The organism is Streptomyces sp. NBC_01283, assembly GCF_041435335.1.
Taxonomy (GTDB): domain Bacteria; phylum Actinomycetota; class Actinomycetes; order Streptomycetales; family Streptomycetaceae; genus Streptomyces.
This window is the reverse complement of sequence record NZ_CP108430.1, coordinates 3796383-3852272: the sequence shown is the minus strand read 5'-3', so window position 1 is coordinate 3852272 and position 55890 is coordinate 3796383. Positions and strand designations below refer to the sequence as shown.

Below are 55890 nucleotides of genomic sequence, written 5' to 3'. Positions count from 1 at the left end.
CAGGCGGCGGTTGCCGTGCCCGAAATTCAGCGCCGAGTACCCGGCCAGCATGTCGAGGTAGCGGCGCCCCTCGACGTCCGTCATCCAGGCACCCTCCGCCGACGCGACCACGATGGGCAGCGGGTGGTAGTTGTGCGCACTGTGCGCTTCGGCCGAGGTGATGAACTCTTCGGTAGTCGACACGGGGTCTCCGTTCGTCCTGCGGCATGGGGCGGGTGTGGCGCCCAAGTTCTATCGTCGCTCGGATCGTGGACGAAGAAACCTGCCGACCCGGCGTGCCCGATAGGCTGGTCTCTACAGCACGGCGACTGGCGCACGGGGAACGGACCCCGAGGAAGCCGTGCGAGGCAGAACCTTCGAGGTGCCGCCCGCCTGGGCACCCCGGGACCACGACCGGACACACACCGCTCGCCCCGGAGGACGCCATGACTCACTCCCCTTCGTCTTCGCCGAATTCCCCGGACTCCTCGAATTCCCCGGACTCCCCGGACTCCGCGGGTCCCCAGGGCCGTCCGAACGCCCTCAGTCACCCCTCGCTCGCCGCGCAGGACCCCGAGCTGGCCGCGCTCGTCGGCGCCGAGGAGCAGCTCCAGGCCGACACCCTGCGCCTGATCCCCAGCGAGAACTACGTCTCCACCGCCGTCCTCGAGGCCTCCGGCACGGTCCTGCAGAACAAGTACAGCGAGGGCTACCCGGGCCGCCGCTACTACGAGGGCCAGCAGAACATCGACCCCGTCGAGCGCCTCGCCGTCGCCCGCGCCAAGTCCGTCTTCGGCGTCGAGCACGCCAACGTCCAGCCCTACTCCGGCTCCCCGGCCAACCTCGCCGTCTACCTCGCCTTCGCCGAGCCCGGTGACACCGTGATGGGCATGGCCCTCCCCATGGGCGGCCACCTCACCCACGGCTGGGGCGTCTCCGCCACGGGCAAGTGGTTCCGCGGCGTCCAGTACGGCGTCCGCCACGACACGGGCCGCATCGACTTCGACGAGGTGCGCGACCTCGCCCTCAAGGAACGCCCGAAGCTGATCTTCTGCGGTGGTACCGCTCTCCCTCGCACCATCGACTTCGCCGCCTTCGCCGAGATCGCCCACGAGACGGGAGCCGTCCTCGTCGCCGACATCGCGCACATCGCCGGCCTGATCGCGGGCGGCGCCCACCCCTCACCGGTGCCGCACGCCGACGTGATCTCCACGACCACCCACAAGACCCTGCGCGGCCCGCGCGGCGCGATGCTGATGTCCCGCGAGGAGCACGCCAAGGCCATCGACAAGGCGGTCTTCCCCGGTCTGCAGGGCGGCCCGCACAACCAGACCACCGCTGCCATCGCCGTCGCCCTGCACGAGGCGTCGCAGCCCTCCTTCCGCGACTACGCCCACGCGGTCGTCGCCAACGCCCGGGCCCTCGCCGAAGCGCTGCTCGCCCGCGGCTTCGACCTGGTCTCCGGCGGCACCGACAACCACCTGATCCTGATGGACCTCACCCCCAAGGACGTCCCGGGCAAGGTCGCCGCCAAGGCCCTCGACCGGGCCGGGATCGTCGTCAACTACAACACCGTGCCGTACGACCCGAGGAAGCCGTTCGACCCCTCCGGCGTCCGCATCGGAACCCCCTCGCTCACCTCCCGCGGTCTCGGCACGCAGCACATGCCGACCGTCGCCGAATGGATCGACCGGGGCGTCGCCGCGGCCCGTGCCGGTGACGAGGACGCCCTGACGAAGATCCGGTCCGAGGTCGCCGACCTGATGGCCGCCCACCCGGCCCCGGGCCTGCCGGCCCACTGACCCGCCGGGCCGCACAGCCGCCCCCGGCCGACCGCCTCACAGGCCGGGGGCGCCGCAGCCCTCACAGGTCCCTCAACTCCTGCCGCGGGCCGTCCTCATGAAGCCGCCGCCCACGCAGCGAGGCAAGGAGGGGACGGCGCTCGGCGAGCGGCCCCCGCAGCAGCAGAGCTCCCGCCGCCCCCGCGGCGACGCCCGGTATCACCCACCACCAGTCCGTGCCGCCGTCACCCGGTATGCCATTGGCCCGCCCACTCGCGGCCTGCCCGTCCCCGGCCTGCGAGGCGGGCGTCGGTGACGGAACCAGGTCCGCCCTCGGTGGTATCGCCTGATTGCCCTTGTCCGACGGCGCCCCCATCACCCCGAGCCTCTTGAACAGTGCCGTCAGACGAGCCGGGTCCTTTGCCTTGTGCCAGGAGCCGGTCATGGACTCGACGTCCGTCGTCGTGTGGATCCACACAGCCTTGGTTTCCTTGCCGTCCTTGGCGCCGGACGCCACCGGATAGGCCCGGTCCACCCGCCACGGCCGCACATCGTGGAGCATCCACGTCACATTGATCTGACGGCTCTCGTCGCTCATGGTGAGCCCCGGTGGCTGCTCACGCCGCCCCTCAGCCATGTCGCCGGTGCGGCCCAGACCGCGCTCCAGCTCGCCGTACTCCTTGTCGTTCACATAGAGCGCCGTGCTCTGCCCGCTCTCGGGGGAGACCACGAGGACGCTCGTCGGCCCGTCCGCCACCGCCTGCGGTGCTCCCATCACCACCAGTGCCAGCGCTGCCGCGACCCCCGCCACCGACCCGCACATTCCCCGCGCCGTCCGCATCCGCATGTCCGATCCCCCAGCCGCTCTCCGGCACGATCCGTCCGCACCGTCCGCACCGCGTCACTTCTGGTACACCGCCCGAGCCGTTCAGGTTCCCGATTCGCCCGGAGCGGCCGAAACCGAATTCCCGATCTTCAGCGCCCGCTCCTTCGACGCGCCTCGTCCATCTCCAGGAGATAGCGGTACGTGACGACCAGGCGGTGTTCCTCGCTCAGCCGGTCGAGCGCGGCGAGCAGGGCCGTCCGGTGCTCGTCCCGCAGCGCCGCCACCGCCGGGTCCGCCGATGCCGGTATCAGCGGCTCCGCCTCCGCGAGCGCCGCCTTGCGTCCGACGAGCGACCGCTGCCGGACCGCCGAACGCACTGTGTTCCTCGTCTCATTGGCGACGATCGGCAACAGCCACGGCTTGAACGCCGAGCCGTCCCTGAACCGCCCCAAGGAGCAGTACGCCTTGGAAAAGGCCTGCTGCACCACGTCTTCGAGCGATCACCGCACCCTCGTCGACGACGCGGCCCCCTTCCAGGACCTCCCCCTGTGCCCTCACACTCTTGATACACCGGCCGGACGAGATCGGTTCCGCATTCGCGACGACCGGATCGAGGCGACGCAGGACAAGATCGCGGCACACCCGTCACACATCTGTTTCCGAGCAATGAGAGACACCTGAGAGAATGAGCCTCATGGCCATTGATCGTCCTCGCGTGCTCTCCGGAATCCAGCCCACCGCAGGCTCGTTCCACCTCGGCAACTACCTTGGCGCGGTCCGCCAGTGGGTGGCGCTGCAGGAGTCCCACGACGCGTTCTACATGGTCGTGGACCTGCACGCGATCACGGTCCCGCAGGACCCGGCCGAACTCCGTGCCAACACCCGGCTCGCCGCCGCGCAGCTCCTCGCCGCCGGACTCGACCCGGAGCGCTGCACGCTCTTCGTCCAGAGCCACGTCCCCGAGCACGCCCAGCTCGGCTGGATCATGAACTGCCTCACGGGCTTCGGCGAGGCGTCGCGCATGACGCAGTTCAAGGACAAGGCGGCCAGGCAGGGCGCCGACCGTGCCTCCGTGGGCCTCTTCACGTACCCGGTCCTGCAGGTCGCGGACATCCTGCTCTACCAGGCCCAGCAGGTCCCGGTCGGCGAGGACCAGCGCCAGCACATCGAGCTGACCCGCGACCTCGCGGAGCGTTTCAACGGCCGCTTCGGCGAGACGTTCACCGTCCCGGCGGCGTACATCCTCAAGGAGACGGCGAAGATCTTCGACCTTCAGGACCCGTCGATCAAGATGAGCAAGTCGGCGTCCACCCCGAAGGGCCTGATCAACCTCCTGGACGAGCCCAAGGCCACCGCCAAGAAGGTCAAGAGCGCGGTCACCGACACCGACACGGTCGTGCGCTACGACACCGTGGAGAAGCCGGGCGTCAGCAACCTCCTCAGCATCTACTCCACGCTCACCGGCACCGGTATCCCGGAACTGGAGCAGAAGTACGCCGGCAAGGGCTACGGTGCGCTGAAGACCGACCTCGCCGAGGTCATGGTCGACTTCGTGACTCCCTTCCGGGACCGCACCCAGGCCTACCTGGACGACCCGGAGACGCTCGACTCGATCCTGGCCAAGGGTGCGGAGAAGGCGCGCGCCGTCGCCGCGGAGACCCTCGCCCAGGCGTACGACAAGGTGGGCCTCCTGCCCGCCAAGCACTGAGCCACACAGCCCCCTGCACCACGCCAGGTACAACAGCGCCCTCTGCCCGCCATCCGACCGACAGGAGTACGACGTGGGGACCGTAACGATCGGTGTGTCGATCGCGGTCCCGGAGCCTCACGGCAGCCTGCTCCAGGAGCGGCGCGCGGGCTTCGGGGACCCCGCGGCACACGGCATCCCCACCCACGTCACGCTGCTGCCGCCGACCGAGGTGGACGCCACGGCGCTGCCCGCCGTCGAGGCGCACCTGGGGGCCGTGGCGGCCGCCGGGCGCCCCTTCCCGATGCGGCTCTTCGGGACGGGCACGTTCCGTCCGCTCTCGCCCGTCGTCTTCGTGCAGGTGGTGGCGGGCGGCGCGGCCTGTGGCTGGCTGCAGGAGCGGGTGCGGGACGCGTCCGGGCCCATGGCGCGCGAGCTGCAGTTCCCGTACCACCCGCACGTCACGGTGGCGCACAGCATCTCCGAGGAAGCCATGGACCGGGCGTACGCGGAGCTTTCCGAGTACGAGGCCGAGTGGCCCTGCACCGGCTTCGCGCTCTACGAGCAGGGCGCCGACGGGGTGTGGCGCAAGCTGCGCGAGTTCGTCTTCGGAGGCGGCGGTCCTGTGGTGCCGCCGCAGGCCGCGGCCCCGGTGACGCACGGAACGCTGCCCGCACGCTGATCCCGGCAGGGAGCCGCCCGTCGAGCGGCGGCGCCCGCCGGTCGCCTCACACCGGGAGCCGCCGGAACACCGTGCGCGGCACGTGACGCAGCGCCGACATGACCACCCGTAGCGCGCCGGGCACCCACACCGTCTCCGAGCGCCGCCGCAGGCCCGTCTCGATGGCCGTCGCGACCGCCTCCGGAGTGGTCGCCATCGGGGCCTCCTCCAGGCCCTCCGTCATCTTGGAGCGCACGAAGCCGGGGCGGACGACCATCACGTGCACCCCCGTGCCGTGCAGCGCGTCGCCCAGGCCCTGGGCGAAGGCGTCGAGGCCCGCCTTGCTGGACCCGTAGATGAAGTTCGAGCGGCGGGCACGCTCGCCCGCGACCGAGGAGAGCACGACCAGGGAGCCGTGCCCCTGGGCCTGCAGCGACCGCGCGCACACCAGGCCGGCCGAGACCGCGCCGGTGTAGTTCGTCTGCGCGACACGCACCGCCGACAGCGGCTCGTCCTCGTCGCGTGCCTGGTCGCCGAGGATGCCGAAGGCCAGCAGGACCATGTCGATGTCGCCCTCGGCGAAGATCTTGCCGAGCGTGGCCTCGTGGGACTCGGAGTCGAGGGCGTCGAAGGCGACGGTGCGGACGTCCGCACCCATGTCGCGCAGGCCCGCGGCGGCCTTCTCCAGGCCCGGGGACGGCCGCCCGGCCAGCCACACGGTGCGGGTGCGCCGCGCGACCAGACGGCGGGCCGTGGCGAGGCCGATCTCGGAGGTGCCGCCGAGTACGAGCAGGGACTGGGGGGTGCCGAAGGCGTCCTTCATGGGACCAACTCCTGGAGGTGCTAGAGGGCGAGGCGGCGCGAGAGGTCCGAGCGGAACACGCCGCGCGGGTCGAGGTCGGCCCGCAGCGCGCGGAAGTCGTCGAGGCGCGGGTACATCGCGGCGAGCATCTCGGGCCGCAGGCGGGAGTCCTTGGCCAGGTAGACGCGGCCGTCGGCGGAGGCGACCTCCTCGTCGAGCTCGTCGAGGAAGGCGCCGAGGCCGGGCAGATTGGCGGGGATGTCCAGGGCGAGGGTCCAGCCGGCCATCGGGAAGGAGAGCCAGCCCGGATCGCCCGCTCCGAAGCGCTTCAGTACGGCGAGGAAGGACGGGCAGCCGCGCTCCGAGATGCGTCGCACGATGCGCCGCAGGGCCTCTTCCTTGTCGTACCCGACGACGAATTGGTACTGCACGAAACCGCCGCGGCCGTACACGCGGTTCCAGTGCGGGACGCCGTCCAGGGGGTGGAAGAACGTCGACATCTTCTGGAGCTCGCCCACCCGGGCGCGGGGCGCCTTGCGGTACCAGAGCTCATTGAAGAGGCCCACCGACTTGCGGCCGAGCAGCCCCTCGGGCAGGAAGCGCGGGGCCGGGGGCAGTTGGCCCGGGCGGAACGTCAACGGGGCTCTACGCGCGCGTGCCGGGAGGGCGTCCAGGGGGGCGTGGTCGCCGCGCGTGAGCACCGAGCGCCCCATCGACGCCCCGCGTGCGAGGAGGTCGATCCAGGCCACCGAGTAGCGGTAGCGGTGGTCGGTGGCGGTGAGGCGGGCCATCAGGTCGTCCAGGTCGGTGGCGCGCTCCGTGTCCACCGTCATCAACGAGGTCTCCACCGGCTGCAGTTGCAGCGTCGCGGCGAGGATCATGCCGGTCAGGCCCATGCCGCCGGCCGTCGCGTCGAACAAGGGGGTGCCGCGTTCGACCGCCTGTACCGCGCCGTCCGCGGTGAGCAGTTCGACGGCCATCACATGGCGCGAGAACGACCCTGATCCGTGGTGGTTCTTGCCGTGGATGTCCGCGCCGATCGCGCCGCCCACGGTCACATAGCGGGTCCCCGGCGTGACCGGCACGAACCAGCCGAGCGGCAGCAGGACCTCCATCAGGTGGTGCAGGGAGACCCCGGCGTCGCACAGGACGGTGCCCGCGTCGGCGTCGATGGCGTGCACGCGGTTCATGCCGGTCATGTCGAAGACGGCGCCGCCCGCGTTCTGTGCGGCGTCCCCGTAGGCCCGTCCAAGGCCTCTCGCGATGCCGCCACGCTCCCCGCAGGCGTGGAGTGCCGCCACGGCCTCCTCGGGCGAACGGGGGCGGATCAGACGGGCGGTGGACGGGGAGGTGCGCCCCCAGCCGGACACGGACACGGCCTCGGACGTCGCCATGGACGCGGCCTCGGACGTCATCGCGGTCGCGGAGTCGGCGGGCGGAGCGGAGTCGGCAGGCATAGGCGTGACCGTATCGTCCGAGCAAGGGTAGTTTGCCCATATTCATCCAAGCTCTCACCGAAATGGGTGATTGATGGAGTGTCGTCGTATATTGCCGTAAATATTGAGAGGTTGCCTAGAAGAGTCGGGAGGTCAGGTCCTTGAAGTCCCCGGAGAAGTCCCCGGAGAAGGAGGCCACATGCACGACATGGACCACCGGCTGCTGTCGGCCCTGCGCGACTGCGGCTCCGACGCGCGCGTGGCCGCCGCCGCACGGGCCCTGTCCTGGACCGGCGAGCACGGCGCCCTCTGGATCGTCGCGGGGCTCGCCGGCGCCGCGGTCGACCGCGAACGGCGCGGTGCGTGGCTGCGCGGCACGGCGCTGACCGCCGCGGCGCACCTGGCCAGCATGGGCGTCAAACGGGTCGTACGGCGCCCGCGGCCCGGCGGCGACACGGGTGTGGAGCCCCTCGTCAGGACCGCGGGGCGGCACTCCTTCCCCAGTTCGCACGCCACTTCGGCCGCCGCGGCCACCGTCGCGTACGGCGCGCTGAGCCCCCTGGGGGCCCGCGTCGTGCCGCCGCTCGCCGCCGCGATGTGTGTCTCGCGGATGGTCGTCGGCGTCCACTACCCGAGTGACGTGGCGGCCGGAGCGGCCCTCGGCGCCCTCACCGCGCGCGTGGGCTCCGCCTGGATGAACGGGGGCCGCGCCCATGGCTGACCGCACCGCGCTGCTCGAACGCCCCCAGCCGCCCCGGCCGCCCGGCACGGGTTCCCTGGCCCTGCCGCTCGGCCTCCTGAAGACCGCGCGCCCCCGCCAGTGGGTGAAGAACGTCCTGGTCGTCGCGGCCCCCGCAGCCGCGGGAGAGCTCTTCTCGCGCCACTCGCTGCTCCAACTCGCGCTGGTGTTCGCCCTGTTCACGGCAGCCGCGTCCGCCGTCTACCTCATCAACGACGCGCGTGACGCCGAGGCCGACCGCGCCCACCCCACCAAGTGCCGCAGACCGGTCGCCGCGCGTCAGGTGCCGGTAACGGTCGCGTACGCGGTGGGCGGGCTGCTCGCGGTGTTGGCACCGGTGGCTGCCGCCGTGCTCTGCACACCCCTGACCGCGGGTCTGCTCGGCGCCTACGTAGTGATGCAACTGGCCTACTGCGTCAGCCTCAAGCACGTCCTCGTCGTCGACCTCGCCGTCGTCACCACGGGCTTCCTGATGCGGGCGATGATCGGGGGAGTGGCCCTCGGCATCCCGCTCTCGCGCTGGTTCCTCATCACCACCGGCTTCGGGGCGCTCTTCATGGTCGCCGCCAAGCGGTACTCCGAAGCCGTGCAGATGTCCGGGAGCGCCGAGAAACTGGGCGCCACGCGCGCGTTGCTCACCGAATACACCACCGGCTACCTCCGCTTCGTCTGGCAGCTTGCCGCCGGGGTCGCCGTCCTCGCGTACTGCCTGTGGGCCATGGAGAGCGGCGGCACCGCCAACGGCCTGCTGCCCTGGCGGCAGCTGTCGATGGCCGCCTTCGTCCTCGCCGTCCTGCGGTACGCCGTCTTCGCCGACCGCGGCACGGCGGGCGAGCCCGAGGACGTCGTCCTGCGCGACCGGGCGCTGGCCGTCATCGGCCTCGTGTGGATCGCGATGTACGCCCTCGCGGTCGCCGACTGGTGAGCGCCCTCAGGGAGCGGCTACGGGCCATGGGTCCCGAACTGCTCGGCTTCGCCGCCGCCGGGATCTGCGCATACGCCGTCGACCTCGGCCTCTTCATCTGGCTGCGCGGGCCCGCCGGTCTGGACCCGCTGACCGCCAAGGCGCTGTCCTTCGTCGCCGGATGCACGGTCGCGTACGCGGGCAACGCGCTCGGCACCTACCGGCGGCGCGAGGGGCCCGGAGTGTCGGGAGCGTCGCGGCTCCGCCAGTACGGGATCTTCTTCGCCGTCAACATCGCGGGCGCCCTGGTGCAGTTGCTCTGCATCGCGGTGTCCCACTACGGCCTCGGCCTCACCTCGCAGCGCGCGGACACCGTCTCCGGGGCAGGAGTCGGTATGGCACTCGCCACTGTTCTGCGTTTCTGGGGTACTCGGACCTTGGTCTTCCGCACAACGGGCAGGGAGGCATCATGGACTGGCTGAAAAAGCTCCCCGGCATCGGACCCCTGGTGGAGCGTCTGATGCGCACGCACGCGTGGAGCGCGTACGAGCGGCTCGACAGTGTGCACTGGGCCCGCCTCGCGGCAGCGATGACGTTCATCAGCTTCCTGGCGCTCTTCCCGCTGATCACCGTCGCCGCCGCGGTCGCCGCCGCGACCCTCTCCAAGAGCCAGCAGGACAAGCTCGAGGACACCATCTCCAAGCAGGTCCCCGGCATCTCCGACCAGCTGAACCTGGACGCCCTCGTCGACAACGCGGGCACCGTCGGGCTCATCGCGGGCGCCCTGCTGCTCTTCACCGGCATCGGCTGGGTCGGCTCGATAAGGGAGTGCCTGCGGGTCGTCTGGGAGCTGGAGGACGAGGAGGAGAACCCCCTCCTGCGCAAGGTCAAGGATGCCGGGGTGCTCATCGGGCTCGGCGGCGCGGGCCTCGCGTCCGTCGTCGCCTCGACCCTCGCGTCGACCGCCGTCGGCTGGAGCGCCGACCTCATCGGGATCTCCAAGGACGGCTGGGGCGGGGTGCTGCTGCAGGCGATCGCGTTCGCCATCGCCGTCCTCGCGGACTTCCTGCTGCTGCTCTACGTCCTGACGCTGCTGCCGGGCGTCCAGCCCCCGCGCCGTCACCTGATCACCGCGGGGCTGATCGGCGCGGCCGGATTCGAGCTGCTCAAGCTGCTGCTCGGCGGCTACATGAAGGGCGTCGCCGCCAAGAGCATGTACGGCGCCTTCGGAGTACCCGTCGCGCTGCTCCTGTGGATCAACTTCACCGCGAAGCTCCTGCTGTTCTGCGCCGCCTGGACGGCGACGCGGAAGCAGGGACGTACAGCGGCGGAACAAGAAGAGCCACAGAAACAGACCCAGTCACAGGCACAGCCGCAAGGAGCGCCCGGTGACGTCAGCGGCGGCTCTTCGGCAGCGGCATCCGGCGGTTGATCACGAACCATCCGGCGGCGATGAGCGCGAGGACGCCGGCCCCGACCCCAAGCGCGATGCCGACCCCGCTGCCCGACTCCTTGTCGGAGGCGTGCGCCACGTTCTTGGACGAGTCCGACCCGCCCTTGCCGGCGCCGGGCGCGCCCTTGCCGCTGCCCGTACCGGCACCCTTCGGAGCGACCAGTTCGCCCACCGGCTCGACCTTGCCGGAGGCCTTGAAGCCCCAGTCGAGGAGCCGCTCGGTCTCTTTGTAGACCGCGTGCTGCTCACCGGAGTCGGGGTTCATGACGGTCACGAGCAGCACCTTGCCGTCGCGCTCGGCGACACCGGTGAAGGTGTTGCCCGCGTTCGTGGTGCTGCCGTTCTTGACGCCCGCGATGCCCTTGTAGGCGTCCAGACCGACGTCCCCCGTAAGGAGGCGGTTGGTGTTCTGGATCGCGAAGGACTCGCGCTTCGTCTTGCCCTTGTCCTTGCCCTTCTTGATCTTCTTGGTCTCGCCGGGGAACTGGGCGGTGGCCGTCGAGCAGTACTCCCGGAAGTCCTTCTTCTGCAGCCCGGAGCGGGCGAACAGCGTCAGGTCGTACGCGGAGGAGACCTGCCCCTTCTCGTCGTAGCCGTCCGGACTGACCACATGGGTGTCGAGGGCCTGGAGCTCCTCGGCGTGCGCCTGCATGTCCTTGACGGTCGCCGGGACGCCGTCGTTCATCGCCGACAGGACGTGCACCGCGTCGTTGCCCGACCGCAGGAAGACACCGAGCCACAGGTCGTGGACCGTGTACGTCTCGTTCTCCTTGACGCCGACCATGCTGCTGCCCGCGCCGATGCCAGCCAGGTCGGAGAGCTCGACCTTGTGCTTCTGCGTCTTGGGGAACTTCGGCAGGACCGTGTCCGCGAAGAGCATCTTCAGGGTGCTCGCCGGGGGCAGCCGCCAGTGCGAGTTGTGCGAGGCGAGGATCTCGCCCGTTTCGGCGTCCGACACCATCCAGGAGCGCGCCGAGAGCTCCTTGGGGAGGACGGGAGCGCCCGCCTTCAGGCTCACCTGGGTGCCCGGCTTGCCGAGCTTGGCGCCGCCGACGGTCGACATCGACGCGGGGGGCTTGGGCTTGTTCTCGCCTCCCGGCTTGCCGTCCGCCCAGGCGGGAGCTGTGGTCGACATGGTGAGCAATGCGGCGGATGTGACCAACAAGGCGGTCTTTTTTACGGCAGGCACGGACGAGAACGTACAGGGCGTCGCTGAGGAAGTCGCCGCCGAGGTGGACCGTGTCAGTGGCGGCCCGGACTCCCCACCCCGGCGGCGCTGCGGAAGGGAGGCTCGCGATACTGAACGTATGAAGCTCAGCCGCCCGGTCTCCTGGTTCCTGCTCGCCTTCGGTGTGTGGAGCTGGTTCATCTGGATCACTTTCGTCAAGAACCTGTGGAAGGACGGCAGTGGGCTCGCCTTCGATGACGCAGGCGACCCGACCGCGTACTTCTGGGTCCACCTGACGCTCGCCGTCGCCTCCTTTGTCTTGGGGACGGTGGTAGGGACCATCGGGTTGCGCGGAGTGCGTGCTCTGCGCCGTACGTCATAGCTGATCGGTCACTTCGGGCACTGCTGAGGGGCGCACCACCGTGGTCATCCTGTTCGTGCTGGCCGGTCTCGCCGCGCTCGCGGCCCTCGCCGGGATGCAGTGGTACGCGTGGCGGCGCCTCGTGCGGGACACCACGGCCCGCCCCGGATTCGTCCGGCGTGCGGGAGCCGTCGTCTTCGTGGCGGGGCCGCTGCTGATGTTCGCGGCGGTCGCCAGTGAGCGGGCCGGGGCGCCGTTCTGGCTGCAGAAGGTGCTGGCCTGGCCCGGCTTCATGTGGATGGCGCTGTCGATCTATCTGGTGCTCGCGCTTCTTGCCGGTGAGCTCGTACGGCCCTTCTTCTTGCGGCGTCGTACGAAACCCGCCGCTACGGAGGAGGCCGATTCCGCACCGGCCCTCTCTCCGGCCCTGTCCCCGGGCCTCTCCGTGGACAACGGCACTCCTACGGAGACCCCCGCCCGGTCGGAGACCCCTGCTCCCGAGGGCGCGCGGAAAACACCGGTCGCCCCCTCGCGCCGTCTCTTCGTCTCGCGCATCGTCGGCGGGACCGCCGCGGCCGTCGCCGTCGGAACCGTCGGCTACGGAACGTACGGCGTCCTGCGCGGTCCCCGCGTGAAGCGCGTCACCGTGCCGCTGGCCAAGCTGCCGCGCGGGGCGCACGGCTTCCGGATCGCCGTGGTCAGCGACGTCCACCTGGGGCCGATTCTCGGACGCGGCTTCACCCAGCGTGTGGTCGACACGATCAACGGCACCCAGCCCGACCTCATCGCGGTCGTCGGCGACCTGGTCGACGGCAGCGTCGAGGACCTCGGGCCCGCCGCCGCGCCGCTCGCGCAGCTTCGGGCGCGGCACGGGACGTACTTCGTGACCGGCAACCACGAGTACTTCTCGGGAGCCGAGCAGTGGGTCGATCACGTACGCGAACTCGGCCTGCGTCCCCTGGAGAACGCCCGCACCGAACTGCCCGGCTTCGACCTCGCGGGCGTGGACGACGTGGCCGGTGAGAGCGAGGGGCACGGGCCCGACTTCGCCAAGGCGCTTGGCGACCGGGACCGCTCGCGGGCCTCCGTGCTCCTGGCCCACCAGCCGGTGGTCATCCACGACGCCGTCAAGCACGGCGTCGACCTCCAGCTCTCCGGGCACACCCACGGCGGACAGCTCTGGCCAGGCAATTTCATCGCCGACCTGGCGAATCCGACGCTCGCCGGGCTGGAGCGGTACGGCGACACGCAGCTGTACGTGACGCGGGGCGCGGGTGCCTGGGGGCCGCCCGTGCGGGTCGGGGCGCCGTCCGACGTCACGGTCGTCGAACTGGCCTCCCGCCAGGCGTAATCGCATGTTGGTTCGATGTGGTACGAATCTGGCCGGATACTGCCGGGCCGCAAGGTGACGGAGTGACACCAGCCGCTACCTCTGTGCAGCATTAAGTGTTGGAATTGTGCGCGGTTCTTGGTGCTTTGGTGTGCCATAGGGGGAACGTTGTTGCGCCGTCAGGCTTTCCGGCTGCCACCGCATCCGGCATCCGTCTCGCTCGCCCGGCTCCGTGTGCATGATCATCTCGCCGCGTGGGGGCACAAGGAGGAGAGCGCCGCGCTGCATGACGCCGTGCTCCTCGTGTCGGAGCTCGTGACGAACGCGGTCTGCCACGGCCTCGTCCAGGACCGGGAGTTCGAGGTCGCGGTCACGGTGCTCGCCGACGGCGACTGCTTCATAGAGGTGTCCGACGAAAGCCCGTCCAGTCCGGAGCTACGGGATATGGGCCCCATGGAGGAGGGCGGCCGAGGCCTGCGGCTGCTGGACGGACTGGCGGAGGCGTGGGGCGTCTGGCAGCGGGGGCGGCACGGGAAGACGGTGTGGGCGCTGGTGCGGGCCTGAGGGGGCCCTGGAGCCGCGCGCAGGAGGCAAGGAGCCTCATCCGCCCGTTCGCGCAGGCAACGTGACCGTCACCGTGAGTCCCGACCCCGGTGCCGTCTCCACCTCCACCTCTCCGCCGTGTGCCGCCACCACCCCCTGCACGATCGCCATCCCGAGGCCGCTGCCCGCGCCGCCGCCCGCGCGGAAGAACCGGTCGAACACGCGCGCGGTGTCCGCCTCCGTGAGGCCGGGGCCACGGTCGGCCACGCGCAGCCGCACCACCCCGTCCTGCCGCTCCACGCCCAGCGTGACCGACGCGTCGACGGGTGTGTGGACGCGCACGTTGGCCAGGAGATTGCCGAGCACCTGGCGCATTCCCGACTCGTCCGCGTGGATAAGCACCGCCCCGTCGGCGCGGACCGTGAGCGGCCGCTCCGGTTCCTGTACCCGCAGATCGTCGGCGGCGTCCCGTACGAGGCGGCTCAGGTCGACGTTCCTGAAGCGCAGTTCCGGCTGCTGGTCCAGGCGGGCCAGGGTGAGCAGCTCGTCGACGAGGTGACCCATCCGGTCGGTCTCGTCGAGGACGCGGCTCCACGCGCGCGTGCGTTCCGCTGGATCGCGCAGCATCCCCTTGTCGTACAGCTGGAGGTAGCCGCGGATCGCCGACAAGGGCGTACGCAGCTCGTGCGAGGCATCGGCGACGAAGCGGCGCAGCTGTGCCGAACTGCGTTCGCGGGTCTCGAAGGCCGATTCGACCTGGTGGAGCATGGAGTTGAGGGCGAGGCGCAGCTGTTCGGTCTCCGTGGCAGGGGCGCGGCTCGACGGCACGCGCCGGGTGAGGTCGCCCTCGGCGATGGCCGACGCGGTCTCGACCATGTCCTCCAGGGGCCGGAGCCGGTGGTGCGCGGCGATCATCGTCAGGACGGCGAGCAGCCCCAACAGGACCACTCCGAAGGCGGCGTCGAGCCTGAGCGCCTTCTTGATGCCCGATTCCACGTCCTCCGTGTCCGCGGCCATCAGGACCGTCGTGCCGTCGGCGAGCTCCGCGCCCACCAGGCGGTGGGCGTCACCGTCCAGGGTGACGTCCTGCGGCTCGGTGCTCTCGGCGACCGCCCAGGGGTCGTCGACAGCGGCGGCCAGGGCGCGCTGGCGCGTGGTCGGGACGAGGGAGCCGATGGCGACGGGCTTGCCGCCCTTGTCCACGGCAACGAACACCGTGTCCCCGCGCGGCAGCGCACTCGCGTGCTCCTTGCCGCCGGGCGAGAGCTTGTCGAGGGCGATGCCCAGCTCACTGAGCCGCTCGATGTCCTTCATGGTGAGGCCGGTGCCCAGCAGCGAGCTGCGCGACTGCGTCAGCTCGGAGTCCACGTTGTCCAGCAGGTAGTGGCGCATGCCCATGACGCTCACGCCGGTCGCCACGATCACGCCGAGGGCCAGCAGGGCCACGTTGACCCAGGTGAGCTTGGCGCGCAGCGAGCTCATGCCGCGGTGCGGGCGCGCACGCCTCATGCGAGGCCGTATCCGACACCCCGCCGGGTCGTGATCACCGGCGGGCCGAGCACGGCCAGCTTGCGCCGCAGATAGCTGATGTAGGTCTCCACGACGGTCGACTCGGCGGGGTGCTCGTACTGCCAGACGTGGCGCAGGAGCTGCTCCTTGGGCACCACACGGCCGCCGTTGCGGACCAGGAAGCGCAGCAGGGCGTACTCGGTGGGTGTGAGCTGCGCCGTGCGGCCCGCGCGGCGCACCATGTACGTCGTCTCGTCCAGCTCCAGGTCGCCGTAGCGCAGCGGCGGGCGCTGGGGGAGCACGTCGCCCGCCCTGGTGCGGCGCAGGACCGCGCCGATGCGGGCGATGACCTCGTCGATGTTGAACGGCTTGGTGATGTAGTCGTCGCCGAAGCCGAGCGCGCCCACGACCTCCGCGGGCGCGTCCCGCGCGGTCAGGAAGAGCAGGGCCGCCTCGGGGCAGCGGGCGCGCAGTTCCCTGGCCAGGGCGCGGCCGTCACCGTCCGGCAGCATCACGTCGAGGAGCGCCACGTCGGGCCGGGTGCGCCCGGCGAGCGCGAGGGCCTCGCGCACGGTGCCGGCCACCATCACGTCGAAGCGGTGGTAGCGCAGTGCGATGGCGAGCACGTCGGCGATGCTCGGCTCGTCCTCGACGACGAGCACGGTGGCCCCGGCGCCCGCCCCGGCGGGACCGTCCTGCCCGCCCGGACCGGTTTGCTCTCCGACATCTGTTCCCTGCTGGCCTTCGGCGTGGCTCATGTCCCCAGTATCGGCACGGGCGTTGTACGAAGACCCGGTCCGTGCCTTGGAGTTACTTGAGAATCATGGCCGTGCCACGCCGCCGAGGCGTGGTGCCGCCGATGCTGAGGCTCCTGAAAGCACGGGCCCGGGGGAACCGACGACGCGGAGGAGGAGTGGATCGTGGCGGCATTGGCGCGATGGTGCTATCGGCACCGTCTGGTGGTCCTTGTGCTGTGGGTGGGAGCCCTGTTCGGACTGGGGGCCGCCGGGACCTCGGCGGGAACCGACTATTCGAATGTGTTCTCCCTGCCGGACACGGATTCCAAGCGCGCGTACGACCTGATGACGAAGGCCTTCCCGGAGAGCTCCGGCGACACCGACACGGTCATCTGGCGCGTCGACGAAGGCGCTTCGGCCCGTGACGCGGACGTACGTTCCCGTATCGAGCCCGCGCTCAAGGAGATCGCCGGCATGAAGGGCGTCGGCGAGGTCGCGAGCCCGTACGCGTCCAAGGCGGCGGGCGCCGCGCAGATCAGCGAGGACGGGCGCATCGCCTACGCCCAGGTGAGCTTCGCCGAGGAGGCGAACTCGGTCCCCAAGGACGTCGTCCAGGACGTCGTGGACACGGCTCGGCACGCCGAACGCTCCGGCCTCCAGGTCGAGCTGGGCGGCCAGGCGATCACCCGCATCCAGGAGCCGCCCACCGGCATCGCCGAGATGGTCGGCATCGCGGCAGCGGCCGTCGTGCTCTTCCTGGCCTTCGGCTCGCTCTTCGCGATGGTGCTCCCGATCGTCATCGCCGTCTTCGGAGTGGGCCTCGGCATGCTCTCGACGATGCTGATCAGCCATGTCACGGACATCCCCGAAGTGGCGCCGCTGCTCGGCTCGCTGATCGGCCTGGGCGTCGGCATCGACTACGCGCTCTTCATCGTCACCCGGCACCGGCGCGGCATCCTGCGCGGCATGAAGTCCGAGGAGTCCGCGGTGCAGGCCCTGAACACCTCGGGCCGCGCGGTGCTCTTCGCGGGCGGCACGGTGTGCATCGCGCTCGCCGGGATGCTGGTGATGAACATGCGCTTCCTGGACGGCGTGGTCATCGCGGCCTCCCTGACGGTGATTTTGAGTGTCCTGGCGGCCATCACGCTGCTGCCCTCGCTGCTCGGACTGCTCGGCCCCCGGGTGCTCAGCCGCAGGCAGCGGCGCCGCCTCGCCGCGACGGGACCGGAGCCCGCCGAGGCGAGCGGACTCGCGGCGCGCTGGTCCTCGTACGTCCAGAAGCGTCCGCGCTCGATCGCGGCGCTCGCCTTCGTGGTGATGGCTTTCCTGGCGCTGCCGCTGCTCTCCTTGCGGCTCGGCGCGACCGACCAGGGCAACCACCAGGAGTCGACGACGACCCGGCAGGCGTACGACATGCTGGCCGATGGATTCGGTCCCGGATTCAACGGGCCACTCCAAGTAGTGGCCGAAGAGACCGACACCGGGGCCCTGGTGTCGGCCATCCGCGAGACGGAGGGCGTCGCGAGGGTGGCGGCGGCCCCGCCCGCGGAGGGCATCTCGGTCATCAACGTGGTCCCGACCACATCCCCCCAGTCCGAGGAGACGGACCAGCTCATCGACCGTCTACGGGGGGACGTGATTCCGGAAGCCGGGGTCGAGGCCCACGTGGGCGGCGTGACCGCCGTCTTCAAGGACTTCGCCGCGGTGACCGGCGATCGACTGCCCTACTTCGTAGGAGCCATCATCGCGCTCGGGTTCCTCTTGCTCCTGATCGCGTTCCGCTCCCTCGTGGTGCCGCTGACGGCGGCCCTGATGAACCTGATCGCGGCGGCCGCGTCCTTCGGCGTACTGGTGGCGGTCTTCCAGTGGGGCTGGGGCACGGAGCTCCTCGGCATCGGCAAGGAGGGCCCGATCACCGCCTTCCTGCCCGTCATCATGCTGTCGCTGCTCTTCGGGCTCTCGATGGACTACCAGGTGTTCCTGGTGAGCCGCATGCACGAGGAATGGGTGCACACGAAGGACAACGCGCGGGCGGTTCGTGTGGGCCTCGCCGAGACGAGCAGGGTCATCAACTGCGCGGCCCTGATCATGATCTGCGTCTTCTCCGCGTTCGTCCTGAGCGGCGACATGGAGGGCGCGATGGCGGGCATCGGCCTGGCCGCGGCGGTAGCCCTGGACGCGTTCATCCTGCGCACGGCCCTCGTCCCGGCCGCCATGCATTTGCTCGGCCGCTCCAACTGGTGGCTCCCCGCGGGCCTGGAGAAGCGCCTCCCGCACCTGGCGGTGGAGCCGCGGGAAGCGCCGGACGAGCCGGCACCCGTGCCCCACGCGCGCGTGGAGGAGGCCGACGGCGAAGGCGTCGCCTCCGTAGTGCACGGTTTCATCCGCACGGCGGAGGGCGAACCGGTGGAGGGCGCGACCCTGACGCTCCTCTCCAAGGGCGGCCGTCAACTGGACCGCGTGGTGTCGCTGGCCGACGGCTCGTACATCGTCGCGGCCCCGTCGGCGGGCGCGTACCTGCTGGCGGCCACGGCCCCCGGCCACACGTCCCGCGCCCGGCACATCATGGTCGCGGACGAACCGCTGGTGTACGACGTGGAGCTGGCGCGGGGAGAGGCGGACGCGGAGGCGGTGAACGTCGACAGGGGCTGAGGGCCGACAGGGGCTGAGGGTGGTCTAGGCGGCCTTGACCCGAGGCAGCCCGGTCACCGACATCACCAGGGAGTACAGCGAGGTCGTCGCCGCGATGAAGAGGCGGTTGTTCTTCGGGCCGCCGAAGGCGATGTTGGCGACGGCCTCGGGGACCGTGATCCGCCCGATGAGGGTGCCGTCGGGGTCGTAGCAGTGCACCCCGTCGTTGAAGGCGGCGGCCCACAGCCGCCCTTCGTCGTCGAAGCGGATGTTGTCGAAGCCGGAGTCCTTCGACTCGGCGAAGACGACGCCGTCCGAGAGGGCCGTCCCGTCGTCACGCACGTCAAAGGCGCGGATCTGGGCAGCACGCGAGTCCGACACGTACAACTGCCGTTCGTCGGGCGAGAAGACGAGTCCGTTCGGCCCCTCGAACCCGTCGGCGACGATCCGTACGGCTCCCGTGACCGGGTCGATCCGGTAGACGTTGCAGGCACGGATCTCGGCGGGCGCGCGGAAACCCTCGTAGTCGCTCGTGATCCCGAAGTCGGGGTCGGAGAACCAGATCGACCCGTCGGAGCGGACCACGGCGTCGTTCGGGCTGTTGAACCGCTTGCCCTCGAAGCGGTCGGCGAGGACGGTGACGCGGCCGTCGTGCTCGGTGCGGGTCACGCGCCGGTTGCCCTGCTCGCAGCAGATCAACCGCCCCTCGCGGTCCAGGGTGTTGCCGTTCACGTATCCGGCAGGCGTACGGAAGACGCCGACGGTGCCGGTCGCCTCGTCCCAGCGCAGCAGCCGGTCGTTGGGTATGTCGCTCCAGATGAGCTGCCGCCAGGCGGGAAGGTAGAGCGGCCCTTCGGCCCACCGGCAGTCGTCGTACAGCACTTCCAGCTTGGCGTCGCCGTTGGCGCATCGCCCCGTGCGGAAGCGGTCGTCCAGAATCTCGTACGACGTCGGGACTTTCTGGGAGGACATGACGACCCCTGTCTCATGTGATGAATGAATGACATTCGGTAGTGCGACGATATTGCAGTACGAGATATGGTGCGCGTCAAGAGTTCCAGAAGTTTGCAAGGGCTGACGACGGATGGCGGGACCACGGCTGATGGACGACACCGACCGAGAACTGCTCGCACTGCTGCAACAGGACGCCGCCCAGCCCTACGCGACCCTGGGCAAGGCGGTGGGGCTCTCGGCGGGCGCGACCCATGAGCGCGTACGCAAACTGCGCGAGCGCGGGGTGATCCGCCGCACGACGGTCGACGTGGACCCGGCGGCCGTGGGGCAGGGCGTGCTGGCCTTCGTCATGGTCGACTCGACGGCATGGATGGGGGACCGGGCCGAGGACTTCGCGGCGATCCCCGAGATCCAGGAGGCGCACGTCATCGCGGGCGCGGCGAGCGTCCTGGTAAAGGTCCGCACGGGGACGACGGAGCAACTCCAGGACGTGCTGCGGCGGCTGTACGCGATCGACGGGGTGAGCGGGACTCAGGCGACGGTGTCGCTGGAGACGTTCTTCGAGAGGCCGGTGTCGCCGGGGGTGGTCTGAGGCTCGGGGTCGGCCGGAGCGGACTGGCGGCTGCCGTCGTTCGCCCCGAACCGCCGCACGCCCGGCACCGCCGCCGTCCCCGCGCAGGCGATTCCCACCAAGGCCGCCGCGATCCACAGCGGGGTCGCCGTGCCCCACGCATCCGCCGCGAGCGGCCCGAGAATGTACGCGAGGGGCATCGCGGCCAGCGAAAGGAGCCAGTCGTACGAGGTGACGCGGGCCAGTACGCCGGACGGTATCGCCGCTTGCACCGAGGTCTCCCAGATGGGGCTGAGGAAGCCGAGCCCCGCCTGTGCGAGGCCGTACGCCGCGATCACGGCCGGCGTAGGGGCCTCGGCCGCGAGCAGGGCGAGCGGCAGAGCGTACGTCGCGAGACCGAGGTTGGCCGCCAGGACCGGCCGCTTCGGGCGGGCACGCCCGGCGAGCAGGGAGCCGGCGAGCAGGCCGACGGCGCCCGTCTGGAGGATCGCGATCCAGGTGCCTTCGCCGCCCAACTCCTCGACGGCGATGACGGGTCCGAGCGTCATGAGGACGGCGGCGGCGCCGTTCCACGCGGAGTGCGCGACGAGGCTGGTCCAGTACCAGTCCCGGCTCCGCACCTCGTGCCAGCCCTCGACGAGGTCCTTGCGCAGGGAGCGGCGTGCGGAGGGTTCCTCGGCGGCCGTGCGGTGGATGCGGACGGCCGTGAGGAGGCATGCGCTGACGGCGAAGGAAGCGCCGTCGAGGACGAACGCCCAGCCGGGTCCCGCGGTCAGGATCAGCAGCCCGGCGAGCGCGGGGCCGACGAGGGGGGCGCTGCTGCGGACCACGCCCAGGACGGCGTTGGCCGCGTGTCGGTCCTTCGCTGCGACGATCCCCGCGATGAGCGGCGACATGGTCGGCATGGCGAAGGCGGACGCGGCGCCGCCGACTGCTTCGGCGAGAGCGATGTGCCACAACTGGGGATCACCGCCGAGCAGTTGTAGCCCGACGAACAGCTGGGTCACGCAGCGCACCAGGTCAGCGGTGAGGGCCACGGTGCGAGCGTTGAAGCGGTCGCCCACGACACCGCCGAGCGGCAGCAACAGCAGCCTCGTCCCCATCGCGCAGCCCAGTACGAGCGCCAGCGCGGAGGCGGATCCCGTCGCCCGGACGACGGCGAGAGCGAGGGCCGCGGGGATGACGGCATCGCCGATGAGGGACAGGGAGCGGCCGACGAAGAACAGCCGGAAGGAGCGGTTGCGCAGCAGGGGGTGCGACAGCATGGAGCGGACTGTATTTCGGTACCGAACTATTCGTCAACGAAATATAAGGGACCGAAGCACGCGGAAGTAGGCTGCGTGCATGGCGAAGAGGCGCGAGAAGGAGAACACGGGCGCGGGAGACGGGGAGGGGAGGGAGAGCAGAGTGTCGCGCGACTGGACGGACGGCCACGTGGAGCGCTGGCTACCGGTGCTCCCCGGCCTCGATCCCGACATCGAGGGCGCGGTCACGCGCATGAAGAAGCTGACGGTCCATCTGCGCCGGGTCCGCGAACAGTCCCTGGTCGACTTCGCCCTGGAACGCCACGAGTTCGACACCCTCCACAAACTGGCAGGACGCGGCGGCCGTGCGACCCCCTCCGAGCTGGCCGCCGACCTGGACCTGGCCCCCGCCTCCGTGACGGGCCGCCTGGACGGGCTGGAGAAGCGCGACCTGATCCGCCGTACCCCGTCGAAGACGGACCGCCGCCGGGTGGACGTGGAGCTGACCGCGTCCGGCAGGTCGATCTGGCTGGGCGCGATGGACGTCCTGGGCCACGAGGAGTACCGCCTCCTCGGGGTGCTCTCAGGCGAGGAGCGCGCTCAGTTCTCGGACATGCTGCGGCGGATCATGGTGGTGGCGGAGGAGGGCGGCGGGGCGCATTGGCAGTGACGCGCGCCCCACTGATCAACTCCGCGCCAGCTCCGGCCGCTTGCGGTAGTCGGTGAACCCCACGACGTTCCCCCACGGGTCGGCGAACTCCACGGTGTACCCGGTGGCGACGGAGAAGGGCGGGGCCAGGAGCTCGACTCCGGCGGCCTCCAGCGCCTGCCCGGCGGCCCGCGCGTCGGGAACCTCGACCCACACCCGGGGCGTGGCCCACCCCGAGGGCCGATGCTCGACCCCTTCCTCCACCCGCAACAAAATCCCGGGCGTCTCCTTGCCCACCTTCAGAATCGCGAGCCCGATCTCGTCGATCCGATGCGCGATGGGGAACCCGGCGCGCTCGTAGAAATCGACGGCCTCGCCGAGCTCGCCGACGGGGAAGAGGACGTTGTCGAAGCCGAGCAGGTCGAAAGGCCGCTCATGCGATTGGTGCGACATATCTGACATATCGCCAGAATAGGATCACCGTTGATGACATGAACGACGCCGCGCCGACCCACCGCAGCGGCCGCTGGCATCAGCTGGTTGTCTTCATTCTTGAGGGTCCAGGCGGGGGAGTCCTTGGGCGGCGGACGGATCCCGAAGGCGGAGAGGTCGACGTCCTGTCGCGCAGGACCTTCGAGACATCGTCGGCGAAATCGTGCAGATTCTTGGCGAGGTTTCGAACCCGGTCCGGATCGCCGGGAGTCGGGTCCTTGTCCAGGTCCAGGACATGCCAATCCGCCGGACGATTCCCCGCCATACCGCAACCCCCGCCGGTTCGTGCCTTCGTCTATCGGTTGATGGACTGGATCTCTTGGACGATGACGTCCTGCGTCCCGTCGAAGGTGCCGTTAGGTAGGTCGCCGCCCGTGTTGCCGGAGCCCTCCCAGGTGATCTCCCAGGTGATGGATGCCTTCATCTGGAACGGCTTGCCGCCGGTGGAGCGGTGGTAGGCGATGCCGCACGGCGGGTCCTGCTTGGAGGAACCCTTCGTGTACGGGGTGCCGATGCCGCCGTCGTCGTTGATCTTGCAGTCGCCGGATGCGGGAAAGGTCTGCGCGTCCTTCGTGCCGGGGTCCAGGTGGAGGGCGACCGGCTTGGCGGTGGTCTCCGCCCACAGGTTGGTGCCGGGCAGTTCGGCGCGGACCTTGACCGGCTCGAACTTGCCCTTGTCCAGCCATACCCAAGTGGGCATGTTCACCGTCGACCTGGCCTCGGGCTTCAGCTCGACCTTGGTGTCGGGGACCTTGACCTTGTCGTACGCGTACGAGGCGAGGACCTCGGGCGTCGGGGCGTTGTCGATCTTCGGGAGGGTGCCGGCATCCTGCCAGAAGAGGATCTCTTCGCAGTCGTACCCCCCCGGATCGTCCTTCATGGCCGGGTTGACGACACCGCGCCAGAACTTGCCGTCCTTGCCGAGGTTGAAGTTCTTGTAGCTCTTGATGCCGTCGCTCGGCGACTTGTCCTTCTCGAAGGTGTTCACCATCAACTCCTGGCCCCAGCTGAGCGTGGGTGTCACCTTGACCAGGTTTTCGTTGGGCGCCTTCTTGAGCCGGTCCGTCGCGGCCTTCACCTCTTCGGAGGTCGCCACGGGCTCGTACCAGCAGGCAGGGGGCTTCCAGTTCGGGTCCACCGGGGCGAGTCCCTTGGCGGAGGAACCGCCCTTGCCGCCGCTGACCTGGTTGACCTTGATGTTCGTGGTGCCGACCCCGGCGTTCAGCGTGTTGCCGTTCGCGCCGCCCGAAGGACCCGGCGGACTCTGGTTGTTCTTGTCCCCGATGGCGTACGCCGCCGTGGACGAGAAGCCGAGAGTGAGGGCTGTGGCGAGCAGAAAGACGCCCGCCTTGGAGGTGGTCCGCACTACTTGCACCCGCCCGGGACGGTCTCGAGCGAGGCCGTCTGCCACACACCCTGCTTGGACTTGGTGAGCCTGGCCCGGTACTGCAGCACGGAGTCAGGAGTGTCGGGGGTGGCGGTGACCTTCTTGGTCTTGCGGTTCTTCGTGGACGACTCGCGCTCGTCGACGCAGTAGAAGAACACGGCTGCGCCCTTGCCGCTGACGTTGACCTTGGGGTTGTAGGCCTTGATCTCGCCGATCAGGCTGTCGTCGGTGTCGGCGAAGCTCTTGATCCACTTGCGGGCCGTGGTGAGGGAGGAGCCCGAGTCGTAGAACGCCACCGCCTCCGACTCCGGGTTCGACTCGATGATCGCCGCGTACTTCGCCCGCAGCTCCTCCTTGCCGTCGTCCAGGATCTCCTGGACCTTCGGGTCGCTGTTCGTCCAGTTCGCGAAGTTCGCCTGGAACTCGCCCGGGAGCTCGATCTCCGGGCGCTTCACCCCGTCCGGCTTCGCGGAAGCGCTCGCCGAAGCCTTGTCGCCCCCGCCGCCCGCCCCCTCGATCTTGTCCGAGGAGCCGCCGTCGTCGCCTCCCGAGCCGCACGCGGTCAACAGCAGGGCCGCGGACGCGGTGAGCGCGGCGGTCAGGAGCCGGATGGGGCGGCGGTTCACTCTGGACTCTCCCGTGGGGTGGTGAGGGCGTAACACAAGCGAACACACGCTATCTGTGGGGGTCCTGGGGACGCACATGGGCCCCGCTCCTCGAAGGAGCGGGGCCCATGTCAGCGTACGGACGAGGAAGAAATCAGAAGCGGCGCGTGATCAGTGCCCGCTTCACTTCCTGGATCGCCTTTGTGACCTCGATGCCGCGCGGGCACGCGTCCGTGCAGTTGAACGTCGTGCGGCAGCGCCACACGCCGTCCTTGTCGTTCAGGATCTCCAGGCGCTGCTCGCCCGCCTCGTCACGCGAGTCGAAGATGAAGCGGTGCGCGTTGACGATCGCCGCCGGGCCGAAGTACTGGCCGTCGTTCCAGAACACCGGGCACGACGACGTGCACGCCGCGCACAGGATGCACTTCGTCGTGTCGTCGAACCGCTCGCGGTCCTCCGGCGACTGCAGGCGCTCGCGCGTCGGCTCGTTGCCGGTCGTGACCAGGAACGGCATGACGTCGCGGTACGCCTGGAAGAACGGGTCCATGTCGACGACCAGGTCCTTCAGGACCGTCAGACCCTTGATCGCCTCGACCGTGATCGGCTTGGACGGGTTGATGTCCTTGATCAGGGTCTTGCAGGCCAGGCGGTTGCGGCCGTTGATGCGCATGGCATCCGAGCCGCAGATGCCGTGGGCGCAGGAGCGACGGAAGGTCAGCGACCCGTCCATGTCCCACTTGATCTTGTGAAGGGCGTCGAGGACACGCTCCTTCGGGTCGATCTCGATCTCGAAGTCTTCCCACGTCGCGTCCGCCGAGACCTCGGGGTTGAAGCGGCGGATGCGGAAGGTGACCGTGATGTACGGGGAGTCGGCGAAGCCGGCCTCGGGCTTGGCGTCTTCCTTGTCGAGGGTCGGGGTTGCCATCAGTACTTACGCTCCATCGGCTGGTAGCGGGTCTGCACGACCGGCTTGTAGTCGAGTCGGATCGACTCGGTGCCGTCGTCGCCTACCTCGCGGTACGCCATGGTGTGGCGCATGAAGTTGACGTCGTCGCGGTTCGGGAAGTCCTCACGGTAGTGACCGCCGCGCGACTCCTTGCGGGCCAGGGCCGACTGCGCCATGACCTCGGCCAGGTCGAGCAGGTTGCCCAGCTCGATGGCCTCCAGGAGGTCGGTGTTGAAGCGCCGGCCCTTGTCCTGGATCGAGACGTTGAGGTAGCGCTCGCGGAGCTCCGCGATCTTCTCCACCGCCGTCTTGATCGTCTGCTCCGTGCGGAACACCATGACGTTGGCGTCCATGGTCTCCTGCAGCTCCTTGCGGAGCTCGGCGACCCGCTCGTTGCCCGTGGCGTCGCGCAGCCGCTCGACCTGGGAGACGACCAGCTCCTCGGCGTTCTCCGGGAGCTCGACGAAGTCGTTCTTCGCCGCGTACTCGGCGGCGGCGATGCCCGCGCGCTTGCCGAAGACGTTGATGTCCAGGAGCGAGTTGGTGCCCAGACGGTTGGCGCCGTGGACCGAGACGCAGGCCACCTCGCCCGCCGCGTACAGGCCCGGAACGACCGTGGTGTTGTCCGCGAGGACCTCACCCTCGACATTCGTCGGGATGCCGCCCATGGCGTAGTGCGCGGTCGGCTGGATCGGGATCGGGTCCGTGTAGGGCTCGATTCCGAGGTACGTGCGCGCGAACTCCGTGATGTCCGGGAGCTTGGCGTCGAGCTGCTCCGGCGGGAGGTGCGTGAGGTCGAGGTAGACGTGGTCGCCCTCGGGACCGCAGCCGCGGCCCTCACGGATCTCCGTGTAGATGGAGCGCGAGACGACGTCACGCGACGCGAGGTCCTTCATGACCGGCGCGTACTTCTCCATGAAGCGCTCGCCGTCCTTGTTACGGAGGATGCCGCCCTCACCACGGGCGCCTTCCGTAAGAAGGATGCCCATGCGCCAGATGCCGGTCGGGTGGAACTGGAAGAACTCCATGTCCTCCAGCGGCAGACCGCGCCGGTAGCAGGCCGCCTGGCCGTCGCCCGTCAGCGTGTGCGCGTTCGACGTCACCTTGAAGAACTTGCCGGTGCCGCCCGACGCGTACACCACGGACTTCGCCTGGAAGAGGTGGATCTCGCCGGTCGCGAGCTCGTAGGCGACCACGCCCGCGCTCTTCTTGACGCCGTCGACCTCTACGAGGAGCTGGTCCAGGACGTAGAACTCGTTGAAGAACTCCACGCCCTCCTTGATGCAGTTCTGGTAGAGCGTCTGGAGGATCATGTGGCCGGTGCGGTCGCCCGAGTAGCAGGCGCGGCGGACAGGAGCCTCGCCGTGGTTGCGGGAGTGACCGCCGAAACGGCGCTGGTCGATCTCACCCTTGGGCGTACGGCCGAAGGGCAGACCCATCTTCTCCAGGTCGAGGACCGCGTCGATGGCTTCCTTCGCGAGGATCTCGGCGGCGTCCTGGTCGACCAGGTAGTCGCCGCCCTTGATCGTGTCGAAGGTGTGCCACTCCCAGTTGTCCTCTTCCACGTTGGCGAGCGCGGCGGCCATGCCGCCCTGCGCCGCACCGGTGTGGGAGCGGGTCGGGTAGAGCTTCGTCAGGACCGCGGTGCGGCTGCGCTTCGTCGACTCGATGGCCGCGCGCATGCCCGCGCCACCGGCGCCGACGATGACAGTGTCGTACTTGTGAATCTTCACTGGGTTCGCCTCGGCTTTAGCGGATGTTCGGGTCGAAGGTGAAGATCACCAGCGTGCCCAGAAGGATGGTGAACACCGTGGCGGTGTACAGCAGGCCCTTGAGCCACAGGCGCGTGTTGGCGCGCTCCGCGTAGTCGTTGATGACCGTGCGCAGGCCGTTGGCCCCGTGCAGCATCGCGAGCCACAGCATCAGCAGATCCCAGACCTGCCAGAACGGCGAGGCCCAGCGGCCCGCGACGAACGCGAAGCCGATCTTGCTCACGCCGCCGTCGAGCACCAGCTGGATCAGCAGGTGGCCGAGGACCAGGACGACCAGGACGACGCCGGACAGGCGCATGAAGAGCCATGCGGCCATCTCGAAGTTGCCGCGGGTCGAGCGCGGGGTCTTGGAGGTGCGCTTGCGCGGCGCCTCGATGAGGGGAGCCGGGTTGTCGACGTCGTAGAGCGAGGCGCCTTCGACGGGACCCACTCCGGACACTCCGGACTTGTCGAGCGTGGTGTCGGACATCAGGCGTCAGCTCCCGAAGACTTCGCGGACGGCGTGGCCGAGGACCGGGTAGAGCGCCCCCACCATCAGGACGACCCAGATGCCGACGACGGTCCAGAGCATCTGCTTCTGGAAGCGCGGGCCCTTCGACCAGAAGTCGACGGCGATGACACGCAGGCCGTTCAGCGCGTGGAAGAGGATGGCGGCGACCAGGCCGTACTCAAGGAGTGCGACGAGGGGCGTCTTGTAGGTGCTGACGACATCGTCGTACGCCTCCGGGGAGACGCGGACGAGAGCGGTGTCCAGCACATGCACGAACAGGAAGAAGAAGATGAGGACGCCGGTGACTCGGTGAGCCACCCAGGACCACATTCCTTCCCGGCCGCGGTACAGCGTTCCAGCCGGCACGGCAGAACCCTCCGGGAGCGGGGATTGGGGCCAGCCGGCTTGGGTGGTCGGACGGGCCCGGCCGGGTACGGTCCACCGGCCGCTCGTCATCGTATCGACGAGTTGTCGGTTCGCTCGCGCGGGGTAGCCAGGTGTGATCAAACAGGCAATCAAACAGGCACGTACGGGCTATTCAGGTCGTGCACGAGCCGGGTGAGTCGCCCGCGGGCCAGCTTCCGCATTTCCTCGGCCGCGATGACCCGCTCCTCCTCCTGGTCGTTGCCGAGGCGCGCCCGGATTCCGGCGAGCAGATGATCGAGCGCCTGGGTCGGCGGAACGTCGTCAAGGCAGATCACGAAGACGTGACCGAACCGGCTCTCGTACGCGGCGTGCGCGGCCTGCAGGGCCGTGTGCGCGGCGGTGTAGGTGCCCTGCCGGGGGAGCACCGGACGTAGAGGTTCGCAGGCCAGGGCCTCGGCGAGGTCCGCGGGCGGCAGGTCGTACGCCGCTTCGTCGGACGCGGCGAGCAGGGCGTCCAGATCGGGATACGGCCGGTGGGCGACGAGCCGGCGGGCCCAGAGATGGCTGCCGCAGCAGGCGAGCAGCGCGGCTTCGGCGGCGCCGGGCTCTGCGCTGTTCAGTTGCTCCGGGGCGCGGCTCGGCTGCGCCGGAGGGCTCGGTGAACGGTGCGGGGGCAGCGGGGACTCCTGGGCAGGGGGCATCGAAAGGGGAGGCGTGGGGGGATTTGTCGTAACGCTAGCGAGGCTTGGTGGGGACTGTCTGACGGATGCGTGAATTTCACCCGGATGGGAGAGTTTCGCTTCGCGTGGTGGACGGTACCGCTGTGAGGCACGTTTTACCCTCGCGGCATGACTGCTGCCTGCGCCGCTCGTCTCGTCCCCGCTGCCCGGTGGGGGGATTCCTGCGCCGCCGCCCCGCGGCGGACGTCTCCCACCGGCCCCACCGGCCCGTCCGGCCGCCCGGCGGGCTTCCCGAGTCCGGGCGGCAACCGATGATCCAGCGGCGTTTCGCCATCGCCTCCGCGGCCCTCGTCGCCGGTGCCGTCGCCCTCGCCGTGGCCGTCTGGCCCGGCGGCGGGAATGACGGCGGGCCCGCGCAACCCCCCTCCGACAACAAGTCCGCGGTCTCCCCGGCCCCCTCGCCCACGAAGTCGTACCCCCTCTCCAAGGCCCCGGCCACCATCCCCGCGGTCCGCGAGCACAGCGCGGCGCGCGGACCCGGATGGAAGCCGGCGGACGGCGGGCGTGTCGTCACCGGTGACGACGACCTCGCGGACGAGGGCAAGCTGCTCGCCGGCGAACTGAAGCTCTCGTACGCCGGTGACGCCGACCCCCGCAAGGGCGACGTGGAGCTCGCGCTCGACCCGGAGGGCGCCGACGCCTCCGGCGGCAGGGACGAGTCGTACACCCTCTCCGTGAAGGGGCAGCGGGTGAAGATCACCGCTCCCGAGGAAGCGGGTGTCTTCTACGGGACCCGCACCCTGAAGCAGGAGGTGCGCGGCGACCGGACCGCGCCCGAAGGCGTCGTACGGGACGAGCCCGCCAAGCCGCGGCGCGGGTTCATGCTCGACATCGCGCGCAAGCACTTCGACGCGAAGTGGATCGAGGACCGCGTACGCGAGCTCGGCGACCTCAAGTACAACGAGCTCGGCCTGCACTTCTCCGACGACCAGGCCTTCCGCATCGAGTCGGACTCGCACCCCGAGATCGTCTCGCGCGACCACCTCACCAAGGCCCAGGTCCGCCGCATCCTGAAGCTCGCGGCAAGCCGCCACATCACGGTCGTGCCCGAGATCGACTCGCCGGGCCACCTCGGCACGGTCATCGCCGCGCACCCCTCCCTCCAGCTCCGCGACACCCGCGGCGTCGCGGCGCGCGGCGCGGTCGACATCTCCAAGCCGCAGGCCGCGGAGATCGTCGACGACCTCCTGGAGGAGTACGCGGACCTCTTCCCCGGGCGCTACTGGCATCTCGGCGCCGACGAGTACCGTGCCCTCACGGTCGCCGACCCGGAGGCCAGCTATCCGCAACTGGCGTCGGCGGCCCGCGAGAAGTACGGGTCCGGCGCCCGCGTCCAGGACCTCGCGACCGGCTGGCTGAATGACCGGGCCGAGACCATGCGCCCCTTCGAGCGCGGGCTCAGGGCCTGGAACGACGGGTTCTTCCGCGGCGGCGTGGAGAAGGCCGACGAGGATCTCGACGTCGCGTACTGGACGGGCAAGGAGATCGGGGCGAGGGAGCCCGCCGAGTACCTGAAGGCGGGCCGCAAGGTCATCAACTACAACGACGAGTACCTCTACTACGTGCTCGGCCAGCCCAACACCTTCCGCTATCCGACCGGGCAGCGGATCTACGAGCAGTGGACCCCGCTGGTGATCCGCGGGACGAAGCCCGTGGACGCGAAGTACGACGACCAGATCCTCGGCGGTTCCTTCGCGGTCTGGTGCGACCTGGCGAACTCACAGACGCAGGAACAGGTGGCGCGGGGCATCCGGATGCCGCTGCGGGCGACGGTCCAGAAGCTGTGGGACGCACGCGAACCGGGCCTGTCCTGGGGAGAATTCGTGAAGCTGGCCGACCGGACAGGGTAGGTTCCGGAGGCCGCCGACGCCCTGGGGAGGGACGTGGGCGGCCTCTGTCGTCCTGTCCCGGACGCTCCTGGACGTCCTTGACACTCCTGGATGCTCCTGGACGAACCCGTGGGGGGTTGCTCGGTCATGCTGTGCACGGAATGTCGGTCCCATACGGCGACGACGTCGGAAGGCCTCTGTGACATGTGCGTCACGGTGGCCGCCCAGGCGAGCCGGCCCGGCGGACGCCCCGCCCACCTCCGCTCGCCGGCGGGACTCGGCCGGGCCGTCGTCGCTCTGCTGGACGTCGTCATCGCCGCCGACCTGTACTCGCTGTGGGCGGGCACGGTCATCCAGGGCGCGATGGAGGATCTGCGCATCTCGCGCGACACAGCGGGGTGGTACGGCTCGGATCTCGTGCGCGAGGCCGAGCGGGCGGACACGCTGTACGGCGTCTCCGGCTGGCTGCAGACGGCCGCCCTGGTGGCGACGTGCGTCGTCTTTCTCTGCTGGTTCCACCGGGTCCGCGTCAACGCCGAGGTGTTCGAGCCATATCTCCACACCAAGACGCGCGGCTGGACCGTGGGCAGTTGGTTCGTGCCGGTCGTGAACCTGTGGTTCCCGCGGCGGATCGCGATCGACATCTGGGACGCGAGCGGCCCCCGGTCGGTGGCCCTCGACCGGACGATGCCCCTGTCCGGCCCGGCCGGCCGTCCGTCGCGCCCGCTGATCAACGCCTGGTGGACGCTGTGGCTCGCGACCCTCTTCGTCGGCCGCTGGGCGACCACCGCGTACTGGGACGCCGAGGAGATCGACGAGGTCGACGCGGCCGTCTCCAAGCTGATGTTCTCCGACGCGCTCGACATCGCGGCCGCCGTCCTCGCGATCCTCCTCGTACGCCGTCTCACGCGGATGCAGGACGCGAAGGCCAGGGCGGGTGCGCCGATGCCCGGCCTCGACGGAGAAAGCGCTTGAGATCCGTTTTCGGCTTTTTGGTGGCGAACTTGCTTACGTCTGTGGTGTATTCGCCCAAAGCCGATCGAAGCCGTCGAGCGCAGTTGAGCAGAGTCGAACACACGGGGGGACGCGAGCATGGGCTACTGGGGTTACTACGTCGTGGGCAGGAGTGAGCGGCCACTCGTGGAGCTCGCGGCGGTGGCAGGGGTGCGGGACGAGCTCAGCCTCCTCGTCCAGCGGGACGACGGCTGGCAGGTGTGGGAGGTGCCGGGCGGTGACGGCGCGCGTGACGTCGGCAACATGAACACCCTGGCCCTGGAGACGGGTTCGCCCGCGCTCTTCGGCTACGTCATGGACAGCGACTGCGTGGTCGTCGAGGCGGCGGCGCCGGAGAGCGGCGTATGGACGACGTGCCTGGCCCGCGAGGCGATGGCCGGGTATCTGGGCGACGACGGCCTCAGCCTGGAGGACTACTTCCTCGAACCGCGCGACGCGGCGGACCGGGCGGTGACATGGGCGGCGGAGTCGGGCAGGACGGTGGCGCCCGCGCCGCTGCTCGACGTGCTGAACGCCGCCGCCGAACCGTCGGCGGAGGAACTCTTCTTCCGCTTCCTGGACCGGCTCGGCGTGGTGCCGCAGTGAGGTGTCGCGGCGAGGTGTCGCGACGAGGCGCGGCGGCGAGCGGGAGGGCCGTCGGGCCTGCGACGGCCACGCCTTTCGATGGCTTGATGTGATGCCGGGCGTGGCTTGATGTGACGTTCCTGCGGGTCCGGGCGCAGTAGAGGTCATGCAGAGTCCGCAACGGGAGGCGTACATCATGAGCGGCCCGAGTCTGGTCGAGTTGATCGCTGAGGCAGACGAGAGGGGTCTGGCGGCGAGTGGACTCGCCTGCCTGGACCGGTGCGTGCCGCTCCTGGGCGGCGGCGACGAGGTACTGCGGCCGCTCTGGCGGAGTCTCGCGGAGGACGGGGCCTGGGACACGGCCCTCGCCGAGGCGCGGGTGGAGCTGGGCGGCTCGGACGTCCTGGAGGAGTCCTCCGGGACGTTCACCGGGAAGTCCCCCGGGAGGTCGCCCGCGAACGAGGCCGTCGTCCTCGTGTACCGCATGCTCGGCGCCGCGCCCTCCGCGCGTTCCACCGCCGAACTGCGGGAGTGGGCCGACGCCTGCTCGGTCGCCGCACTGCAGATCCACCGGCTGCTGGACACCGCGCCGGACGGCGGCCCCCGTTCGGCGTCCCTGCGGGCACGGCGCGCGGGACGCACGGAGGACATCTCACCGCTGGTCGCGGCCGAACTGCGGCGGCAGATACGGATCCTGGAGCTCCTCGCGGACCGGAGCACGGGCGCGGGCGGGCTGCGACAGGCACTGGATGTGTCCACCGAGGGACGCCGGGTGCTGCGGGCGGTCGTTTCGCGGCGGGAGCGGGGGCGGGTGTAGGAGGGGCGGCGCATCGTCTCTGGGGTCTGGCTGTTGCGAGAATTTCCCGCTGGCCTCCGCGCCGAACTGGGCGGATCGCGCGCGGGGCCGGGACTTTCCTGCAGCTCCCAGCTCCCAGCTCCTGCCCGTGGAGGCAGAGGGGCTGATGTGGCAGAGGGAAGGGCGGGACGGCCGTGGCCGTCCCGCCCTTCCCTCTGCCTAGCGCCTGGTGCCGAGTGTTACGGCGTCAGCGTCTCGCCCAAGTGCGCCGCCGCCGGAGTGCCCAACTGCGTACGGCCGTAGTACACGCCGCTCGTCGTCGAGACGCCCGACGCGCCGCTGTCCAGCTGCAGGATCGTGCCGTTGCCCTCGTCCTCGCCGTCCACGCCGATGGCGAGGTCCGCGCGGCCGTAGCCCGAACTGTCCGCCAGGAGCACCGACGAACCCAGGCGGTCCGCGGACTCCGTGGAGCCCGTGATGCCTTCCGTGTCCTGGGAGAAGGCCTGCGCGCCCGTGCCGGTCGGGCCCGACGACGTGCCCTTCAGGAGGAGCGACGTGCCCGCGTCCTTCTTGGCCGCGCCGGAGCGCGTGATGTCCTCGTTCGGGGCGCCCGCCAGGACGTCCGCGTAACCGTCCTGGTTGAAGTCGCCCGCCGAGACCGACCAGCCCATCGCGTCGCCCGATTCGGCGGCGCCCGGGACCCCGGACGTGTCCTGGTGGACCGTCTTGAGGCCCGTGGTCGTGAAGCCGGTCGACGTACCGGGCACGACCGTCACCTGGCCGCCCGCGAAGGCGCCCGACTCCGCTGTGTACGGCTGGCCGATGACCAGGTCGTCGTAGCCGTTGCCGTTCACGTCGCCGACGGCCACCGAGCGGCCGCCCTTGACCGAGAGGGAACCCACCCGGCTCAGGCCCGACTTGGTGCCCTTGAACCACTGGACCTTGCCGATTCCGGCCTGGTCGCGGTAGTTCAGGGCCACGTCCGCGTAGCCGTCACGGTTGAAGTCGCCGGACGCGGCGTCGGCGTACGCGATGGCCGTGTCGCCCGACGTCAGGGTGCCGCCCACCTCGGTGCCCGCCTTGAAGCGTGCCGCCCACGTGCCGCCGGTGCCGGTGGACGCCGAGAAGACGTCCGCCTTGCCGTCGGCGTTGAAGTCGCCGACCGCCACCGCGGAGCCGAACTTGGCGCCCGGGTAGTGGAAGTCGTCCGCCAGCTGCATGTCCGTGCCGGAGTCGAAGGCGGGCCCGTAGAGGATCGTGACCGCGCCGCGGTCCTTGTTCGTGGCGTCGTCCTCGCCGGGGGCGCCGATCGCCAGGTCCGCGTATCCGTCGCCGTTGATGTCGCCCCACGCCGTGGCCGCGGCCCAGTTGTCGCCCGCTTCGGAGGCGCCGGGGACGCCGGGGCTCGACTGGGTGAGCGTCTTCTTGGAACCGGCCACCGGGCCGTCGAGGCCGCCGGGGACGATCGTCAGGCTGCCCACGCCGCCCGAGGCCTTGGGTGTGCCCGCCACCAGGTCCGTGATGCCGTCGCGGTTGAAGTCCGCGGTCGGGATGGCCGAGTTGCGGCCGGCGCTGGTCGCGTAGCGGCGGATCTCGCCGAGCTTGGCGTACAGGTTCTTGCCGGGGCAGGCGGTCGCGAAGCCGTCGCGGTGGCCCGAGATCGTGTTGAGCGAGGGTGTGTCGCCCTTCTTCCACACGCCGGTGTCGTCGGCGGCGGTCAGCGTGACCTTGCCGGCCGGGTCACCCTCGTACTGGCCGAGCTTCCAGGCCGCGACGCGGGAGACCGACTCCAGCGCGGCGCGGGTCGGCTTGCGCGCGGGCTTGTCCGTGGCGGGGTCGCCCTCGAAGTCACCGAGGACCGCGATGCCCGCGGACTCGCCGTTGAAGCCGTACGTGTGCGCGCCGCGCACCGGCAGATCGGTGCCGCCGCCGCGGCCCTCGAAGACCTGGCCGCACTTGTCCACGAGGAAGTTGTAGCCGAGGTCGTTCCAGCCCTCGGTCTCCACGTGGTACGTCATGATGCCGCGGACCAGAGAGGCCGACTGGGCGCAGCTGTAGTCGTTCGTGCCGACCGTGTGGTGGACGAAGACCGCCTTGACCTTCTCTATGTACTCCGGCGGATCCTTGACGAGGGACTCGTCGGCGCCCCAGGCGGCCCTGCTGATCACGGGCGGCTTGGTGACGGTCGACGGCGGAGCCGTCGGGACCGAGGGCTCGGGGTCGGGGGACGGCGAGCCCGTGGGGTCGGGGGACGCGGGCGGCTCGGTGCCGGGGTCCGAGGTGGTGGGGTCGGGTGCGGGGTCCGATGCGGTGGGCTCGGGCGACGTCGGCTCCGGAGAGGCGGGGGCCTCCGACGGAGTGGGCGTCTCGGGTGTCTCGGTCGCATCAGCCGCATCAGCCGCATCGGCCGCGAATGCCGCCGGGGCCATCGCCGAGCCGTCGAGCGCCGGGTTGTTCGCCTCCTTGGACGTCACACCCGGGTCCACGAGGTTGACCTCGAGGCCCTTCGGCAGGGCGGCGCTCGTGCTGCCGTCCGCCGCGAGCACGCGGACCTCCACGCCGTCCGAGGGGCCGACCCACAGCGGCTCGGAAGCGGCCCGCATGCCCGCCTCGGCCTTCTCGGGCAGATGCAGCTCCAGGTCCAGGTTCTGCCAGCCGGTCCACTTGTCGCTCTCGATGGAGCGGGTGCGGACCTGGGCCGTGCCTTCCAGCTCCTTCGTCACGCCGGTCCACGACACACCGAGCAGCGAGAACTGCTCGGTCGACGTGCGCGGCAGCTCCCTCTCCTTGGCACCGTCGGCCTTGAGCGCGATGTCGTGCACGCTCACCGGGCGCTTGTCGCGCGAGACGTCGCCGGGCTGATTCCCGTCCGAGGAATCGGCCATCGCGTACGTGACGGCCCCCGCGCCCCCCAGTACGACGGCCCCGATCGTCAGCCACGCCCTGCGCTTGAGACTCAGTGGTCTGTACGCGTGCGTGCTTGGCGCTGCTTCGCGCGGTTTGCGCGGGCTCAAATGCCCCACCCCTTAGCGAGATCGACGGTTGTACCGGTTGACCAAAGCGAGTGCTTACGACTGTCCGACGACTCAAACGGTTGTAAGGGGGTGGGTGAAATGTGACGTGACGTATGCCGCACTCGCGGGGTGTGACGCATGGACAGAAGATTGCGCTGGGTCAACTGACAGCTGTGAACGAAGAGCGTGGGTGGGGACTGTGGGGGCGATGGGTCCAGTGGTGGGGGAGAGACGCCGGTGGGTGCGGGGAGTCGCCTGCTGTCTCGTGCTGGGGGCGCTCGTGTCCTGCGGCGCGGAGGGCAAGGGGAAGGTGTTCGAGGGGCTGGTCGAGCGGACGCCGACGGAAGCGCCGGCCCCGGCCGACGAGGTACGCGGCGAGCGGCTCGGGCGGGAGGCCATAGAACTGCTCAAGAACGCCGAATCCGTGCGCATCGGGGTCGAGATGAACTCGCCCAAGGGGCACCAGGAGGTCTCGGTGCACATGGACCGGAGCAGCAACTGCACGGGCACCTTCGACTCGGGGCCCATGCAGCAGGGCGAGTTGGTCATGGTCGGCGGCGGCTCGGTCTACGTCCGCTTCTCGGACGCGTCGCTCGACGCGATCCGCGATGCAGCCGTGGCGCGGGGCCCGCAGATCGCGGCCAGGGCGAGGGAGCGGACGGCGCTCGCGCGCGGCAAGTACATGAAGATGCCGAAGGGCAGCGGGAGTTCGGATGCCGCGTCCCCGATGAAGATGTGTGATCTCGACAAGGTGTTCGGTCAGCTGGGCAACGGCTCCGACACCGACATGGAAGGCGCCCGCGCCCTGCCGGAGAGGCGGTGGCACGGGGAGCGGGTCACCCCGCTCACCGCGACGGACGACGGGCACGACATGACGGCCTATGTGGCGACGGGCGACAAGCCGTACATGGTCGGCATGGCGCAGACGCGGGGCGACGAGCAGATGGAGATGCGGATGTCCGACTACGACAAGCCGGTCACCGTGCAGGCTCCTGACCCGTCCCTGGTCCTCGACCTGGAAGCGCTCGGCATGGACGTCGGCGGGGGCTCGCTGTTCGAGGTCTGACTCCCGTCCGTTACCTCTGATCCGTACCTCTGATCCGTACCTCTGATCCGTACCTGTGATCCGCGCCTGCGATCCGTGCCTGTGACATTTCCGCGGGCCCTGGCGCAGCTCAGCGTGGGGGCACGGACACGGTGAGCTGTGTCGCGTCGGTACGGATGGGAAAGCGTGGGTCGAGGAGGGGAACCCCGTCGCGCACGGGCGCGGGACGAGGAGCTCGGCGTTGCGGTCGCGCGGGCGCAGGAGGGTGACGAGACGGCCTTCGCGGTCGCGTACCGCCTGGTGCAGCCGGGGCTCGTCGGCTATCTGCGGGGTCTGGTCGGCCACGACGGCGAGGTCGCGGAGGACATCGCGGCCGAGGCCTGGCTGGAGATAGCCCGCGATCTGGGGCGGTTCCGCGGCGACGGCGCGGGATTTCGCGGCTGGACGGCGACCATCGCGCGCCACCGGGCCCTCGACCATCTGCGGCGCCAGAAGGTCAGGCCTCGCCCGTCCGCCCTCGAACAGGACATGCTCGATCTGCCCGGGCCGCACAGCACGTCGGAGCAGGCGCTGGAGTCGATCTCCACGGAGGAGGCCCTCGCGCTGATCGCCGGGCTGCCGCGGGATCAGGCGGAGGCGGTGCTGCTGCGGGTCGTCGTCGGCCTGGACGCGTCGACGGCGGCGCGGGTGCTGGGGAAGCGGCCCGGGGCGGTGCGGACCGCCGCGTACCGGGGACTTCGGCGACTGGCCCAGCAGTTGGGGGGCTTGCGGTGAGGGGGTGGCGGCCGGGGCCGGCCGCGAAGCCCCTCGCCACGATCCTCGCGGAGGCGATCCGTGCCGAGCGGGTCGACGCGGAGGCGCAGCGCCATGCGGTCGCGGCGTTCCGCCTCGCCCGCACCAGGGTTGACCCTTCCCCGCCTACTCGCCCACACGACGATTGGCGCGTCTGAGGGAGGCGGGGGGAGGGGCTTGCGTCGTCTTCCCGCTGCACGTGCGTCGTGTGGCTGGTCGCGCAGTTCCCCGCGCCTCTGACAGGGCGCCTGTCCGTCTTGTCTCGTCCGCGCGTGCGTTGTGGCCGAGCGCGCAGTTCCCCGCGCCCCTGACGGGGACTCATGCGTCGTGCTTTGTCCGCACGCGCGTCGTGGCTGGTCGCGCAGTTCCCCGCGCCCCTGACGGGGCGATTCGGAGCCGCAGGGTGGAGATGTGCAGGCCCCGCCAAGGTGAGCGGCCGGGGTCGCCACCCCCCACAGGAGAGACCCCGGCCGTCACGCGGACGGACCGCACGCGGCCCGTACTCCCTTCAGCGCCGTGGGTGCGTTTTCTGTCACACCGCGTTCTGTCACGCGCTAGTTGCACGTTGTACCAAACATGGACGCGGGCCCACTTCAGCCCGTAGCGTGCTGCTTCGCGCCAGGCTGCGGGGTCAGGACCGCAACCGGTGTAGGCGCATAGGGAGAAGTTGTGCTGGGGGACGACGCGGAACTGACCGCCGCGGTGCTTGCGGCGCAGGACGGGGACGAGACCGCGTTCCGGACTGTGTACCGCGCCGTGCACCCGCGGCTGCTGGGCTACGTGCGCACACTGGTCGGAGACCCGGACGCGGAGGACGTCGCGTCCGAGGCCTGGCTGCAGATAGCCCGTGACCTGGACCGGTTCAGCGGCGACGCCGACCGGTTCCGCGGCTGGGCCGCGCGCATAGCGCGCAACCGCGCCCTGGACCACATACGTATGCGAGGCCGCCGCCCCGCGATAGGCGGCGACGAGACCGAGCTCACCGGAAAACCCGGCGACGCGGACACCGCCGACGAGGCGATGGAGTCCCTCGCCACCGGCGACGCCCTCGCCCTGATAGCCCAGCTCCCGCAGGACCAGGCGGAAGCGGTCGTGCTCCGGGTCGTCGTCGGCCTCGACGCCAAGAGCGCGGCCCAGACCCTCGGCAAGCGCCCCGGCGCGGTCCGCACCGCCGCGCACCGCGGCCTGAAACGGCTCGCGGAACTGCTCGGCGCGGACGGCCCGCTGAACGAAAGCGCACTGGACGCCGTACCGCCCCAGAGGGAGCGGCGCGGGCGCGCGGTGACATCCGCCGGTGTGACGCATTCGCGTTCGCGGGCGCAGAAGGACATGTGATGGCCGACGAGGACTACAGGTGGCTGGACCGCGAAGCGGCGGAGCGTTTGCTGAGCGGTGAGCCCGTCGACGGCACCGACGATCACGCACGGGAACGGGCCGCACAGCTGGCCAAGGCCCTGGCCTCGCTGGCTGCGGACGACCGCGCCGGCTCTGTCGTACCCGCCGACATTTCTTCCGAACTCCCTGGTGAGGCAGCCGCGCTCGCGGCGTTCCGGGAGGCCCGCGGCCCCAAGGCCCGAGCGGCTTCTACGCGCGTGGGAGCGGGCGTAACCGTACGTATCGGGCGCTCGGCCGAGTCTCCGCGCCCCGCGCGCTGGGCCCGCCCCCTGCGCTACGGACTCGCCGCCGTGCTCGCCGGCTGCATGATCGGCGGGGTCGCCGTCGCGGCCGGTACGGGCGTGCTGCCCTCGCCGTTCGGCGACCGGGAACAGCCGGGCCCCGCGGCCTCCGCGTCGTCCGTCGCGTCGCCCGAGCCGCTCGTGTCCCCGTCGGACGGCGCGAGCAACACCCCGGACGTCGAGCCCGACGATGTGACCACCACCCCGGAGGACCCCGCGCACGAGCCCGGCACCAGCGCGCCGCCGCCGCGCCGGACCGGGGACTCCGACGGCGCGTCCAAGGGCACCGCGGGCACCACCCAGCCCGGCTCCGGCGATCCGCAGCGCGAGGACGAGGCGAAGGACTGGTACCGCAAGGTGGTCTCCGCCTGCCGCGACTACCGCAGCGGAGAACTCCAGGGCGAGAAGAGGCGCCGCCTGGAGGAGGCCGCCAAGGGACCCAGGCGGGTGACCGAGTTCTGCGGTCGCGTCCTGGACGGATCGGGCAGCGACCGTGAGCACAACGGCGGTGGCGGCAACGGCGGAGGTGACGACGGCGGCGACAAGGGCGGCGACGGCGACAACGGCGACGGCGACGGATCATCCGGCGGCAACGACCACTGGGGCCACGGCGGCAGCAGCCCCGTCCCGCCGATCGTGGCGCCCTCGACCCCGCAGAACCCGCACCCGGCGCCCACGCCCACCGTCTCCGCCTCGTACAGCGCCCAGCCCGTGCTGCCCGGCTCCTGACCTGCTGAAAAGCCCCGCTCGCTGCGGGTGTGACGTTTTTTGAAGCAGTGACGCAGTAAGAAGTGAGCCGACTGGTCATCGGCCCGCGCACGAGCCAGGGGTTCCCCCCGTACCTTTGGCTCAGTGCCACCAGCGTGGGCGGGATACGTTCCCCCGATCCCGCCCACGCTGATTAATCTCCCGCGGATCGATCTCCCGCGTCACTTGTAGACGACGACCTTGTCGCCGTTCTTGACCTGCGCGAACAGGCTCGCGATCTTCTTCTTGTCCCGCACGTTCACACACCCGTGCGACGCGCCGTTGTAACCGGTCGCCGCGAAGTCCGACGAGTAGTGCACGGCCTGGCCGCCGCTGAAGAACATCGCGTACGGCATGGCGGTGTCGAAGAGCGTCGAGACGTGGTGCCGGGACTTCCAGTAGACGGTGAACGTGCCGTCGCGGGTCGGCGTGTACTGCGAGCCGAAGCGCACGTCCATCGTCGAGACGGTCCTGCCGTCGATCATCCAGGTCAGCGTCCGGCTCTCCTTGCTGATGCACATGACCCGGCCGGTCAGGCAGCGCTTGTCGGGCTTCGACGCCGGAATGCCGCCCCCGGAGTAGAGCTCGTACTTCGTGGGCTTGCGGGTCATGCCGACCAGCTTCTGCCAGGTGACCGTGTCCGTCGTGCCCGTGCGGGGCAGCCCGCGCTTGGCCTGGAATCCCTTGACCGCGGAGGTCGTGGACGAGCCGTACGTGCCCGAGGGGTTCTCGAAGAACCAGGCGATCTGCCGGAGCCGGGCCTGCATCTCACGCACCTGGTCGCCGCGCTGTCCGGGAGCGAGCAGGGTCTTGGGGGCCGGCTTGGGGACCGGCTTCGGGGTCGAGGTCCGCTCCGGCCTCCCGGACGGATCATCCGGGCCGCGCGAATCACCCGAGCCGCCCGAATCCGTCTTCGTCGGGGAGATCCGGACCGGATGCGCCTTCCCGTCCGAGCCATCGGCCTGGGCCTTGCAGCCGCCCACCAGGGCGACCGCGACCACGGCACCCACGGCTATCGCACCTGTGCGCACAATGCCCCCTGTCATCCCTCGACCGCTCGACAGACTCGCCGGGAGTGTTCCCCGCGAGTGACCACCCCTGAACGTTGCCCCATGCTGGAGGAGCACCGCTATACCGGAGAAGTAACGAAGGATCTCTGGCAGGAGGCACAGAGCGATGGCGCGTGAGTCGGAATCCGGACTGCCCTTCGAGCCCGTGTACGGCCCCGAGTCCCTCGACGGCTGGGATCCCGCGACGAAGCTGGGCACTCCCGGCGCGTACCCCTTCACGCGCGGCGTCTACCCGTCGATGTACACCGGCCGCCCCTGGACGATGCGCCAGTACGCGGGCTTCGGTACGGCCGTCGAGTCGAACGCCCGCTACAAGCAGCTGATCGCGAACGGCACGACGGGCCTGTCGGTCGCCTTCGACCTGCCCACCCAGATGGGCCACGACTCCGACGCCCCGATCGCCTCCGGCGAGGTCGGCAAGGTGGGCGTCGCGATCGACTCGATCGACGACATGCGGATCCTGTTCGGCGGCATCCCGCTGGACAAGGTCTCGACGTCGATGACGATCAACGCGCCCGCCGCGCTGCTGCTCCTGATGTACCAACTGGTCGGCGAGGAACAGGGAGTCGACGCGGGACAGCTGACGGGCACGATCCAGAACGACGTACTGAAGGAGTACATCGCGCGCGGCACGTACATCTTCCCGCCCAAGCCGTCGCTGCGGCTGATCGCCGACATCTTCAAGTACTGCCGGGCCGAGATCCCGAGGTGGAACACCATCTCCATCTCCGGCTACCACATGGCCGAGGCGGGTGCGACGCCCGCGCAGGAGATCGCCTTCACGCTGGCCGACGGCATCGAGTACGTCCGTACGGCGGTCGCCGCGGGCATGGACGTGGACGACTTCGCGCCCCGCCTGTCCTTCTTCTTCGTGGCACGCACGACGCTCCTGGAGGAGGTCGCCAAGTTCCGTGCCGCGCGCAGGATCTGGGCCCGCGTGATGCGCGAGGAGTTCGGCGCGAAGAACCCCAAGTCGCTGATGCTGCGTTTCCACACACAGACGGCCGGGGTCCAACTGACCGCCCAGCAGCCCGAGGTGAACCTCGTCCGGGTCGCGGTCCAGGGCCTCGGCGCGGTGCTCGGCGGCACCCAGTCGCTGCACACGAACTCCTTCGACGAGGCGATCGCGCTGCCGACCGACAAGAGCGCGCGCCTGGCGTTGCGCACCCAGCAGGTCCTCGCGTACGAGACGGACGTGACCGCCACGGTCGACCCGTTCGCCGGGTCGTACGTCGTCGAGAAGATGACGGACGACATCGAGGCCGCGATCCTCGGGCTCATGGAGCGCGTCGAGGACATGGGCGGCGCGGTCGCCGCCATCGAGAACGGCTTCCAGAAGGGCGAGATCGAGCGCAGCGCCTACCGCATCGCCCAGGAGACCGACTCCGGCGAACGCGTCGTGGTCGGCGTCAACCGCTACCAGCTGGACGCGGAGGAGCCCTACGAACCCCTCCGCGTCGACCCCGCCATCGAGGCCCAGCAGGCGGCCCGCCTCGCGAAGCTGCGGGCGGAGCGGGACCAAGCGGCGGTGGACGCGGCGCTCGCGGCGCTCCAGGAGGCGGCGAAGGGGGAGGCCAACGTCCTCCACCCGATGAAGGACGCGCTGCGGGCGCGGGCAACGGTGGGCGAGGTGTGCGACGCGCTGCGGGAGGTGTGGGGGGCGTACGAGCCGACGGATGTGTTCTGAGGCGCTCCGACGTTCCCTGACGTGGCCAGGTGTCCGCTGTGCGGACATCTGATCCCACATGCCGTACGCGCGTGCGAGACTCCGCCCATGCTGGGTGTCACCGATCTTCCGACCTATCTCGCGGGCCTCGCCCTGATCATTCTGCTGCCGGGGCCGAACTCGCTGTACGTGCTCTCCGTCGCCGCACGCCGCGGCGTACGCACCGGCTATACCGCCGCCGCGGGCGTCTGGTGCGGTGACGCCGTCCTGATGACGCTGTCGGCGGCCGGTGTGGCCTCCCTGTTGCAGGCCAACGCCCTGCTGTTCGGGATCGTGAAGTACGCCGGTGCCGGGTATCTGACCTGGCTCGCGATCGGGATGCTGCGGGCGGCCCTGGCGCTGTGGCGGGAGCGGCGGCAGCCGGCGGCCGAGGCCGGCACGGAGCCGCAGGATGGTGCCGCGGCGGAGCGGCCGTTCCGCAGGGCTTTGGTGATCAGCCTGCTCAACCCGAAGGCGATCCTCTTCTTCATCGCCTTCTTCGTGCAGTTCGTCGACCCGGGATACGCCTATCCCGCGCTCTCCTTCCTCGTGCTGGGTGTCCTCGCCCAGGTGGCGAGCGTCCTCTACCTCACCGCCCTGATATTCAGCGGCACCAAGCTGTCGGCCGCCTTCCGCCGCCGCAAGCGGCTCTCGGCGGGAGCCACTTCGGCGGCGGGTGTGCTGTTCCTCGGGTTCGCGGCGAAGCTCTCGCTCGCCAGCGGCTGAGTGCGGGTGCCGGACGTAGTACTGCGAAGGCGCCGCAACTGCGTAGGTGCCTCAGTGGTGCCAGGCCGCCCCTCCCGCGTTGTGGATCATGCGCTGGAGCACCTTGAGGGTGCGGATGTACTCCTCCTCCGTGATGCCGTCGTGGATCTCCGCGCGCAGCTTCCGCTGGAGCACGCCGGTCTCGTCCCTGAGCGTGCGGCCCTCGTCGGTGATGCGGAGGCGGCCTTCGGCGTCCTCGGTGAGCAGGCCGCGGTCGCGCAGGGCGCGGATGTCGTGGTGCAGGGGGCCGTCACCCACGTTCAGGTAGCCGCGCAGGGTGCCCACCACGGCCGCCTTCTCGCGGCCGTCCTCGGCGAGGACCTGGTTCAGGATCCACCACTGGGGCTGGGTGAGACCGGCCTGGGCCAGTGTGGTGCGGATGTGGTGGACGACGGCTTCGCCCGCCGCCGATGCCCAGTAGCCGATGGGCTGGGTGGTGAGGTCTTCGTCGCTGTGGCTGTACGTGAAAGTGTCCATGTCCAGAACGTAGAACCTCAAGTTTGATTGAGGTCAACTGTCTTGGGGAGACGGTATTTCAGGGCTTCAGGGCTTCAGCGGCTCAGCGGATCATCCCCAAGTACTCCGTCAGCCCCGTCGCATCCTCCCCCGCCCAGCCGACGTACCCGTCGGGCCGCACCAGGAAGAGCCCCTTGCCGTAGGGCGCGTAGCCGTCGATGCGATGTACGTGCACCAACTCCGCGTCCAGGAGCGGGAGTTCCGCGTCCGTTCCGACGGCGAGGAGTGTCCAGTGCGGGCCCCTGAACGCGTCGAAGAGCCGCCCCGTGCCGCACGGCCCGTCCGGCGCGCGATCGCCCGCCCGCAGTGCCTCCTCCGGGAGGCCGTCCCGGGTCTCCACCGCCAGGGAGCTGTCCCGGTAGCCCAGGCCCAGTTGGCGGGTGGCCGCCCCGCGCCGCTCCTCGCCCCGGTGGATACGGGTGGACAGGCCGAGCATCTGCGCGGCGATGGGCAGGCGCTCCGCCTCGTACGTGTCGAGGAGTTCCGCGGGGGCGCCGCCCCGCAGGACCGCGCCCAGCTTCCAGCCCAGGTTGTAGGCGTCCTGCACGCTCGTGTTCAGGCCCTGCCCGCCCGCCGGTGAGTGCACGTGCGCCGCGTCCCCGGCGAGGAACACGCGGCCCTCGCGGAACCGGTCCGCCATCGCCGCGCGCGGCCGGAAGCCGGAGGCCCAGCGCACCTCGGTCACCTCGTCGGCGGTGAGGTGCGTACGGGCGGCGACGACCTCGCGTACGCCTTCGAGTGAGGTGTCGGGGTCGGTTCCGTCCGTGAACTGGGCCGTGAGCTGGAAGTCCGGCGTGCCCGCCAGCGGGCAGACGGCCAGGAAGCCCGCGCCCTCGGCGGTGGGCGCGAACATGTGCCAGTTGTCGCGGTCCAGGGTGGGGATGCGGACGTCGGCGACCAGGATCGGGTCCGGGTCGACGATCCCCGAGCTCTCGGCTTCGTTCGAGCAGGGGAGGCCCCACCCGCCCGTCATGCCGATGCCGAGCGCGGCCCGCACGGCCGAACGGCCGCCGTCGGCCGCCACGGCGTACGCGGCGCGGACGGTCCGGCCGTCCGAGAGCCGGGCGGTGACGCCTTCGTCGTCCTGCGTGAGGCCGGTCAGCGCGGCGCCGAACTCGATCTCGTCGCCGCCGAGTTCGCGCAGGCGGGCGTAGAGGATCTCCTGTGTGCGCCACTGGGGGAGCATGAGCGGCCGGTCGTACGGGGCGTCCTCCGTCGGCTCCGTCTCGTCGGTCATCCGGTGCTCGCCCTGCCGCTCGCCGTCGCGCCAGATCATGCCGACCGGGTAGGTGCCACCCGCCGCCTCGGCCGCCTCGATGATCCCGAGGTCGTCGAAGACCTCCTGGGTGCGGGGCTGGAGGCCCTTGCCGCGCGAGCCGGGGAAGAGGGCGTCGGCCCGCTCGACGAGCAGGGCGCGCACACCGCGCCGGGCGAGGTCGCAGGCCAGGGTCAGGCCCGTGGGGCCCGCGCCCACGACGAGTACGTCCGTCGTGATGAACCCGGATGAGGCGCTCTCGATGTTGTCCTTAACGCTGTTAAGTTCCATGTCCCAGAGCCTGCGCTTAACAGTGTTAAATTGTCAAGGTGGCTACGACACCCCTGGACCGCACCCGCGTGGCGCGCGCCGCCCTGAAGCTCCTGAACGAGACCGGCCTCGAAGGGCTCTCCCTGCGCGCCATCGCCAAGGAGCTGGACGTCAAGGCGCCCGCTCTGTACTGGCATTTCAAGGACAAGCAGGCGCTGCTCGACGAGATGGCGACGGAGATGCTGCGGCGCATGAACGAGGAGCTCGCGGCGGACGAGCAGCCGGACACCGAGTGGCCGGACGCCCTCTCCGCGGCGCTGCGGGGCCTGCGGCGGCACCTGCTGATGTACCGCGACGGCGCGAAGGTCTACAGCGGTACGCGCTTCACGGACATGTCGTACGCCGCCCCCATGGAGGCCCACCTGCGCATGCTCACCGGCGGCGGCTTCACGCCGGGTGCGGCGGCCCGCGCCTGGCTCACGGGGTACAGCTACACGATCGGCTACGTGATCGAGGAGCAGTCCATGGGCCCCGACCCCGTGAAGGAGGAGGGCGGCTACGACCTGGCGGCGCGGGCCGAGCGCCTCGCCGCGTACCCGCTCGCGGCGGCCGCGGGCGACGAGATGTTCCGTGACTACGACGCGGGGTTCGAGAAGGGGCTTGCCGCGGTGGTCGCCGGGATCGGGGCGACGATGCGGGACGCGCCGGGAGCCTAGTCTTGCCCCATGAACGAAGGCGAGACGTTGGAGCGGCTGGTCCAGGAGCTGGTGGACGCGATGGGGGAGGCCGAGGTCGCCATGGGCGAGGCGATGGACATAGCGCGCGCGGTGTCGGCCGACGACTCCACCGACACCGCCGAGACCACCACCGAAGCCGGCGGAGTCACTTCCGAGCGGTCATGAGCCCGTTGCGGATCAGCGGGGTGAGCCGCTCCTCGACGAAACGGTTCAGCAGCCATGCGAGCAGCAGCATCGCCGCGATCGTGAGACCGAAGGTCGCGTACGACGGGAGCCCGAGCTTCCGGTGCAGTACGCCCACCGTCACCCAGCCCAGGTGCTCGTGCACCAGGTAGAACGGGTACGTCAGGGCGCCCGCCACCGTCAGCCACTTCCAGTCGGCCCGGTGCAGCGCGCCGAGCCCGATCAGGAGCACCGCCGCGAAGCCCGCCGTCACGACCGCGATGATGCCGAAGGACGTGCGGTAGGAGAAGAAGTCGGGGTTCGGCGCGTGCCACAGGCGGGAGACCGCGTAGTGCTGGCCGATCAGCCAGCTCACCCCCACGATGCCCCAGGCCGTGAGGTCCTTGCGGTCGCGGTGCAGGAGGTAGATGCCGATGCCGCCGACGAAGAAGGGCGCGTACTCGGGCATCAGGACGAGGTCGAGCAGCGGCTCGTTCGCGCCCTCCGCGACGACCGCGGCCAGCGTCCACACCGCGCAGAACAGGATCACGCGGGCCCGGTTGGCGCCCGGCATGACCACGAAGAGCGCGAACAGGGCGTAGAAGCGAAGCTCCGCCCAGAGCGTCCAGCAGACGCCGAGGACGCGGTCCACGCCCAGCGGCTGCTGGAGCATGGTCAGGTTCACCAGGGCGTCGCTGGGCGAGACCGCCTCGTATGCGACGACGGGCAGCGCGAAGACCGCCGTGACCAGGATGATCGCGGCCCAGTACGAGGGCAGCAGCCGCGAGGCGCGTGACGCGAAGAACGCGCGCAGCGGACGGCCCCAGCCGCTCATGCAGATCACGAAGCCGCTGATCACGAAGAAGATCTGTACGCCGAGGCAGCCGTAGGCGAACCAGTTGTGCGCCGTGGGGAACTGGACCTGCGGCGAGCTGCCCCAGGCCTCGCTGATCTCGCCGTCCCGGCCGCCGTAGTGGTAGGCCGCCACCATCAGGGCCGCGATGAGCCGCAGCCCGTCGAGCGCCCTGAGGCGGGGCCGCGCACGCTTGGCGGCCGGGGCCGGTATCGAGCGCGTGAGGGCCTGAGCCCCCGAGTGCTGGGGGAGCGTGGTTCCGGGAGAGGTCATCCGAGTGCGGTCCGCTTGATGGAGCGCTGGACCGAACGGGCGCGGCGCGCGACCCGGCGTACGGCCGCGTTGCGCGGGATGAACGAGAGCTGCGAGGGCAGCGCTCCGGGCAGGGCGAGGGCCGTGAGGCGGCGCCGCTTGAAGTAGCGCCAGGTGTGCGGGGTGAGGTGCGTCGAGAGGTACCGTTCGGCGGCCGTGCGCCGGCGCGGGTAGATCTGCGGCTGCATGGCGAAGCCGACGGCGACGAGCAGCTCGCCCAGGTCGGCGACCGGCATGCCCGGCTGCCGTCCGGTGACCGCCCCCTTGTCGGCGAGGTCGGGGATCAGCGCGTCCACGATGGTGACCGGGACGCGGTTGCTGTTCTGGTAGGGCGCGAGCCGCTCCAGGAGGGTCTCCGTGCCGGTGCGGGCGACGGGCAGGCCGTACAGCGCGGACGCGGTGAGCAGCGCCGTCGAGAAGCAGCCGACGACGAGCGCGGGACGCATCCGCTGGTACAGGACCTCGGCGAGGACCGGCGAGTCCAGGACGGTCAGCTCCACGCCGATCGCCTCCGCCTCCTTCTCCAGGAGGCGCGACCAGCGGGCCGGGGCCGTCGGATGCGGCTTGAACACCACGCGTGTATGGCCGAGTTCGGCGGCGCCGCGCACCATGCGCACATGGAGCTCCTCCTCTTCCTCGGCGGTCAGGATGCCGAGGGCGGAGAGGTACTGGCCCAGGAGCAGGGCGGGCTCGGCGATGTCGGGGAGGTCGGGGACGTCCGCGTCGGAGTCGGCGAGGCGGTCGAGGACCTTCACGAACGCCTCGGTCGGCACGATCTCCGGCTCGACGCCGAACTCGGTCAGGAGCAGCGGGGTCAGGCCGGGCACCAGGTCCAGGTGCAGCAGGCGGCGCACCCGCGTGCCGACCAGCGGGTCGATCTTGTTGCGGGTCGGGCCGTAGCTCATCAGGCCGTCCGCGTAGACGTCCACGGGCGCGCCCGTGAAGATCTGTGTGAGGGCCAGGGCCGGGTTGACCTGGATCGACTCGACGGCCAGCTCGATGTCGTCGTCACCGAGGTCCCACAGGAGCCGGATGTACCGCTCCCACATAGGGATGTCGTCCGCCCGGGGGGCCCAACCGCCCGGATGGAAAGGGGAGATGGCCTCGTTCCACGACCGTACGTCGTCGAAGCGGTCCCGCAGGCGTGCGAAACCCGGCATCTCGTCCACGGAGGGGGTCGTCTCCGGCGTCGCCGCGTTGTTGCTGACGAGCAGCAGCCGCCGGTCGGCGGGGCCGAAGCGGTCGGCGTCGATCGCCGCGGCCAGCGTCGCGGTGCCGTACAGCGTGGACGCGAGGAAGATCTGCGTCGTCGCCATTACGCGGCCACCTCCGCCGACACCGGTCGCCGGCGAAGACGGCGCAGGCGCGTCGCCCGCTGTATGTCCATGGAGTCGAGGGCGTCGTCGAGAACACCCTGCGGCATCCGCTTCAGGGCGGCCGCGCTCAGTGACTTCAATTTCCGCGCCACTTGTGGCTCGAACCTTTCGATGGATCCCAGATGGTGGGAAATGATCGCGCAATAGGTGCGGACTGCCTTCGGCAGGAGTTTGTCCGCGTCCCGGTCCTCGGCAGTTTCGCGGACCACCTGGTCGAATGCCCGGATGAAATCGAGCTGTCGTACGTCGCCGATCTGTGTCAGTGACGAGGCGACCCCGCGCCGGTAGAAAACGCCGAGCAGACCCACCGCGGCGAAGGACTCCGCCTCACGGTGCAGCCGCCAGATCCACGGCCGGTCCTCCGCGGTGCGCAGGCCGTCCGTGAAGTGCAGCAGGCCCTGGTCGGCGAGGCGCCGGTGGTAGATGCCCGCCCACGCGTAGGCGTAGTCGACGGACGTCGACCGGTCGGCGGGCAGGATGACGTCCCGCGGCGGCATGACGACACCGCGCCTGCCGTGCGGGACACGGTGGATGCTGCGGGCCCGAGCGGTGCACTGCACATGGTCGGTGCGCACGAAGTCGCAGCCCAACTGCTCTATGGCGGACACGAGTTGTGCGTAATAGCCGGGCGCGAGCCAGTCGTCACCGTCCAGGAAGGTGAGGTACTCGCCGCGCGCCGCGTCAAGGCCTGTGTTGCGGGCGGTCGCCAGACCGCCGTTCGTCTCATGTCTGAGATGGACGGCGCCGGGCAGCTCGCGCGCGGCACGCTCCAGGATCTCTGGAGTCTCGTCCTTCGAACAGTCGTCGACGAGAATGAATTCGAAGTCGTCGCGTGCGTTCGCTCGCAGACTCTTCAAGGTGTCGGGCGCGTATTGCTGCACGTTGTAGAACGGCACGATGACGGAGAGCTTAACCACGTGGGTGACGTTAGGTGTCGGCCCGGCATTCGTCTTGGCCGAAGGTGAGATGCCAGGTGAACGAAGCGTGGCGGAATGGTTAACCCGCCTGCCCACCGGCGGATTCCCGGGCTGATTCGCCATTCGTCGGCATGCTGTTAACCGTTTGTTGCACCTGAGTTGGGCCGCCAATCGGAATGCCTTCCTAGCGTCTTGGCTGTGCCAGTAAGCAACAGCGGGACGACACGGATCACCGTGCTCGCCGACTCCGACACCCGGTGGAAATGGGGTGCGCTCACCGCGAGCCGCCTCGCCGGTGAGGGAGCGGATTCGGGTGAGGGAGCGGACACGCACCTCGACGGACGCCTCCTCCGGGGCCGGGCCACGCCCACCGTCCGTCAGCTCGAAGAGGTCGGAGTGCGCGCGGACTCGCTCCGCGAGGTCACCGCCGTCGAATTCCTGCGCGAGGTGGAGCGCGATGCGCCCGACGTGATCGTGCTCGCCCTCGTGGGCGGCGCGGTCCAGGCGGTGCTGCACGGACTCGCCCGCATAGCGGAGGGCGCCGCGGGCACGAAGCGGCCCGTCGTCGTCACCGGCTATGTCGGCGTCGTCTACGAGAAGCTCGCCGACGGCCTGCTGCTGAGGCACGGCGCGGACGTCGTCCTCGCCAACTCCCGGCAGGACGCGGAACGCTTCCGCGCCGTGTACGAGGGGGTCGGCGCCGACGCGTCGGGCGTCGTGGAGAGCGCGCTGCCGTTCCTCGGCGGCGCCGCCTACCTCGGAAAGGACCAGAAGCACGACCCGTACACGGTCGTCTTCGCCGCGCAGCCCTCCGTGCCGGACAGCCGCGCACACCGGACGTACCTGCTGCGCCGCATGGTCCAGCACGCCCGGATGCACCCGGACCGCGAGGTCCTGCTCAAGCTGCGCAGCAAGCCCGGCGAACACACCACGCACATCGAGGAACTGCCCTACCAGAAGCTCGCCAAGGGCGAGGACCTGCCGCCCAACTGCCGCCTCGTGTACGGGAACATGGGCGAGGTCCTGGACCGCACCGACCTGCTCGTCACGATCAGCTCCACCGCCGCGCTCGAATCCCTGCACCGCCGCATCCCCACCGTGGTCCTCACCGACCTCGGAGTGCGCGAGGCGCTCGGCAACCACCACTTCATCGGCTCCGGATGCCTGGCGTCCTGGGACGAGATCGACGCCGGGCACAGCCCCGAGGCCGCTCCGGAGTGGGTCGCACGGCAGGGCGTGGCACCCGACGGGACGTACGCCAAGGCGTTCGACGCGGCACGACAGCGCGTCGCGGACCTGCTCGCACAGCCCCAACTGCCGCCCATCGCCCCGTACTACAGCCTCACCACGGCCCCCGGATACCTCCCCGGCATCCTGGCCCGCCACCACCTCGGCCCGGACGGAGCCCCGCTCCCCGGCGCCCCCGCGGCGGACCGCGAGCCGGGCCCCGTGCGCCAGGCCGTCCGCAGCGCGGCCCGCGGCGCCTACCGGCACGGGGTGCAGCGCGTGGCCCCCGTCATCCGGCGGATGGGCGAGCTGTGATCCCCCCGCAAGGGCCCTCGCAAGGCCCCCGACCTGCTCAAGGCCCTCTTCCTGGCCCTCAAGGAGCCCCCATGTCCCACCCCCAGCCAGCGGGTACCCCGGTACAGCCGGTGCGCCGCGTCCTGGCCGTCATCCCGGCCCGCGGCGGCTCCAAGGGCGTGCCCGCCAAGAACCTGGCCCCGGTCGGCGGTGTGCCCCTGGTGGCGCGCGCCATCCGCGAGTGCCTGGCGTCGCGGCTCGTCACGGACGTCGTCGTCTCCACGGACGACCACGTGATCGCCGAGGCCGCCCGCTCGGCCGGCGCCGAGGTGGTCCTGCGGCCCGCGGCGATCGCGGGGGACACCGCGACCAGTGAGGCGGCGGTGCTGCACGCGATGGACGCCCACGAGGCGCTGCACGGCACCTCCGTGGACGTCGTCCTGCTCGTGCAGTGCACCAGCCCCTTCATCGTCCGCGAGGACATCGACGGCGTGGTCGGCTCGATCGTGGACGGCGGCGCGGACACGGCGCTGACCGTCGCGCCCTTCCACGGCTTCGTGTGGCGGGACGCCGACGACGAGCCCGCGGCCCTCGACGCCCGCCGCACCGGCGAGGTCGGCGGCACCACGAAGGTCGCCAGCGCGACCGCCACCGACGGCGGTTACGGCGTCAACCACGACAAGTCCTTCCGCCCGCGCCGCCAGGACCGCCCCCAGGACCTCCTGGAGACCGGCGCGGTCTATGCCATGGACGTGGCCGGCTTCCGCGAGCACAAGCACCGCTTCTTCGGCCGCACGGAGCTGGTCCGCACGGACCCCGCGCGCGTCCTGGAGATCGACGACCCGCACGACCTCGCCCGCGCCAGGGCGCTCGCGCCGCTCTTCGACTCCGGCCGGGCCGACGCCCTTCCGACCCGCGACGACATCGACGCGGTCGTACTCGACTTCGACGGCACCCAGACCGACGACAGGGTGCTGATCGACTCCGACGGACGGGAGTTCGTCTCCGTGCACCGCGGGGACGGCCTCGGCATCGCCGCCCTGCGTGACTCGGGCATCCCGCTGCTGATCCTGTCCACGGAACAGAACCCGGTCGTCGCCGCCCGGGCCAGGAAGCTCAAGATCCCGGTCCTGCACGGCATCGACCGCAAGGACCTCGCACTCAAGCAGTGGTGCGAGGAGCAGGGCATCGCTCCCGAGCGCGTGCTCTACGTCGGCAACGACGTCAATGACCTCCCGTGCTTCGGCCTCGTCGGCTGGCCCGTGGCGGTCGCGAGCGCCCACGACGTCGTACGCGGCGCCGCACGCGCGGTCACCGCTCTCCCCGGCGGTGACGGCGCGATCCGAGAGATCGCCGCATGGATCCTCGGCCCCTCCCTCAACAAGTAAGGAAAGTTCCTGTCATGAGCTCCAACTCCCGTCTGCGCACCTTCGGTTCGAAGACCGCCGGCCCCGGCCACCCCGTCTACATCACCGGTGAGATCGGCATCAACCACAACGGCGAGCTCGACAACGCCCTCGCCCTGATCGACGTGGCCGCCGACGCCGGCTGTGACGCGGTCAAGTTCCAGAAGCGCACCCCGGAGATCTGCACCCCGCGCGACCAGTGGGACATCGAGCGCGACACCCCCTGGGGCCGGATGACGTACATCGACTACCGCCACCGCGTGGAGTTCGGCGAGGCCGAGTACCAGGCCATCGGCGAGCACTGCAAGAAGCGCGGCATCGACTGGTTCGCCTCCCCGTGGGACACCGAGGCCGTCGCCTTCCTGGAGAAGTTCGACGTCCCGGCCCACAAGGTCGCCTCCGCGTCGCTGACGGACGACGAGCTGCTCCGCGCCCTGCGCGCCACGGGCCGCACGGTCATCCTCTCGACCGGCATGTCGACCCCGAAGCAGATCCGTCACGCGGTCGAGGTCCTCGGCTCGGACAACATCCTGATGTGCCACGCCACGTCGACGTACCCGGCGCAGGCCGAGGAGCTCAACCTCCGCGTCATCAACACCCTCCAGGGCGAGTACCCGAACGTCCCGATCGGCTACTCCGGCCACGAGACGGGCCTGCAGACCACGCTCGCCGCGGTCGCCCTCGGCGCCACCTTCGTGGAGCGCCACATCACCCTCGACCGCGCCATGTGGGGCTCGGACCAGGCCGCGTCGGTCGAGCCGCAGGGCCTGACCCGCCTCGTCCGCGACATCCGCACCATCGAGGCCTCCCTCGGTGACGGCGTCAAGAAGGTCTACGAGTCGGAGCTCGGCCCGATGAAGAAGCTCCGCCGTGTCGCGGGCGTCGTCGCCGAGGCCGACGCGGCCGAGCGCGAGCCGGTCGCGGTCTGAGCGCGCGGACGCTCTTGACGGGACCTCTCACCAGGTCCCCTTACCAGGACAGGACACGGTCATACGACGATGAGTCCCCGACCCGGGCCGAAGGCCCCCACCACCGCGGCGCCCACCACCCTGGCGTTCGTGGAGAGCCCTGTGCAGCTGCTCAACGTCCTTGAGTGGGCGCATTCGGCAGGGGCGACCGGCCCGGCCGGGGGACTCACCGTCGTCGTCCTCTCCCCGAACGACCCCATGACCCGCGGCCAGCTGCGCCGGATGGCCCAGCTGGCCCGTGACGAGGGCCTGAACGTCCGCTGGGAGGAGGCGCGCGGCGGAGCCGCGGCTCCCTTCCAGACCATCGGCGGCCTGACGGGCGCGCTGCGCGGGGCGGACCGGATCGTGATCGGCGACCCGTTCTCGCGCTACGTACAGCTGCTCCTGACGATCACGCGGGCCCGCTCCCTCGTGGTCGTGGACGACGGCACGGCCACGATGGAGTTCGTGGCCCAACTGGCCGCCGGTGAGCGCCTGGTGCGCTGGCACCGCCGCGGTGGCCGTCCCGGCGCCCGCGACATCGCCTTCGCCCCGATCTCGGCCTCCGCCCGGCGCCGCCTGACGCCCGGCGGCAGGCGCACGGTGGAGGTCTTCTCCTCCATGCCGATCGAATCGGCCCCGGACGGGGTGCGTGTGACGGTCAACAGCTTCGCCTGGACCCGCGACCGCTTCGGCCCGCCGCGCGTCTCCAAGGGCGCCGACCTGGTCGGCACCTCCCTGGTGGAGACGGGCGTGGTGGACCTGGACCGCTACGTGGAAGCGGTCCGCGCCCTCTCCCGGGCGCACGGCGCGACGCGCTACTTCGCACACCGCCGCGAGAGCTCCGACAAACTCCACCGTCTCGCGGTCGAGACGGGCCTGCAGGTGGTCCGCCCGGACCTGCCGCTGGAACTGATCGCACGGCGCGGCCCGATCGGCCGGACGATCCTCAGCTTCCCGTCGACGGTGGTCCACACCCTTCCGCTCGCCCTCGCGGGCACGGAGGTCCGCGTGGCGGTCTGCGACATCGACCCGGCCTGGCTGACGGAGAACGCCTCACCGCGGGCCCAGGGCTTCCTGTCGGGCGTCACGGGCACGGCCCGCGACGTACACCGCCTGGCCTCGGTGGCGGCGGGCGCGGCCGGCGCACCGGGAGTGGCGGGGGCGGCGGCCGGCGCCACGGCGTGACGCTCGCTCTACGGAGCTTGCTGGGCCTCTACGGGACCGTGAGCACGATCTTGCCCCGGATGTGACCTCGGGCTGCGCGTTCGTGCGCGGCCCGGGCGTCCGCGAGCGCGAACGTGCTGTCGATCGCGACCCGGACCGTGCCCGCGTCGAGCAGGCGGCCCAGTTCGGCGAGCTGCGCGCCGTTCGAGCGGACCTGGGTGCCCGTGACCGTGACGCCCAGCTTCGCGGTCTCTTCATCGTCGAACGCACCGAAGAACACGGGGAAGTGGGAGCCGCCGCGCTTGAGCGTGCGCAGGAAGCGCCTGCTGTCGGGGCCGCCGACTGCGTCGAGGACGACGTCGACGTCGTGCACGAGTTCCTCGGGGCGCCCCTTCGTGTAGTCGATGAACTCGTCGGCGCCGAGCTCGCGCAGGAACGCTTCATGACCGCCCGACGCCACCGCGATGACGCGGGCGCCCTGCCACTTCGCGAGCTGGACCGCGAAGTGCCCCACGCCGCCCGCGGCGCCGTTGACGAGCACCGTCGTGTCGGCTCCGAGCGGCACCGGACGATGCCGGGCCGCCTGGAAGGGCGACGGGTGATCGTGCCCGAGCTCGATCAGGAACTGCCATGCGGTGAGCCCGGCCATGGGCGCTCCGGCGGCGTGCACG

Annotated in this window: 54 protein-coding genes, 1 pseudogene and 1 riboswitch (2 of these 56 running past the window's edge); of the genes and pseudogenes, 29 read left to right on the top strand and 26 right to left on the bottom strand. The window is 70.5% G+C overall.

The window, feature by feature from the left end; genetic code table 11:
- A protein-coding gene (rocD, locus tag OG302_RS17415) for an ornithine--oxo-acid transaminase (protein WP_371527646.1) crosses the window boundary here: on the bottom strand, window positions 1–183 show its beginning. It extends 1020 nt beyond the left edge of the window; the window shows 183 of its 1203 coding nt (coding positions 1–183); it begins with the start codon at window positions 181–183; its stop codon lies beyond the left edge, outside the window.
- A 111-nt stretch (window positions 184–294) separates the two neighbouring features.
- A riboswitch (ZMP/ZTP riboswitch) is annotated at window positions 295–385 on the top strand.
- A gap of 40 nt (window positions 386–425) precedes the next feature.
- Between rocD and glyA the strand changes: the two genes are divergently transcribed.
- Complete coding sequence (gene glyA / locus OG302_RS17410; RefSeq protein WP_371527645.1) at window positions 426–1781, top strand: serine hydroxymethyltransferase; 1356 nt, start codon at window positions 426–428, stop codon at window positions 1779–1781.
- Window positions 1782–1842: 61 nt separating this feature from the next.
- Here the strand turns inward: glyA and OG302_RS17405 are convergent, their stop codons facing one another.
- A complete protein-coding gene (locus OG302_RS17405; protein ID WP_371527644.1) occupies window positions 1843–2607 on the bottom strand; it encodes a hypothetical protein in 765 nt (254 codons plus the stop codon).
- Window positions 2608–2759: 152 nt separating this feature from the next.
- Window positions 2760–3080: pseudogene (locus tag OG302_RS17400) on the bottom strand (RNA polymerase sigma factor); the annotation flags it as partial.
- Between the two features lie 200 nt (window positions 3081–3280).
- Between OG302_RS17400 and trpS the strand changes: the two are divergent.
- Both trpS and OG302_RS17390 read left to right on the top strand, forming a co-directional pair.
- Window positions 3281–4294 carry a tryptophan--tRNA ligase gene (trpS, locus tag OG302_RS17395; protein ID WP_371527643.1) on the top strand — a complete coding sequence of 338 codons (1014 nt, stop codon included), beginning with the start codon at window positions 3281–3283 and terminating at the stop codon, window positions 4292–4294.
- A 73-nt stretch (window positions 4295–4367) separates the two neighbouring features.
- On the top strand, window positions 4368–4955 hold the full coding sequence (locus OG302_RS17390) for a 2'-5' RNA ligase family protein (RefSeq protein WP_371527642.1): 588 nt from the start codon (window positions 4368–4370) through the stop codon (window positions 4953–4955).
- Window positions 4956–5001: 46 nt separating this feature from the next.
- Here the strand turns inward: OG302_RS17390 and OG302_RS17385 are convergent, their stop codons facing one another.
- Both OG302_RS17385 and OG302_RS17380 read right to left on the bottom strand, forming a co-directional pair.
- A complete protein-coding gene (locus tag OG302_RS17385) occupies window positions 5002–5757 on the bottom strand; it encodes a decaprenylphospho-beta-D-erythro-pentofuranosid-2-ulose 2-reductase (RefSeq protein WP_371527641.1) in 756 nt (251 codons plus the stop codon).
- A gap of 20 nt (window positions 5758–5777) precedes the next feature.
- Entirely contained in the window at window positions 5778–7151 is a 1374-nt protein-coding gene (locus OG302_RS17380; RefSeq protein ID WP_371750149.1) for an FAD-binding protein, read from the bottom strand.
- Window positions 7152–7371: 220 nt separating this feature from the next.
- On the opposite strand from OG302_RS17380, the gene OG302_RS17375 reads away from it, so the two are divergent.
- Genes OG302_RS17375 through OG302_RS17360 form a run of 4 tightly spaced genes read left to right on the top strand, consistent with a single transcriptional unit; the run spans window position 7372 to window position 10247 of the window.
- Window positions 7372–7893, top strand: a complete 522-nt coding sequence (locus tag OG302_RS17375; RefSeq protein ID WP_371527640.1) for a phosphatase PAP2 family protein — start codon at window positions 7372–7374, stop codon at window positions 7891–7893.
- Window positions 7886–8836 (top strand): decaprenyl-phosphate phosphoribosyltransferase, encoded by a 951-nt coding sequence (locus OG302_RS17370; RefSeq protein ID WP_371527639.1) that lies wholly within the window; start codon window positions 7886–7888, stop codon window positions 8834–8836. The genes OG302_RS17375 and OG302_RS17370 overlap by 8 nt, the downstream gene beginning before the upstream one ends.
- Before the next feature lie 26 nt (window positions 8837–8862).
- Window positions 8863–9297 carry a GtrA family protein gene (locus OG302_RS17365; RefSeq protein WP_371527638.1) on the top strand — a complete coding sequence of 145 codons (435 nt, stop codon included), beginning with the start codon at window positions 8863–8865 and terminating at the stop codon, window positions 9295–9297.
- A complete protein-coding gene (locus OG302_RS17360; protein ID WP_371527637.1) occupies window positions 9285–10247 on the top strand; it encodes a YihY/virulence factor BrkB family protein in 963 nt (320 codons plus the stop codon). Before OG302_RS17365 ends, OG302_RS17360 begins: the two co-directional genes overlap by 13 nt.
- Here the strand turns inward: OG302_RS17360 and OG302_RS17355 are convergent.
- Window positions 10210–11457 carry a D-alanyl-D-alanine carboxypeptidase family protein gene (locus tag OG302_RS17355; RefSeq protein WP_371527636.1) on the bottom strand — a complete coding sequence of 416 codons (1248 nt, stop codon included), beginning with the start codon at window positions 11455–11457 and terminating at the stop codon, window positions 10210–10212. The genes OG302_RS17360 and OG302_RS17355 overlap by 38 nt on opposite strands.
- 118 nt (window positions 11458–11575) lie before the next feature.
- Between OG302_RS17355 and OG302_RS17350 the strand changes: the two genes are divergently transcribed.
- From OG302_RS17350 to OG302_RS17340, 3 genes are all read left to right on the top strand, one after another.
- Window positions 11576–11818 (top strand): SCO4848 family membrane protein, encoded by a 243-nt coding sequence (locus OG302_RS17350; protein ID WP_249588213.1) that lies wholly within the window; start codon window positions 11576–11578, stop codon window positions 11816–11818.
- A 40-nt stretch (window positions 11819–11858) separates the two neighbouring features.
- Entirely contained in the window at window positions 11859–13148 is a 1290-nt protein-coding gene (locus tag OG302_RS17345; protein ID WP_371527635.1) for a metallophosphoesterase, read from the top strand.
- Between the two features lie 147 nt (window positions 13149–13295).
- On the top strand, window positions 13296–13691 hold the full coding sequence (locus tag OG302_RS17340) for an ATP-binding protein (protein WP_371527634.1): 396 nt from the start codon (window positions 13296–13298) through the stop codon (window positions 13689–13691).
- Window positions 13692–13727: 36 nt separating this feature from the next.
- On the opposite strand, the gene OG302_RS17335 is transcribed toward OG302_RS17340, so the two are convergent.
- Together OG302_RS17335 and OG302_RS17330 are read right to left on the bottom strand one after the other, a co-directional pair.
- Window positions 13728–15179 carry a sensor histidine kinase gene (locus tag OG302_RS17335; RefSeq protein ID WP_371527633.1) on the bottom strand — a complete coding sequence of 484 codons (1452 nt, stop codon included), beginning with the start codon at window positions 15177–15179 and terminating at the stop codon, window positions 13728–13730.
- Window positions 15176–15841 carry a response regulator transcription factor gene (locus OG302_RS17330; RefSeq protein ID WP_371750148.1) on the bottom strand — a complete coding sequence of 222 codons (666 nt, stop codon included), beginning with the start codon at window positions 15839–15841 and terminating at the stop codon, window positions 15176–15178. The genes OG302_RS17335 and OG302_RS17330 overlap by 4 nt, the downstream gene beginning before the upstream one ends.
- Window positions 15842–16108: 267 nt before the next feature.
- Between OG302_RS17330 and OG302_RS17325 the strand changes: the two genes are divergently transcribed.
- The gene (locus OG302_RS17325) at window positions 16109–18568 is read left to right on the top strand and encodes an MMPL family transporter (RefSeq protein WP_371750147.1); all 2460 of its coding nucleotides are present in this window, start codon (window positions 16109–16111) and stop codon (window positions 18566–18568) included.
- Between the two features lie 24 nt (window positions 18569–18592).
- Here the strand turns inward: OG302_RS17325 and OG302_RS17320 are convergent, their stop codons facing one another.
- A complete protein-coding gene (locus tag OG302_RS17320; RefSeq protein WP_371527632.1) occupies window positions 18593–19519 on the bottom strand; it encodes an SMP-30/gluconolactonase/LRE family protein in 927 nt (308 codons plus the stop codon).
- 130 nt (window positions 19520–19649) lie between these two features.
- Here OG302_RS17320 and OG302_RS17315 point away from each other — a divergent pair, with 130 nt between their 5' ends.
- Window positions 19650–20093, top strand: a complete 444-nt coding sequence (locus OG302_RS17315; protein ID WP_371527631.1) for an Lrp/AsnC family transcriptional regulator — start codon at window positions 19650–19652, stop codon at window positions 20091–20093.
- Here the strand turns inward: OG302_RS17315 and OG302_RS17310 are convergent.
- A complete protein-coding gene (locus tag OG302_RS17310; RefSeq protein ID WP_371527630.1) occupies window positions 20033–21337 on the bottom strand; it encodes an MFS transporter in 1305 nt (434 codons plus the stop codon). The genes OG302_RS17315 and OG302_RS17310 overlap by 61 nt on opposite strands.
- 79 nt (window positions 21338–21416) lie before the next feature.
- Between OG302_RS17310 and OG302_RS17305 the strand changes: the two genes are divergently transcribed.
- Window positions 21417–21986 carry a MarR family winged helix-turn-helix transcriptional regulator gene (locus OG302_RS17305; RefSeq protein WP_371527629.1) on the top strand — a complete coding sequence of 190 codons (570 nt, stop codon included), beginning with the start codon at window positions 21417–21419 and terminating at the stop codon, window positions 21984–21986.
- 15 nt (window positions 21987–22001) lie between these two features.
- Here the strand turns inward: OG302_RS17305 and OG302_RS17300 are convergent, their stop codons facing one another.
- The 8 genes from OG302_RS17300 to OG302_RS17265 all read right to left on the bottom strand — a co-directional run bounded on the left by OG302_RS17300 (window position 22002) and on the right by OG302_RS17265 (window position 28724).
- A complete protein-coding gene (locus OG302_RS17300; RefSeq protein WP_371527628.1) occupies window positions 22002–22427 on the bottom strand; it encodes a VOC family protein in 426 nt (141 codons plus the stop codon).
- Between the two features lie 325 nt (window positions 22428–22752).
- Entirely contained in the window at window positions 22753–23823 is a 1071-nt protein-coding gene (locus OG302_RS17295) for a hypothetical protein (RefSeq protein ID WP_371527627.1), read from the bottom strand.
- Window positions 23823–24470: a hypothetical protein gene (locus OG302_RS17290; RefSeq protein ID WP_371527626.1), complete on the bottom strand. Its 648-nt coding sequence runs from the start codon at window positions 24468–24470 to the stop codon at window positions 23823–23825. Before OG302_RS17290 ends, OG302_RS17295 begins: the two co-directional genes overlap by 1 nt.
- 133 nt (window positions 24471–24603) lie before the next feature.
- Complete coding sequence (locus tag OG302_RS17285) at window positions 24604–25374, bottom strand: succinate dehydrogenase iron-sulfur subunit (RefSeq protein WP_361837562.1); 771 nt, start codon at window positions 25372–25374, stop codon at window positions 24604–24606.
- Window positions 25374–27128 (bottom strand): succinate dehydrogenase flavoprotein subunit, encoded by a 1755-nt coding sequence (gene sdhA, locus OG302_RS17280; RefSeq protein WP_371527625.1) that lies wholly within the window; start codon window positions 27126–27128, stop codon window positions 25374–25376. Before sdhA ends, OG302_RS17285 begins: the two co-directional genes overlap by 1 nt.
- A 16-nt stretch (window positions 27129–27144) precedes the next feature.
- Window positions 27145–27636: a succinate dehydrogenase hydrophobic membrane anchor subunit gene (locus tag OG302_RS17275; protein ID WP_371527624.1), complete on the bottom strand. Its 492-nt coding sequence runs from the start codon at window positions 27634–27636 to the stop codon at window positions 27145–27147.
- 6 nt (window positions 27637–27642) lie between these two features.
- Complete coding sequence (sdhC, locus tag OG302_RS17270) at window positions 27643–28023, bottom strand: succinate dehydrogenase, cytochrome b556 subunit (RefSeq protein ID WP_283779093.1); 381 nt, start codon at window positions 28021–28023, stop codon at window positions 27643–27645.
- 149 nt (window positions 28024–28172) lie between these two features.
- Window positions 28173–28724, bottom strand: a complete 552-nt coding sequence (locus OG302_RS17265; protein WP_371527623.1) for a 2-oxo-4-hydroxy-4-carboxy-5-ureidoimidazoline decarboxylase — start codon at window positions 28722–28724, stop codon at window positions 28173–28175.
- A gap of 290 nt (window positions 28725–29014) precedes the next feature.
- On the opposite strand from OG302_RS17265, the gene OG302_RS17260 reads away from it, so the two are divergent.
- The 4 genes from OG302_RS17260 (at window position 29015) to OG302_RS17245 (ending at window position 32987) form a co-directional block, all read left to right on the top strand.
- Window positions 29015–30613: a glycoside hydrolase family 20 protein gene (locus OG302_RS17260; protein WP_371527622.1), complete on the top strand. Its 1599-nt coding sequence runs from the start codon at window positions 29015–29017 to the stop codon at window positions 30611–30613.
- Window positions 30614–30796: 183 nt separating this feature from the next.
- Window positions 30797–31567 carry a DUF4328 domain-containing protein gene (locus OG302_RS17255; RefSeq protein WP_371527621.1) on the top strand — a complete coding sequence of 257 codons (771 nt, stop codon included), beginning with the start codon at window positions 30797–30799 and terminating at the stop codon, window positions 31565–31567.
- A 117-nt stretch (window positions 31568–31684) separates the two neighbouring features.
- Window positions 31685–32191 (top strand): hypothetical protein, encoded by a 507-nt coding sequence (locus tag OG302_RS17250; protein WP_371527620.1) that lies wholly within the window; start codon window positions 31685–31687, stop codon window positions 32189–32191.
- Window positions 32192–32366: 175 nt separating this feature from the next.
- Window positions 32367–32987, top strand: coding sequence for a hypothetical protein (locus tag OG302_RS17245; RefSeq protein ID WP_371527619.1), 621 nt, complete (start codon window positions 32367–32369; stop codon window positions 32985–32987).
- Window positions 32988–33205: 218 nt separating this feature from the next.
- Here OG302_RS17245 and OG302_RS17240 read toward each other — a convergent pair whose 3' ends face one another.
- Window positions 33206–35989, bottom strand: coding sequence for an FG-GAP-like repeat-containing protein (locus OG302_RS17240; RefSeq protein WP_371527618.1), 2784 nt, complete (start codon window positions 35987–35989; stop codon window positions 33206–33208).
- 211 nt (window positions 35990–36200) lie between these two features.
- On the opposite strand from OG302_RS17240, the gene OG302_RS17235 reads away from it, so the two are divergent.
- From OG302_RS17235 to OG302_RS17220, 4 genes are all read left to right on the top strand, one after another.
- On the top strand, window positions 36201–37046 hold the full coding sequence (locus tag OG302_RS17235) for a hypothetical protein (RefSeq protein WP_371527617.1): 846 nt from the start codon (window positions 36201–36203) through the stop codon (window positions 37044–37046).
- A gap of 165 nt (window positions 37047–37211) precedes the next feature.
- Window positions 37212–37799: an RNA polymerase sigma factor gene (locus OG302_RS17230; RefSeq protein WP_371527616.1), complete on the top strand. Its 588-nt coding sequence runs from the start codon at window positions 37212–37214 to the stop codon at window positions 37797–37799.
- 687 nt (window positions 37800–38486) lie between these two features.
- A complete protein-coding gene (locus tag OG302_RS17225) occupies window positions 38487–39152 on the top strand; it encodes an RNA polymerase sigma factor (protein WP_371527615.1) in 666 nt (221 codons plus the stop codon).
- Entirely contained in the window at window positions 39152–40222 is a 1071-nt protein-coding gene (locus OG302_RS17220; RefSeq protein ID WP_371527614.1) for a hypothetical protein, read from the top strand. The genes OG302_RS17225 and OG302_RS17220 overlap by 1 nt, the downstream gene beginning before the upstream one ends.
- A 200-nt stretch (window positions 40223–40422) precedes the next feature.
- Here the strand turns inward: OG302_RS17220 and OG302_RS17215 are convergent, their stop codons facing one another.
- Window positions 40423–41286: a L,D-transpeptidase family protein gene (locus OG302_RS17215; protein ID WP_371527613.1), complete on the bottom strand. Its 864-nt coding sequence runs from the start codon at window positions 41284–41286 to the stop codon at window positions 40423–40425.
- 130 nt (window positions 41287–41416) lie between these two features.
- Here OG302_RS17215 and OG302_RS17210 point away from each other — a divergent pair, with 130 nt between their 5' ends.
- Both OG302_RS17210 and leuE read left to right on the top strand, forming a co-directional pair.
- Window positions 41417–42997, top strand: coding sequence for a methylmalonyl-CoA mutase (locus tag OG302_RS17210; protein ID WP_371527612.1), 1581 nt, complete (start codon window positions 41417–41419; stop codon window positions 42995–42997).
- Window positions 42998–43084: 87 nt separating this feature from the next.
- Window positions 43085–43741, top strand: a complete 657-nt coding sequence (leuE, locus tag OG302_RS17205) for a leucine efflux protein LeuE (RefSeq protein ID WP_371527611.1) — start codon at window positions 43085–43087, stop codon at window positions 43739–43741.
- Window positions 43742–43792: 51 nt separating this feature from the next.
- On the opposite strand, the gene OG302_RS17200 is transcribed toward leuE, so the two are convergent.
- Window positions 43793–44257: a MarR family winged helix-turn-helix transcriptional regulator gene (locus tag OG302_RS17200; protein WP_371527610.1), complete on the bottom strand. Its 465-nt coding sequence runs from the start codon at window positions 44255–44257 to the stop codon at window positions 43793–43795.
- Between the two features lie 82 nt (window positions 44258–44339).
- The gene (locus OG302_RS17195) at window positions 44340–45842 is read right to left on the bottom strand and encodes an FAD-dependent oxidoreductase (RefSeq protein WP_371527609.1); all 1503 of its coding nucleotides are present in this window, start codon (window positions 45840–45842) and stop codon (window positions 44340–44342) included.
- A 29-nt stretch (window positions 45843–45871) separates the two neighbouring features.
- On the opposite strand from OG302_RS17195, the gene OG302_RS17190 reads away from it, so the two are divergent.
- Both OG302_RS17190 and OG302_RS17185 read left to right on the top strand, forming a co-directional pair.
- Window positions 45872–46537, top strand: a complete 666-nt coding sequence (locus tag OG302_RS17190) for a TetR/AcrR family transcriptional regulator C-terminal domain-containing protein (RefSeq protein ID WP_371750146.1) — start codon at window positions 45872–45874, stop codon at window positions 46535–46537.
- A gap of 9 nt (window positions 46538–46546) precedes the next feature.
- The gene (locus OG302_RS17185; protein ID WP_371527608.1) at window positions 46547–46723 is read left to right on the top strand and encodes a hypothetical protein; all 177 of its coding nucleotides are present in this window, start codon (window positions 46547–46549) and stop codon (window positions 46721–46723) included.
- Here the strand turns inward: OG302_RS17185 and OG302_RS17180 are convergent.
- Genes OG302_RS17180 through OG302_RS17170 form a run of 3 tightly spaced genes read right to left on the bottom strand, consistent with a single transcriptional unit; the run spans window position 46704 to window position 50178 of the window.
- A complete protein-coding gene (locus OG302_RS17180; protein ID WP_371527607.1) occupies window positions 46704–47846 on the bottom strand; it encodes an acyltransferase family protein in 1143 nt (380 codons plus the stop codon). The genes OG302_RS17185 and OG302_RS17180 overlap by 20 nt on opposite strands.
- Complete coding sequence (locus tag OG302_RS17175; RefSeq protein WP_371527606.1) at window positions 47843–49201, bottom strand: alpha-2,8-polysialyltransferase family protein; 1359 nt, start codon at window positions 49199–49201, stop codon at window positions 47843–47845. Before OG302_RS17175 ends, OG302_RS17180 begins: the two co-directional genes overlap by 4 nt.
- Entirely contained in the window at window positions 49201–50178 is a 978-nt protein-coding gene (locus tag OG302_RS17170) for a glycosyltransferase family 2 protein (protein WP_371527605.1), read from the bottom strand. The genes OG302_RS17175 and OG302_RS17170 overlap by 1 nt, the downstream gene beginning before the upstream one ends.
- 198 nt (window positions 50179–50376) lie before the next feature.
- Between OG302_RS17170 and OG302_RS17165 the strand changes: the two genes are divergently transcribed.
- From OG302_RS17165 to OG302_RS17150, 4 genes are all read left to right on the top strand, one after another.
- The gene (locus tag OG302_RS17165) at window positions 50377–51720 is read left to right on the top strand and encodes a DUF6716 putative glycosyltransferase (RefSeq protein ID WP_371527604.1); all 1344 of its coding nucleotides are present in this window, start codon (window positions 50377–50379) and stop codon (window positions 51718–51720) included.
- Between the two features lie 71 nt (window positions 51721–51791).
- Window positions 51792–53087, top strand: a complete 1296-nt coding sequence (locus OG302_RS17160; RefSeq protein WP_371527603.1) for a cytidylyltransferase domain-containing protein — start codon at window positions 51792–51794, stop codon at window positions 53085–53087.
- A gap of 14 nt (window positions 53088–53101) precedes the next feature.
- Window positions 53102–54034, top strand: a complete 933-nt coding sequence (locus OG302_RS17155; RefSeq protein WP_371527602.1) for an N-acetylneuraminate synthase family protein — start codon at window positions 53102–53104, stop codon at window positions 54032–54034.
- A gap of 69 nt (window positions 54035–54103) precedes the next feature.
- Window positions 54104–55240, top strand: coding sequence for a hypothetical protein (locus tag OG302_RS17150; RefSeq protein ID WP_371527601.1), 1137 nt, complete (start codon window positions 54104–54106; stop codon window positions 55238–55240).
- A 28-nt stretch (window positions 55241–55268) separates the two neighbouring features.
- Here OG302_RS17150 and OG302_RS17145 read toward each other — a convergent pair whose 3' ends face one another.
- A protein-coding gene (locus OG302_RS17145; protein ID WP_371527600.1) for an NADP-dependent oxidoreductase crosses the window boundary here: on the bottom strand, window positions 55269–55890 show its 3' portion. It continues 401 nt past the right edge of the window; the window shows 622 of its 1023 coding nt (coding positions 402–1023); its start codon lies off the right edge, out of view — the gene reads right to left on this strand; its stop codon occupies window positions 55269–55271.

Bases quoted from the DNA above. Each gene is read 5' to 3' on its own strand.
- OG302_RS17195 (WP_371527609.1), bottom strand. From the start codon at position 45,842: ATGGAACTTAACAGCGTTAAGGACAACATCGAGAGCGCCTCATCCGGG.
- OG302_RS17150 (WP_371527601.1), top strand. From the start codon at position 54,104: ATGAGTCCCCGACCCGGGCCGAAGGCCCCCACCACCGCGGCGCCCACC.
- OG302_RS17250 (WP_371527620.1), top strand. From the start codon at position 31,685: ATGGGCTACTGGGGTTACTACGTCGTGGGCAGGAGTGAGCGGCCACTC.
- OG302_RS17210 (WP_371527612.1), top strand. From the start codon at position 41,417: ATGGCGCGTGAGTCGGAATCCGGACTGCCCTTCGAGCCCGTGTACGGC.
- trpS (WP_371527643.1), top strand. From the start codon at position 3,281: ATGGCCATTGATCGTCCTCGCGTGCTCTCCGGAATCCAGCCCACCGCA.
- OG302_RS17275 (WP_371527624.1), bottom strand. From the start codon at position 27,636: ATGTCCGACACCACGCTCGACAAGTCCGGAGTGTCCGGAGTGGGTCCC.
- OG302_RS17315 (WP_371527631.1), top strand. From the start codon at position 19,650: ATGGACGACACCGACCGAGAACTGCTCGCACTGCTGCAACAGGACGCC.
- OG302_RS17245 (WP_371527619.1), top strand. From the start codon at position 32,367: ATGAGCGGCCCGAGTCTGGTCGAGTTGATCGCTGAGGCAGACGAGAGG.
- OG302_RS17300 (WP_371527628.1), bottom strand. From the start codon at position 22,427: ATGTCAGATATGTCGCACCAATCGCATGAGCGGCCTTTCGACCTGCTC.
- OG302_RS17180 (WP_371527607.1), bottom strand. From the start codon at position 47,846: ATGACCTCTCCCGGAACCACGCTCCCCCAGCACTCGGGGGCTCAGGCC.
- OG302_RS17385 (WP_371527641.1), bottom strand. From the start codon at position 5,757: ATGAAGGACGCCTTCGGCACCCCCCAGTCCCTGCTCGTACTCGGCGGC.
- OG302_RS17310 (WP_371527630.1), bottom strand. From the start codon at position 21,337: ATGCTGTCGCACCCCCTGCTGCGCAACCGCTCCTTCCGGCTGTTCTTC.
- OG302_RS17320 (WP_371527632.1), bottom strand. From the start codon at position 19,519: ATGTCCTCCCAGAAAGTCCCGACGTCGTACGAGATTCTGGACGACCGC.
- OG302_RS17375 (WP_371527640.1), top strand. From the start codon at position 7,372: ATGCACGACATGGACCACCGGCTGCTGTCGGCCCTGCGCGACTGCGGC.
- OG302_RS17155 (WP_371527602.1), top strand. From the start codon at position 53,102: ATGAGCTCCAACTCCCGTCTGCGCACCTTCGGTTCGAAGACCGCCGGC.
- OG302_RS17405 (WP_371527644.1), bottom strand. From the start codon at position 2,607: ATGCGGATGCGGACGGCGCGGGGAATGTGCGGGTCGGTGGCGGGGGTC.
- OG302_RS17265 (WP_371527623.1), bottom strand. From the start codon at position 28,724: ATGCCCCCTGCCCAGGAGTCCCCGCTGCCCCCGCACCGTTCACCGAGC.
- OG302_RS17215 (WP_371527613.1), bottom strand. From the start codon at position 41,286: ATGACAGGGGGCATTGTGCGCACAGGTGCGATAGCCGTGGGTGCCGTG.
- OG302_RS17370 (WP_371527639.1), top strand. From the start codon at position 7,886: ATGGCTGACCGCACCGCGCTGCTCGAACGCCCCCAGCCGCCCCGGCCG.
- OG302_RS17335 (WP_371527633.1), bottom strand. From the start codon at position 15,179: ATGAGGCGTGCGCGCCCGCACCGCGGCATGAGCTCGCTGCGCGCCAAG.
- OG302_RS17185 (WP_371527608.1), top strand. From the start codon at position 46,547: ATGAACGAAGGCGAGACGTTGGAGCGGCTGGTCCAGGAGCTGGTGGAC.
- OG302_RS17220 (WP_371527614.1), top strand. From the start codon at position 39,152: ATGGCCGACGAGGACTACAGGTGGCTGGACCGCGAAGCGGCGGAGCGT.
- OG302_RS17255 (WP_371527621.1), top strand. From the start codon at position 30,797: ATGTGCGTCACGGTGGCCGCCCAGGCGAGCCGGCCCGGCGGACGCCCC.
- OG302_RS17365 (WP_371527638.1), top strand. From the start codon at position 8,863: ATGGGTCCCGAACTGCTCGGCTTCGCCGCCGCCGGGATCTGCGCATAC.
- OG302_RS17200 (WP_371527610.1), bottom strand. From the start codon at position 44,257: ATGGACACTTTCACGTACAGCCACAGCGACGAAGACCTCACCACCCAG.
- OG302_RS17285 (WP_361837562.1), bottom strand. From the start codon at position 25,374: ATGGCAACCCCGACCCTCGACAAGGAAGACGCCAAGCCCGAGGCCGGC.
- leuE (WP_371527611.1), top strand. From the start codon at position 43,085: ATGCTGGGTGTCACCGATCTTCCGACCTATCTCGCGGGCCTCGCCCTG.
- glyA (WP_371527645.1), top strand. From the start codon at position 426: ATGACTCACTCCCCTTCGTCTTCGCCGAATTCCCCGGACTCCTCGAAT.
- OG302_RS17160 (WP_371527603.1), top strand. From the start codon at position 51,792: ATGTCCCACCCCCAGCCAGCGGGTACCCCGGTACAGCCGGTGCGCCGC.
- OG302_RS17360 (WP_371527637.1), top strand. From the start codon at position 9,285: ATGGACTGGCTGAAAAAGCTCCCCGGCATCGGACCCCTGGTGGAGCGT.
- OG302_RS17175 (WP_371527606.1), bottom strand. From the start codon at position 49,201: ATGGCGACGACGCAGATCTTCCTCGCGTCCACGCTGTACGGCACCGCG.
- OG302_RS17380 (WP_371750149.1), bottom strand. From the start codon at position 7,151: ATGACGTCCGAGGCCGCGTCCATGGCGACGTCCGAGGCCGTGTCCGTG.
- OG302_RS17305 (WP_371527629.1), top strand. From the start codon at position 21,417: ATGGCGAAGAGGCGCGAGAAGGAGAACACGGGCGCGGGAGACGGGGAG.
- OG302_RS17350 (WP_249588213.1), top strand. From the start codon at position 11,576: ATGAAGCTCAGCCGCCCGGTCTCCTGGTTCCTGCTCGCCTTCGGTGTG.
- OG302_RS17260 (WP_371527622.1), top strand. From the start codon at position 29,015: ATGATCCAGCGGCGTTTCGCCATCGCCTCCGCGGCCCTCGTCGCCGGT.